The organism is Marinobacter sp. bablab_jr008 (assembly GCF_016464145.1).
In the GTDB taxonomy this organism is placed as follows: domain Bacteria; phylum Pseudomonadota; class Gammaproteobacteria; order Pseudomonadales; family Oleiphilaceae; genus Marinobacter; species Marinobacter nauticus.
Genome location: NZ_JACDWW010000068.1, coordinates 1 through 57176, shown reverse-complemented (window position 1 = coordinate 57176; position 57176 = coordinate 1). Strand labels below are relative to the sequence as shown.

The window sequence follows — 57176 nt, the reverse complement described above, 5'->3', positions numbered from 1 at the left end:
AGCTGCGGATTCGTCACTACCGGCAAAGCGGAGAGAGCTTTCTTGAAGTCAAGAAGAAGAGCAACCGGCAACGCACCATCAAAACCCGCTTGTCGTTAACCGGAGACGGTCGGGACCCGCGCGTCATCAATGATTTCCTTTCCGGGCAATTCGGCCTTCCGGCTGCAGGGATGCGGCCGGCACTTTTTGTCCGGTATGAACGGATGACATTGCTCCGGCGGGACGGCCATGAGCGGGTGACGGTGGATACCGGGCTCTCATTCCAGACGCCTGATCGACAGCATTCCGTTGCGCTCCCAGGTCTTGCCATTTTCGAAATCAAATATGACCGGAAAGCCTCTGGCTCGCCTTTGATGGCGCGTCTGGCCGCGCTCGGATACAGGCCGGTGACTTTCAGCAAGTACTGCGTTGGTCGGGTTTTTCTGGACGGAGACAACCTGAAAACCAATCGATTCAAACCGTTGTTAAGGAGCGTTCATGGAATCTGCAGTTGACCTCCATTTTGTTATCCGGCTGTTGATTAATGCGGCCTCGGTATTGGTCTTGATTCGCTGTTATTACCGCTATTCCCGTCACCGGGAGAATGCCGCCTCTTTCATTCTCTTCGGCGTTGGCGTGTTTCTGGTGACGGCGCTGCTGCATTCGGTCACGGTCACGATGGGCTTTGCCTTTGGCCTGTTTGCCGTGTTCTCGATGCTGCGTTATCGCACCGAAGCCCTGGGTATCAAGGAGATGACCTACCTGTTCCTGGTGATCGCCATGGCCTTGCTGGCGGCAGTCGGGACCATGCACCACCTGGAGTTGATCATGCTGAATGGCCTGGTCATCGCCCTGGCGGTTGTGCTCGAGACCCGCATCCTGTTACCGCGACACGGTGAGAAGGAGGTGGAATACGAAAAGATCGAGAACGTCCACCGGCAACAACAGGCAGCCTTGATTGCCGATCTCAGGGAACGCACCGGGCTGGATGTGTTCCGGGTTGATGTGGTGTCTGTCAGCTACCTGAGAGACACCGCGATGCTTCGGATGCACTATCACCTGGAGGCGGGGCATGACTGAACAAACTGGCAAACTGCTGGCCTTTGCGCTGCTGCCGATGATTAGTGCAGGCGCCCTGGCGAGTGATGGCGACGGGCGTGCTCAGGCGGAGGTGAGTGGTTACATCGCGGCCGGTGTCGACCACTACGGCGCGTTCCATGATGAGGACGGAGAAGAATCCACCACGCATGGCGTGTTGCGCAACGCCAAGCTCCAGGTTGAACTGGCGTGGGGCGACGCCTGGGAGGCTGAGATTGACGGCGGCTACGAGATTGAAGGCGACAACAAAGACGCAGAGTTGGGCGACGCCTCTGTGCAGTACAACGGCCCTGATCGCCTCGCCATCCGGCTGGGCCAGTTCAAGGAGCCGTTCGGTATGGAACGGCTGACCAGCTACTCAAGTCTCGGTACGGGTGAGCGCTCAATGGCTACATCGGCCTTTGCACCGGGCCGTTCACTGGGGATTATGGTAGGGCAGTACCGGAAATCCTCAACCTGGGCGCTGGGTATATTTAGCGATGAGCGTAAACCGGAAGACGGCAGCGCTGTAACTGCCAGGGTCTCCCGCGCTCCCGTCCGCTCGGAGGATCAGGTACTCCACATCGGTGCAGCGGCATCCTGGCGACAGCATCGAGAGGAGGAGTTCCAGATCAAGGATGAGGCCGAGGTGTTCAGCGCTGACAACGTGGTTCGCAGTCCCCGCTTTGAGGCCCGTGAAAGCAGGCTTGCGGGCGTGGAGGCCGGTTGGCAGTTCCATCGGTTGACGGTGACAGCAGAAGTCATGGCTCAGGAGGTGCGTCGTAAAGGCGGCGAATGGTGGCGGTTTACCGGGGGCTATGTCCAGGCCGGCCTGCTGTTGACCGACGACCCGCGCCCATACGAGCGAGGCGAGTTCAAGCGCATCAAGCCAAAGAGTACCGGCGGCGCCTGGGAACTGGTGGCGCGTTACAGTGCCGTTGACCTGAGGGATCGAAGCATCGGGGCGGAAGCCAGCGTCACCACCGTGGGCCTGAATTACTATCTGGGTAAAGACATTCAGCTTCGCTTGAATTACCTGATGCCGGAGATCAGCGGTAATCGTCTGTCGCCGGATCCCGGGGGCAATGCCGCGACCCTGCGGCTGGTTTACCGGTTTTAGTTTGGAGGGCGAGTGCTTTTGTCGGGCCCATCGATATGCCGGGGTAGTTCCAGTATCACCTCGGTCCATTGCCCGGGTTCGCTGGCAATTTTCATGACACCACGATGATGCCGCATGATGGTGTGGCAGATACTCAATCCCAGCCCCAGGTTATCCGGCGTCTCGCTGGTGGAGAAAAACGGGTCAGTCAGTCGCTGCAGGTCACTGGAGTCGATGCCTTTGCCATTATCCCGGACGGTAATGCTGGTCACGGCTTCGGTGGAGGCAGCGGTAATCCGGATTTGCGGTCGTGCAGGGCTAGCAGCACGGATGGCTGACGATGCATTCATCAGGAGGTTGACGAACACCTGAATCAGCGGTGACGGAAAACAGGCGACCGAGAGGCCAGCGGGGATCTGGATGGTGACTGCGGTGCCCTGAAGCTGGTGCCGGCAAAATCGCAGCGCCGTTTGCACCAGCTTGTCGAGATTTACAGCCTCCGGGCCATGATCCGGCGCCGGGCGGGAGAATTCGATCAGATCCGAGACGATCTCTGCAATCCGGTGTTGATGGCTTGCAGCATCGTCCAGCGCCTCGGCCACGTCCGGATTCCGGTTGATCGCCGCGGAAAAGTCTACCGCCTGTATGGCGCAATTGAGCGGATTGGTAATCTCGTGCAGCAGCCCCTTGGCCATGTGGCTCAGGGCCTGGTGTTTCTGCTCCTGGGCCAGTTTGTCCTCGGTGGCCTCCAGTGTCTGCAAGGCGCGGGAAAGTTGCCGGTTTCGATCTCTGAGCAGAAACTGCAGGGCCAGCAGGTTGCGCAGGAACTTGGAGAAAAACCACGCCGATAACGGTGACACCACCAGGCACATCAGAATCAGCCAGTTGGTGATTACGCCGATAAGCACGGTGACAATCTGATCGGCCGGGACTGTGACCGCGGTGGCCAGCACCAGAAGTATCAGGTTGGCCGCCAAAATGATGCTGGTGTGCTTCAGCGACAGGGTGATGATGCCGACCGAGCTGATAAAAAAGAACAGCCCCACCACAGGCGCAATGGCGGCGCCGGCACCGATATAGCCGAGGTAGCTGAATGTCGCCATGTTGATGAATACGAGATAGACAACCAGCGGTGCCGCTCGCCGCAACCGGGTGAAGCGATGAGCCAGAATGAGCGCTGTCAGCACCCCGGTGTAGAGCAGGTAACCGGCAAACACCGGGGGCTCCACCGAGTGCGTGAGCTGTCCGGCCAGGAAAAGCAGGGTGCCGATAAACGCGATGATCAGGTAAACATCGGCGAACAGCGGCAGCACGCGGTACCGGTACTGGGTGCGCGAAAAACGTTCGAACCGCCGTTGCCGATCAACGGGCAGCTGTTTGATCTGCTCAATACCGGAGAGCAGGTTCATGGTAACGCCCTTTGGTGGTGTCTTTGCATAAACAGAATCAGCTCCGGCAGGCGTTCGAAGCCCAGCTTGACGAAGATCCGGTCCTTGTAGGAGTGCACCGTTTTACAGGACACCCCCAGCTCCTCAGCGATATCTCGAACCGCGACCCGCTGTGACATCAGTCTCGCCACCTCCCGTTCGCGGCCGGACAATGCCTGGTAAGCGGTAAGAGCGTCATCAGCCCGGTCGCGTGTTGATTGCCAGTTGCCAAGGTATACCTGACCGCTGCGAATGTAGAACAGGGTTTTGATCAGTTCCTGGATCGACTGCTGTTTCGAGACCACCGCCTTGATTCCGGACTCCAGGTAAATCGCCATGCGCGAGCTGTTGACCGGAGTGTCTGAGATCAGCAGCACCGAGAGTGCCGGGTGCAGGCTGAGGGCGTTTTCAGCAATGGTGAGTCCATCATTGTCTTTCAGATTCTCTTCAATCAATAGCACGCCGGGTCTGACAGCAGCCAGGCGTTGCAGCGTTTCAACGCCGGTCTCGGATTCGCCTACCAACTCTATGTCTTCGTTATGAAGAATCTGGAATAGCAAAGCGTCGCGGAAAAGACGGTGGCTGACGGTCGCGAACAGCCGGAGTCTGCGCGGAGGATTCACGGTCAGTTACCCGATCCCGGGAGTACCGGCAGCGTTATGGCCAGGTGCAGGCATTGGCCGTCTGCCTCAGCACTGACGTCCCCCCCCAGCAGGCTGGTGGTGACGAACAGCATCAGAAGTGCTGCCTGTTGTTCAAGAAGCGGATCGGAGAGCCGCGTGAGCGGAGCCAGTAGATGGCTGTAGATGCGTAGCGGTTGTTCCAGGGCTGCGTGAAGCTGATCGCGACTCTCGGTTAGAACCAGATGGCTCCAGTCAAGTCCGGAGCTGACAAGCAGGGTGTTGAGGGCTTGCCCCAGTAATTCTGCCGGCGAGCAGGGTGGAGACGATGTGGCCCGTTCCTGGGGCGGGGTCCCGCTGAACAGTGATGCAATCCGGTTCTGCCCGGGGCCTGCCGGGACGAAGTTTTCCAGCCGACTGAGTTCCTGCCGCACACGGTCACAGAACCGCCGGACAAGCTCCTGTTCCAGATGCATGTCCTGGCTGGCCCTGAGGTGTGCTTTCGCTGCAGGCAGGTGGTCAATGCTGGCCACGGTATCCAGAAAAGCGTTCAGTGTGGTATCTGGAACCTGTGAACTCAGGATCGGTCTCAGATGATCGAGGAGCCTGCCGTGGCGTTTCAGGCGCAGCTCGGCAAAGCGTTTCCGGGTTTCGCAGCGGGTGTTGTCCAGGGCCGACGCCAGCTCACGGTGGCGAGTGATGGCTTCCCGGAACAGTGGCAGCAAGGTTTGTGCTTGCCAGGGTTTTTTCTGGTAACGAAAGATACGGCCTTCGTTCACGGCATTGAGGGCAACATCCACCTCGCCCCAGGCGGAAGTCAGAATCCGGATAATGGCCGGATGAGACTGACGCAGCTCATCCAGCAGCTCTTTGCCCTGCATGCCCGGCATCCGCTGGTCGGTCATCACCGCTGCAATGGGGGCACCTGGCGTTCGCAGATGGTCCAGTGCCGCTTCCGCACTGTCTGCGGACAGGAGTGTGAACTCATCCTGCAGGTGTTCCAGCTGACGGATCAGATATTTCGTGGCGGCAGGTTCGTCATCGACAATGAGCACGACGGGGCGCTGCCCGTCAGTGTTTGGGGGCGATGGCTGGTGCTCGGTCTGGCCGCGCAGCTCCGGGCCTGTCAGGGCCGCCGCCATAAGGTGTGATCGGATAAGGTCAGGATCCAGGGGCTGCTCGAAGCAACGATCGATTACCTGGGTGTCCAGCAGCGCCACCAGTTCGCTCAGGATAACGCGCCCGGTTATCAACACTCTCAGCACGGCCGGATATTGTGTTCTTGCCTGAATCAGCAGACTGGAGTTTATTGCGGTTGATGCTTCGCATCCGGCCATCACCAGCGCCGCGGGTGGGGCTTCGGCAGCCGCTAGATGCCCGAGCACAGCGTCATCTGAGTTGAAGGCGTGTATCGAGAAGTCCTGTTCGAACAAGGCCTCGAACGTCTGCTTTGCCTCTTCGCTGTGGTAGCGCAGTAAAACGGTGGGTGAGTGGAAGTGCCCCATGTTTCCGGTCGTTCCTTGATATCGAATCGGCTGGACAGGTTATCAGGCGGGCGTCAGTCGTTTTGTAGGAATTTCCTACAAATGCAGGTTGTGGCGCCGAGAATGTTCGTTTCTGTGATGACTTTGGCAATTGCCAGAGCCCACTGTCTGAGAGCGACTACACTTAACGCTGAGTGCTTTCAGGAGGTAAATGTCATGACCACTCAAGACAGTCATCTCACCAACCACGAAGTCACCATCTGCCTTGCCGGCGGCGCCGTGCTGGGGCCGTTCAATGCCACCTGGAGCCAGGACGCCGGCGGTGATGTGAGGGAGCTGGTGCGCCAGTACGATGCCTTTCTGCAGGGCGAGAAGCAGAGCCGCTTCAAGTTTCATCTGCACGATACCTACACCAATACCGTGCACACGCTGATTCTGAACTTTGAGCAGGTGACCGGCATCTGCGACCATGTCCGCCTGAAATCCCATGGCAACGGCACGTGAGGGCCGCTGTGGGAAGCCATCGAGCGTGACATAAGGAGGATGTGATGACCGAGTTCAGAACTGAAAAAGACAGCCTGGGTGAGGTCCGGGTACCGGCAAACGCGCTCTGGGGCGCGCAGACCCAGCGTGCGGTGGACAATTTTCCGGTCAGCGGGCAGCCGATGCCGCCCGAATTCATTGCCTCTGTGGTTCAGGTCAAACGCGCGGCGGCCCAGGCCAACGCGTCACTGGGCTTGCTGGAGCCGCAACTGCGTGATGCCATTTGTGACGCCTGCGGCCGGTTGCTGAAAGGAGAGCATGCGGATCAGTTTCCGGTGGACCGGTACCAGACCGGCTCCGGTACCAGCACCAACATGAACGTGAACGAGGTGATCTCGGCTCTGGCGCGCGAGCAGGGCGTGGAGGTAAATCCCAATGATCACGTCAACATGAGCCAGAGTTCCAACGACGTGATCCCGACTGCGATCCATGTCAGCGCAGTGCTGGCAGTGAAAAGCCGGCTGCTGCCGGCGCTGTCGCATCTCCGGGGAGTGATCTACGGCCGGGAGGCTGAACTGTCCGGGCAGGTGAAGACCGGGCGCACCCATCTGATGGATGCCATGCCGGTGACACTTGGCCAGGAGCTCAGAACCTGGCGGGAGCAGGTCGCGGCGACCGAGCTTCGCCTTGAGCGGGCCATGGAGGACCTGGCGGCACTACCCCAGGGCGGTACCGCGGTAGGTACCGGGGTGAATGCTGCGTCGGAGTTTGCTGGCCAGTTTGTGAAGTTTCTGAAGCAGAATACGGGCTATCCGTTCCGGTCGCTGGAGCACAAGTTTCTGGGGCAGAGTGCGGTTGATGCGCCTGTGGCACTGTCTGCCCAGTTCCGTGGTGTGGCCGTGGTGTTCACCAAGATCGCCAATGACCTGCGCTGGATGAATAGTGGGCCGATCCATGGTCTGGCGGAAATCAGCCTGCCGGCCTTGCAGCCGGGCAGCAGCATCATGCCTGGTAAGGTGAATCCGGTGATACCGGAATCGGTGGCGATGGTGAGTGCCCAGGTGACCGGGCTGGATGCGGCTGTCGCCATGGCGGGCCAGTCCGGCAACTTCCAGTTGAATGTAATGCTGCCACTGGTGGGCGCAAATCTGCTGGATATGTGCGGGTTGCTGGCCAATGCCTCGAACCTGCTGGCGGACAAGGCCCTGCAAGGGTTCACCGTTAATACCGAAAACCTGAACGCGGGGGTGGGGCGAAACCCGGTTCTGGTGACGGCATTGAACCCTGAAATCGGCTACGCGCTGGCCGCGGATATTGCCAAAGAGGCATACCGTAGCGGGCGCCCGGTTATCGACGTTGCCGAGGAGCGGAGCGGATTGAGCCGCAAACGGCTTGAGGAATTGATGGACCCGCTCAAGCTGACCCGGGGCGGACTGACCTGATCTGGCCGGCTGTTGACAGGGGAAAGCAGAGTGCTGTTGTCGCTTGAGTTGTTTGTCATGCTGGTGCTGGCCAACGGGTCTCCGGTGGTTGTGGCGCGGTTGTTTCATCAGCATGGCAGCTGGCCCCTCGATGGTGGCCGGCTGTGGCGCGATGGCCGACCGCTGCTGGGGCCCAGCAAAACCTGGCGTGGTCTGGTATCCGGCGTTCTGACCTGCGCGCTGTTTGCCCTGTGGGTGGGTCTGGGCTGGTTGTTCGGAGCGCTGTTTGCTTTCCTGTCGCTGTGGGGCGATATGCTCAGCAGTTTCACCAAGCGCCGTATGGGATTGGCTTCCAGCGCCAGGGCGGTCTGGTTGGATCAGCTGCCCGAGGCGCTGTTACCTATGGTGATGGCCTGGTACTGGCTGCCGCTGCCACTGTGGGAGGCGGTCGCCGTTGCCCTTCTGTTCGCATTGTCCAATATGTTGTTCTCTCCGCTGTTTTACCGCCTCGGTATACGTAAACAGCCACACTGAACTCAGGGCCCGCGAGTGAGGGTGTGAATGGTCACTTCCGGAGGGCAGTTCAGACGCACATTCAGGACCGAAGTGCCGGCTCCCGGTGAGGTGTAGCCTTGCATGCCGTTTACCTGCCAGAGTCCGCGGCCAAGGCGTCTCGGGCAATCGGAGTCCAGCGTCAGCGGGATGCCGCCGGGCAAACAGAGTTGCCCACCGTGGGTGTGGCCGCAGAGGAACAGGTCGTAACCGGCATGGGCGGCTTCCCGCCAGATTTCCGGCGTATGACTGAGCAACAGGCTGATTCCCCCTGCGGGTATATCGTCGCCGGCCCGGTGCAGGTTGTGAACCTTGTAGTAGTGGGCATCGTCCACGCCGGCCAGGTACAGGCGACTGTCGCCCCGCTCCAGCGGCACCATTTCATTCATCAGCAGGCGATAGCCCATGTCTTCAAGAGCCGGCACCATTCGTACACTGTCGTGGTTGCCCAGCACGGCATAGGCGTCGCCGTGAATGGCCTGGCGCAGTCTGGCCATACCGTCCAAAGCATTGTCTACAGGGCCCCAGGTGCGTTGGCGGTAATCGCCGGTCAGAACGCACAGATCGTAATCCAACGGGGCGATTTGCCGTATAACTGCCTGCAGGTTGGCTTCGTCCATATCGACATGCAGGTCGGTCAGGTGAAGGATGCGGAAGCCCTCGAAGGCCGATGGGAGATCGGGCAACACGAAGGTGTTGTGCTCGGTGGTGAGTTTCAAACTGTTGGCCTGAGCCCGGCGTAGCAGGCCCACTGCCTTCAGGCAGAAACGAATCAGTCCCGGAGCGTTGGTCAGGTTTTCCAGATGGAACGAGCGCTTGTCCCGCCCGAACACCCGGGCTTCGGTTTCCCGCTCAATGCCGAGGCGTTGACGGGCATGGACGGGCCCGAGCCTCAGGCTCAGGCGGTAGTGGAGCAGCTCATCCTGATCTTCCGTTACGCGAACCCTTGCGGTCATGCTGTTATCCCTGATGCCGAGCGGAACCTTATCAGTGGTTCCTGTCTTAATTATGGTTGTTGCCCTGGGTAGTGCAAATTACAGGTGCTGATTTGGCTTTTCAGTATTGAGACGCCACAATCAGTGATCATTCGACGATGTATAGTGTACGGAGTGGCCCATGACCGATGCATGTAATCTGCCCGGCCTGAGTGTTCCCAGGAGTCGTTTCCCGGACCCTGAACAGGATCTGCCTGAAGCCGCCGGTGAGTCCCGGCTGGTGCTGGCGGGGGGCTGTTTCTGGTGTGTGGAAGCGGTCTTTCTGGCGGTTGACGGTGTTCACCGTGTGACCTCTGGTTATGCCGGCGGTGAAGCCAGTACCGCGAATTATGAGGCGGTCTGTACCGGGAAAACCGGGCACGCCGAAGTCATCGAGGTGCATTATGATCCGGCACGGGTCAGCTTCGGCCAACTGTTGAAGCTGTTCTTCTCGGTGGCCCATGATCCCACCCAGCTCAACCGACAGGGTAACGATGTCGGCAGCCAGTATCGCTCCGCGATATTCTATGAGACCCCAGAGCAGCACGATGTAGCCGAGGCGTATATCCGCCAGCTGGATGCCGCCGGTGTGTATCCGGATCGCATCGTGACGACCCTGGAGCCCCTGGAAGCCTTTTATCCGGCTGAGGAGCACCACCAGAACTTTGCCGCGCGTAATCCCTGGCAACCATACATCATGGCGGTAGCGGCACCAAAAATGGAAAAGCTGGCCAACACCTGGCCCGAACAGCTGAAGCCCGAATTCAGCAAAGACGACCCGGACCAGGCTTGAGGAGGCACCGATGTCTGTATCTGCAGCAGGCTATGACCTGACACCGTTAACCCGGGCAGAAGTGGAAGCCCGGGCTGAGCATCTTTCTGAGGAAGAACGCCGTGTGCTGCTCGATCACGGTACCGAGCGTCCCTTCTGTGGCACGTTGCTGGATAACAAAACGTCCGGCACCTATCACTGCCGGTTGTGTGATTTGCCGCTGTTCAGCTCCGATTCCAAGTTTGATTCCGGCACTGGCTGGCCAAGTTTTTTCCAGCCCTTCGACCCGGAGCATATCCGATACCTGGAGGACTCCAGTCTTGGAATGACCCGTATCGAAATTCGTTGCCCCCGTTGCGACAGTCACCTGGGCCACGTGTTCCCTGATGGGCCGCCACCTACCGGGCAGCGTTATTGTCTGAACTCCATTGCAATGGTGTTCTCTGAATCGAACTAGAGTCTTAATATCGCGAGCTCTTTGTTGCGGCTATAATGCGCCTTTCTTTTTAGGGCCGACCATCTGAAATCGGCTCTGGTGAAAGGTGATCGATGGTCAGACTGAAATTAAACCCGCTCACTGAATCGGCTACCCTGCTGCGACGTGCCGGTGTCGTGATTGGCTCCGTGGGGCTGACAGCGCTGTACTCGCTCTTGATCCTGTTGCGGGCCCTGTTCGGACGCCTGAACCGGCCGATTGTCGACAAATATTGCCGGGAATGGTCGGCAGCGTTGTTGCGGCTGGTTCGGGCGAGCCTGGTTGTTCGCGGAGAAGTGCCGGATTTCAACGATGGCCGGCGCTACATCATCATGAGCACCCATGCCAGCCACTACGACATACCGGTCAGTTTTGTGTCGCTGCCAGGTTCAATCCGCATGCTCGCCAAGAAAGAGCTGTTCAGCATTCCCCTGCTGGGCCAGGCCATGAGAGCCGCCGAGTTTCCCTCTATTGACCGTTCCCGTCGCAACCGGGCGGTGAAGGATCTGGAGAAAGCCCGTCAGATGATGGAAAGTGGCATTGTGTTGTGGGCAGCCCCGGAAGGCACCCGTTCTCCGGATGGTCAGCTGTTACCGTTCAAGAAAGGCTGCTTTCACCTGGCCCTGGATACTCAGGCTGTGATTGTACCGGTGGCGATTCGGGGGATTCATCGGGTGCTGCCCGCGCGCACCTGGCAGATTAACCTGGGGCAGCCGGTGGATGTGCGGGTGGGCACCCCCATCGACACGGCAGGAAAAAGCAAGGACGACATTGCGGAGATTATGGCGGGCGTGCGGGAGAATCTGGAGGAATTACTGGGCAATGGCGAGGCAGAATAAGCTGCCCCGCCGGCGATGCTCAGGCGGCGGAGACCACGGTAGAGAACAGATAGCCGGTGTAACCGATGTAAACGGCCAGCAGCAGGGCACCGTCAACCCTCGATACGAGCTTGCGCCAACCGGTCAGGCCGAAGCCCATGACCAGAAGCGCCAGAGTCAGGCCCAGCATTAACGTCCAGTCCCGATACAGCACCTCAGGGTCTACCGACAACGGTTGAATCGCCGCGGCGAGCCCCACCACGGCCAGGGTGTTGAAGATGCCTGAGCCCAGGATGTTGCCCAGAATCAGGTCGTGCTCGTTCTTCTTCACGGCGGCAATAGCCGATGCCAGCTCCGGCAGTGATGTTCCGATAGCCACAATGGTCAGGCCTATGATCAGATCACTAACACCCAGGCTCTGGGCAATAGCGACCGCACCCCAAACCAGAAGCCTTGAACTGACAATCAGCAGAATCAGCCCGATTACCAGCCAGATAAGTGCGGTTTTCAGGGGCATGGGGTGCGCAACGATTTCGGACTCAGCATCCCCTCCAAGCGGGTCAGCTTTGCCACGTATCCCCTGATAGATGGACCAACCCATTACCGCGGCAAAGACGCCCAGAAGCACCCAGCCATCCAGTCGGCTCAGCTCTCCGTCGATCAGTTGCGCACCGGCAATCAGAGTGAGTACGACCAGTCGTGGCAGTTCTTTGCGGATGACCTGTGAGTGCACGGCGATCGGCGCGATGATGGCGGTCAGGCCAACAATCAGGGCGATGTTGGTGATATTGGAGCCATACCCGTTTCCGAGAGCCAGGCCGGGGTTGCCGTCAGACGCAGCCATGGCAGAGACCGCAAGTTCCGGAGCAGAGGTGCCGAAGCCGATAATGACCATGCCGATCAGTAGCGTAGGCATGCCCAGGTGTTTCGCGGTGGCGGCGGCTCCTTCCACAAATTTGTCCGCGCTCCAGACCAGCAGGATCAGGCCGGCAATAACGGCACCGATGGCCATCAACATAGAGAAACCTCAAAAAGATTAACGGGAAACTCCGGCCCACGGCCAGGAGGAAAGTGTTTGGCGCACAAGATACCGTATTAGGGGGCGATTGGTCAGCACTGAGATGCGCGCCGTTGCAGGTAACTACGGATGATCCAATGGTTGGGCGACGGGGTATCAGACTAAAGTGGCGCTGATATTGTTAACAAAACACGAGACAATCCCGGCAAAACGATAAGATGACGGGCAATGTGCCAACACACCGGTAATCGCACCACTGGTGCCAGCGGTGCCCGCAACCGACACGCATCAATTGATAATCGCAATTTATTCTTTCGGCGAAAATCGGGATAATTGCGCGCAATTTCAGACCGGAAGCTCACGGCAGCGCCGTCTACCTCGCGCCAGGCCGGCTTCCGACAGGCCACTTTGCTGATCGTGGAGTGGCAGCAGGCTTCAACACTAAGCTAGGGTGAAAACCAATGGCCGTTAGACAGGCAGATGTAGTGCTGGTCGGTGGGGGCGTCATGAGCGCGACCCTCGGCATGATGCTCAGGCAGCTGGATCCGTCCCTGGACATCGTCATGGTGGAACGTCTTGACCACGTTGCCCATGAGAGCACCGACGGATGGAACAATGCAGGTACCGGGCATGCCGGTTACTGCGAGCTGAACTACACCCCCGAAACCGATGATGGCGATGTCGAGATTGAGCGGGCGTTGAAAATCAATGCCCAGTTCGAGGTGTCGTTGCAGTTCTGGTCTTACCTGGTGGAGCAGGGCATCCTGCCGGAGCCGACCTCTTTCATTAATCGTACGCCACACCAGAGTTTCGTCTGGGGCGAGAAAGACGTGGCGTTTCTAAAGCGCCGTTACGAGCGTCTGAGCGGGCACCACCTGTTCCAGGAAATGGAATACACGGAAAGCCCGGAGGATCTCGAAGAGTGGATGCCGCTGGTAGTTCGCCACCGTGATCCTATGCAGCGTGTGGCCGCGACCCGAATCAAACATGGTTCCGACGTGGATTTCGGTTCATTGACCCGCAGCATGGTGAAATGGCTGGAAACCCAGCCCAACTTTGAACTGATGCTCAGTAGCCCGGTGCACTACATTGATCAGCGCGACAATGGCCGCTGGAAACTGCGGGTGAAAAACCAGAAAACCGGCGAACTGACCAAGCTGGAAGCCGGTTTCGTGTTCCTAGGTGCTGGTGGTGGCGCGCTGCCGTTGCTGCAGAAGTCTGGCATTGATGAGGCCCGCGGTTACGGTGGCTTCCCGGTCAGTGGTCAGTGGCTGGTATGCCAGAAGCCGGACATCGTCAAGGAGCATCATTCCAAAGTGTACGGTAAGGCACCGATTGGCGCGCCGCCGATGTCTGTCCCGCACCTGGATACCCGCATCATCAATGGCGAACCTGCCCTATTGTTCGGACCGTTTGCTGGCTTCACCACCCGCTTCCTGAAGCAGGGCTCAGTCTTCGATCTGATTGGTTCGGTGCGCGCTACCAACCTGCGCCCGATGCTGTCAGTCAGCAAGAGCAATATGGACCTCACCCGTTATCTGATCGGCGAAGTGTTCCAATCCCATGCCGACCGTGTGAATTCCCTGCGCAACTTCTTCCCGGATGCCCGTGAAGATGACTGGAAGTTGCAGATGGCTGGCCAGCGGGTGCAGATTATCAAGCAGACCGAAGAGGGTGGTGGCAAGCTTGAGTTCGGCACCGAGATTGTCGCAGCTAAAGACGGCACCCTCGCCGCCTTGCTGGGTGCCTCTCCCGGGGCTTCTACTGCGGCTAACGCCATGATCAATGTGCTTGAGCGCTGCTTCCCGGAGAAGATCAGGAGCGAGCAGTGGCAGTCCCGCATGAAGGAGCTGGTGCCATCCTATGGCCAGTCTCTGGTGGATAATGAGGAGCTGCTCAACAGCGTTCGTGAACGGACCCTGTCAACGCTCAAGCTCAGGTAATGCTATCCTCTTGATTTGAGAATTCTCAGATCAAGAGGACAGTTATGGCCAATGATCATCGACAGGCGCTTAACGGCGCCGAAGTGTTTATCCGGGCACTTGAGAATGAGGGCGTAAAATACATTTTCGCCGTGCCCGGTGAAGAGAATCTCGCGTTCCTGGAAGCGTTACGCAATTCCAGTATCCGTCTGGTGCTGAACCGGCACGAACAGGCTGCCGGCTTCATGGCGGCGACCTATGGGCGACTGACCGGCCAGGTGGGGGTTTGCCTGTCCACCCTCGGGCCGGGCGCCACCAATCTGGTGACGGCCGCGGCCTACGCCCAGCTGGGCGGCATGCCCATGATGATGATCTCCGGGCAGAAGCCCATCAAGTCCTCCAAACAGGGGCTGTTCCAGATTCTGGATGTGGTGGATCTGATGCGGCCGCTCACCAAATACACCCGCCAGATCAGTAACGCCAACACCATCCCCGCCAAGGTTCGTGAAGCCTTTCGCCTTGCCTCGGAAGAACGCCCCGGTGCTGTGCACCTGGAGCTGCCTGAGGACATTGCCGAGGAATCCGCCGAAGCGGGCATTCATATCTTTAATCCCAGTGATGCCCGCCGGCCAACGGCCAGCGAGAAGAGCCTGGATATGGCCTGTGACATGCTGCGCAGGGCCCATCATCCACTGATCATGATTGGTGCCGGCGCCAATCGTAAACGGGTATCCAAAGCCTTGCTGCATCTGGTGGATGTGACGGGCATTCCGTTCTTCACCACTCAGATGGGTAAGGGCGTGATTGATGAGCGTCACCCCCGTTACATGGGGAATGCGGCCCTGTCCGCCGGCGATTTTGTTCACTGCGCCATCGACCGGGCGGATCTGGTGATTAATGTTGGCCACGATGTGGTGGAAAAGCCCCCGTTCTTCATGACGCCGGGCGGTAAAAAAGTCATCCATGTGAATTTCAGCGGAGCCGATGTCGATCCGGTGTATTTTCCGCAGCATGAGGTGGTGGGTGACATTGCCAACAGTGTGGAGTACATGGCCGAGCACTGCGGACAATGTGCCAACCACGATTTCACCGGCCTGATGGAAGTGAAACAGGCGGTCGACAAGCATCTTCAGGAACGGGCCACCGATGACCGCTTTCCGGTGATCCCCCAGCGCATTGTCCACGATGTGCGATCCGTGATGCCGGATGACGGCATCATTGCGCTGGATAATGGTATGTACAAACTCTGGTTTGCCCGTAACTACCCGGCTTACGACAACAACACCGTGCTGCTGGACAATTCTCTGGCCTCCATGGGCGCGGGCCTGCCCAGTGGTATGATGGCGGCCATGCTCTATCCGGAACTGAAGGTCATGTCGATCTGCGGCGATGGCGGCTTCATGATGAACAGCCAGGAGCTGGAGACGGCTGTTCGCCTTGGTCTGAACCTGGTGGTGCTGATCATCAACGACAGTGCGTATGGCATGATCAAATGGAAGCAGGGCCAGGATGGCTATGAAGATTTCGGGCTGGATTACCGCAACCCGGATTTCGTGAAGTACGCGGATTCCTACGGTGCCATTGGCCACAGGGTTACCCGTACCGAGGAGTTGCGCCCGACCCTCGAGCGCGCACTGGAGGCCGGTGGTGTCCACCTGGTGGATGTGCCGGTGGACTACAGCGAGAACCGGCGGGTCTTTGATGAAGAGCTGGCGGAGCTCACCTGCCGGCTTTAGCCGGCCTGGGCAGCTCCACGCAGCATGGCCTGTAACAGTTCATCTGCGTCAAACTTGGTCAGGGCCTCGTTGGCCCCGACCTGATTGGCGTAGCTCAGGCTCATCTCACTGTTCAGTGAGGTATGCAGGATAATGTAGGGTTGCTTGAGGCTGGCGTTATCCCGGACATCGAAGGTCAGCTCGTAGCCATCCAGCCCCGGCATCTCGATGTCGCTTACCAGAATCTCGATCGGGTGCCCCAGCTCGTGCTCTCTGAGCATCACCTGCAGGGCTTCATCGCCATTGGTGGTGACGTGGTAGCTGATGCCTTTGCTGTCCAGTACATCGCTCAGCTGTTTACGGGCCACCTGGGAATCGTCTACCAGCAGGATATTCAGAGACTTGAGCGTTTCGCTCTGAAGATCTGACAGTACAACATCCTGGGCATCCAGGGATTCCGGATACACCTTGGCCAGCAGCAACTCCACATCCAGTAGCTGGATAATGTCGCCATCCACATCCAGCAAGCCAGTAATAAAGGCATTGGTGCCCAGAGCCTTGGGCGGCGGCATCACGCTCTTCCAGTCTGTCTCGATAATCTGCTGAACACTACGCACCAGAAAACCGATTTCCTGGCGCTGGATGTCGGTAACAATGATGGAGGCTTTTTCCTGCTCCTCGCGGGTAAGCGCCGGGTAGCCTACGGCCGCAGACATATCAATGACCGGCACGGCCGAGCCCCGGAAGGTTGCGGTTCCGATCACGGCATGGTGGCTGTGGGGCAGTTTGGTTAATCGCTGAAACGGAAGTATTTCCCGGATTTTCAGAGTGCCAATGCCAAACAGCCGCGAGCCGAACAGGCGGAACAGCAGGAGTTTCTGGGACTGCTTCGCTTTGCTGGACATAAACCGATCCTTGCAAAAAAGATAAAAGCTCCTTGCCGGAGCTCACGGTAATGATTCGTGCACTGACGACCACAAAACAAGGTGCCAGCGATCAAAAGGTTATGTAGCAATAGTAGCAGCTTTATACGCAGCCATTCGTTATCAGCTTTGTATCAAATGGTGACAGGTTTTCAGCCCGTTCGGCTACCAGGGTAGGTTGGTGATCACAAGCCAGCCGGTGCCACCGGTGGTGGCGACGGCAACCAGAGCCAGCAGCCCGTCCCGGGCGACAATGGACAGCCCGAACGCCATCAGCGCCAGGCCACCGCCATTGGCACTGAAGGGGATAAGTTCCATCATCGGCATGGCAGCGGCCACCGCCATGCAAATCAGTGCCATCAGATACTGGCCTGCCCCGGAAACCAACCAGGGCAAGCGCCGCCGGGTCCAGCGATCGACAAATGCCGCCGGTTTGTCTGCCCATTGCAGGCCTTTAAACAGTGTCTGTTTGGAAATATGGCGGTTCGATAAACGGGAGGGAATCCAGACTGAGCGACGCTGGAACAGCAACTGGCCCAGGGTAAGCAGAACCAGCAGACCAAGCAAGGTGGGTACGCCGGGAATGTCGCCAATAAGCGGCGCCACCGTTACCAGACCGGCCAGCAGGACCAGCGGGCCAAAAGAGCGCTCACCCACTGCGGTCATCAGATCCCCGACTGATACCCGATCCTGATTCCGGGTATGGTCCCGTATTCTGGTGACCAGCTCTGTCAGGCTTTCCGGGTCGTTTGGTTGGTTCATGGATGGCCTCATTTTCCGGAGTGCTGAGAGCGAGCTACATGGATTGGGTTATTCCAGAAACGAAAAAAGCCCTTGAAATCAGGGGCTTTTCTCTTGCAAGGTGGTGGGGATGGCGGGAATTGAACCCGATGCCGCACCTGTCTATTGGCCCACAGAAAACCACAATAGCCCATAAAACAGACGCTTACAAAAATGGCATTCCACACATAACCACTCAAAACCGCAGTTGCGTCGACACTCTGTGGACACCTGCTGACACCTATGGCCAATGAGCGTTAAGTAAGCTACCTTTCTGGATTATCCCTGCTGTCCTAATCAAAGGAGTTGGTTTTGAGGTTCCTGGGAATAGTCGTCGCCGTATTCGTTGCCAACCTGATAACGCTCGCTTTCATTGCCATAGCATTTGCAATGCTGATCTCAGACCAGGGCCAGGCCTTCATGCGCCACCTGGGCTATGACATATCGCCGTTGGTATCTGCCTACCATCAAACCCAGATCAAAGAATGGAACGATCCAAGGGTAAGACGTATGACGTCCATAGGCATCACGCCGTCACCGCAAGAACCCGCACCCGTGCAGCCAAAGCCAGCGTCAAAAACAACAGATAACAAACCGGATCGCCATGCTATCCAGACGACACTGAACACCTGCAGGTTTTGGAACAACGAATACCGGAAAGACGGTACAGACCGCAGTAAAGGCTTCCGGGATGCGGCCTGCAACAGGTACGAAAGGCTCAGTGGAAGCGATGTAAACCGAGTTATAAGCCTTGCTACCGCTCCCCAGCGTCAGACCACAAGCCAGCAGAGCAACACCAGGCAATCGCAACAGGCAAACAATGACAATCGTCAACACGAAGCCTACTGCAAAAGGCTTCAGGAAAAGATCGACTACTATGATGCCAAACTCAGGTCTGGCGGTGATGGTAGCTACATGACCTACTGGCGAGGTGAGCGCCGAAAGGTCAGCAACAAATACTCCTGGGAATGCCTGCGGAAATAACCTTGCAGTAGTGGGGTAGCCTTCACTATAAACCTGTAGGTACATTCATTGAGGAGGCGCAAACACCATGTGCGGCCGATGCAACGTATCCGACGACCCCTTAGTCCAGGGCCTCCTGGACGAACTCGGCATCCCGCTCCGGATAGAGCCCCGCGTTAACATCGCCCCCGGAGCCAAAGCCCAGATCGTCTATGAAACCCACCAGGGCCGCATCCTGCAGGACGCCATCTGGTCATTGCTCATAGAACGGAAACCAGACGGCACCGGCTACCGCCCATCGTCAAAGTACAGCACCTTCAACGACCGATCGGGCAGCCTGGGCACCAGCCCACTCTGGAAGAAGCGGTTTCACAGTCAGCGCGCCATCATACCGGCCAGCGGCTTCCATGAATGGACAGGCGAGAAAGGCCACAAACAGGGCTACAACATCCACCCGGCCGACAGCGCCATAGCCTTTGCCGGCCTGTATGAACTGTGGGACTTCCAGGAAGAAGTGGTACCGTCGTTCACTATCATCACCCTGCCACCACACCCCAGGTTCAGTCATATCCACTCGAAAAGCATACCGCTCATGCTCAACCGGGAAGACTTCGACATGTGGCTGGACCCAAACCTGACCAACACAGACCCATTCCAGGACTTACTCAAAACCCGAATCCGGCAACCACTTCTGGTAGAACCCATAAGATCACCTGCGGCCCTGGAGCAAACCGGCCAGGCAGAACGAATTGAAACGGATTAATCACCCGCATATAAAGGGCCGACCGGGATAGTTATTGCTGAGATAGACTCTGGCTAGCAGTTTGAATCCCACAGCTTTCGAAGCACACTTTTTCTTTTGGTGGACATCCCTTTTCTTTTTAGTGGGAGAGAAACGAAAAAAGCCCCTGAAATCAGAGGCTTTTCTCTTGCAAGGTGGTGGAGACGGCGGGAATTGAACCCGCGTCCGCCAGCACTAGGCCTTGAGGTCTACATGCTTAGTGTCCTTCTATTGATTTAACCTCAAGCGACCCGAAGGTCAGGGTGCAAGAGGCGAGCTCTTTAATCTTAGCCGAACACCAGTGAGCTCTGGTGAACGGAGCAGCCTATAAGCGATGACGTCCTGGGATGTTGCTACTGAGTTATAGGCGCCTCAGCCAGGACGACTGGAACGGCTTACGCCGCCAGTGCGTAGTTTTCGTCGTTTGCGACTATTACGTTGCAGCTTTGGATTTACGAGATTCGCTGCCATCTCGGCATGCACCCAAGGGTTTGTCACCGGCGTCGAAGCCAAGTCGTCCCCTTGTTGTTTCAGTATATGTGTCCGGATTGCCAGACTTCAAGGCTTCTTTGTGTAACGGCGTTACTATTTGTACCTACCGCTGGCTCTGGTGAGCCTAGGAGGCCTGGCGAAAACCGCCGGCGCCAGCTTTCGCGAGTGCAGCCTGATGCAGGTTCTCGAAGCTGTCACGGAAATAATCCATTACTGCGCCCGGGTCGGCTTTGATGCCTTTGTCGACGGTTATGCCGAACTGTACCGTGCCGGCGTAACTGAAAATGCTCATGCCTATACCTATGTTGCCGCTCTGGGGCACCCAGAACATGGGTTGAACCAGTTTGCTGCCCGCCAGGTAAACCGCATGGCGTGGTCCGGGAACGTTGGTCAGAACTGCTGAGGCCTTGTTGCTGAGCAGGTCCAGTGCCCGGCGTTCGAGAATGTCCGGGCCGCGGCCAAACAGGTCCAGCAGGCTATAGGTTACCTGGGCTTGGTATGACCGTTTGAGCCGGTTCATGTTTTCCTGAACCTGGCGGAAACACATGATCGGATCCGTTACCTCAACAGGCAGGCACACCAGCACCAGGCCAAACTGATTGCCGAGGGTTTCGATGGGCTGGTCCAGTGGCCTCAGGTTGAAAGGAACGGCAACCCGAATGCCGCAGTCCGGAATACTCTGGCCGTGCTCCGTAAAATGCCGGCTCAGTGCACCGGTGGCGGCACACAGTAAAACGTCGTTGACGGTCCCGCCCAGTGTCCTGGCGCACTGTTTCACGGTTTCCAGTTCAAGAGGTTCGGCCCAGGCCACCTGTTTGCGGCCCAGCAGTGGGCTTTTCAGGCTGGTTTTCGGCTCGAAGGGGGCGAGCCCCAGCTTGGCCAGGTCCATAACAATACCGCCGGCAGTGGTGGCCAGCTTCAGCGGGTAGTCAGGCTCTTTGCGGATGGAATCAACGAACAGGTTGGCCTGTCCCCAGGCCGCCTGAGTGCTGTCCACAATCCGGTGCAGGAACCGGCTGGCGGGTGTGCCGTTGGGTTTTGCGGTTAGCTTTGGGTGTGCAACGCGCTCGAGCTTGGGTTCAGGAGTGCGATCGGTCAGGGAAAGCAGTACCCGCACCAGTGAAATGCCATCGGCAATACAGTGGTGAATCCTGATTAACAGGGCGCAGCCGTTCTCATAGTTGTCGATGTAGTGTATTTGCCAGAGTGGCCGGCGGAAATCGAGAGCGGTGCTGTTGAAATCACTGGCCAGGGCCTGAAGCTCTCGCTTGCCGGCGTTTCCCGGCAGAGCGATGGTGTGCAGGTGGTTGTCCAGATCGAACAGGGGGTCGTCTTCCCAGTAGACCTTGTCACCTTTGTCAACGATGCGTTGCCGAAAGCGCCGGAATTTCAGGAAACGTTCTTCCAGGGTGCGCTTGAGTCGCTTGAGTGGAATGGGTTGTTCAAAGGCCAGTACCGCGGAAATCATCATGGGATTTTCCGGGGTATCCATGCGTAACCAGGAGCGATCGACCGAGGTCATGGCCGTCCGTTTTGCTGACATAAGCCCTCCCTATGCTCTGTACCGGAGTCCGGGCCGCCTGGTACTGCCATCGGGGCCAACTGACGAAAGGCCTAAAAGTATAGGAGGCTTTTTGAAATCAGCAAAGAGGGTGCATATGCGGCACAGTTTTGGTGTCAGGTGTTGGCCTCGCGCATGATGCGCTGTTTCTGGCGGTTCCAGTCACGCTCTTTTTCGGTAGCGCGTTTGTCGAACAGCTTCTTACCCTTCACCAGGGCGATCTCACATTTTACCTTGTTCTTTTTCCAGTACAGGGCGAGGGGAATGCAGGTGTAACCCGCCTGATTCACCTGGCCGACAATCTTGGCGATTTCCTTGGCGTGCAGCAGCAGTTTGCGGGTGCGGGTCGGGTCCGCAATCACATGGGTAGAGGCGGTGTTCAGAGGCGTGATGTGGGAGCCCAACAGCCAGGCCTCGCCGTCCTTCAGCAGTACATAGGCGTCAACCAGTTGTGCCTTACCGGCACGCAACGACTTCACTTCCCAGCCAAGCAGGGCCAGGCCAGCCTCGAAGCGCTCCTCAATATGGTATTCGTGCTTCGCCTTCTTGTTCAGGGCGATGGTGTTGCTGGTTGGGGCGTTTGCTTTCTTCTTGCTCATGAATCCTGTCCGGGATCGGAAGAATGACGATGCTGGTCTTGTCGGTACGCCAGCAAAGCGCGCATTGTAGCGCAGGAGTGCAAGAAGGGTCACGGATTCGCCGTCTGGCTCGGGTTTAGTGTCGTTCCTGCTGGCTTGCTTCGGCTACAATGATGCGCTCGTCACTGCCTGGGGAAGTAATGCTGCGCAAGTACCAGACGTCAATAGGGTCGTTTACCCGAAAATCCACCTTTTTCTGGGCTTCTGTGGGTGCCACGGTCGGCCTGGCCAATCTGTGGCAGTTTCCCTATCTGGCCAGTATCCACGGCGGCGGCTTGTTTATCTTGCTGTACCTGGCCTGTCTGCTGATTGTTACCTTGCCGCTGATGGTGACGGAGGCTGTGATTGGCCGTCATGCCCGGCATGGGATTGTGCTGGCCATGGACGGCATGGTGAAAAACGCTGGTTGCTCACCGTTCTGGCGGTTGGCAGGGCCGTTGAGCATTATTGCGGCCTTCGTGGTGCTCTCTTTCACGGCCGTATTTGGCGGTATTGTGTTGGCCTACATCTTTTTTGGGGCTGCTGACCGCTTCGAGGGCGCTTCGGCGGCGTCAGCAACTGCCGTACTGTCGGAGTTGGTGTCGGACCCGGGTCACTATCGGCAGTTTATGGCCTGGCACGTGTTCTTCGTGATTCTTGTGGTTGCGGTGTCGGCCCGAGGGGTGGTCAAGGGGCTGGAGCGGTCGATGCGCATGATCGTGCCCTGCACCCTGCTGCTGATGCTGGTGCTGTTCGGGCTGGCGGCCATGCAGGGGAGTTTGCAGTCCGGGGTGGAACACGTTCTGGTGATGCGGCCTGAACAGGTAACAGCGGCCAGTCTCAAGGCAGCGTTCTTCCATGCTTTTTATACCTTGGGTCTCGGAATGGGGGTGTGGGCAATATTTGGCGCCTATTCCACCAGCCATACCCGCCTGAAGCGCTCGATACTCGCTGTAGTGTTGATGGACACCCTGGTCGCCATCATGGCCGGATTGATGATGTTTTCAGTTGCAGCGGACGGTAGCAGCCTTGAGGGTGAGCGGGGTTTCAGCCTGCTTTTTGTTTCCCTGCCGGTTGCGCTATCAGACTTACCCTACAGTCAGGTGGTGATCGCGTCGGTTTTCCTGCTGGTGGTGCTGATTGTATGGGCGACGGGGTTGTCGCTTCTCGAACCGGTGGTGGGATGGTTCCGGGAGTGGACAGGGGCGCCCCGGGGCTGGTCTGCCGTCATTGTGGGGCTTGCCGTCTGGTTCGCCGGGCTGGCTTCCTTGTTCTCCTTCAATCTGTGGGCTGACTACCGCATGGGCGGTGCCACCGTATTCCGATGGCTGGAACTGGTCGCCGGGGGCATTGTGATACCGGCGGTTGCGATTCTCATTGCCACATTTGCCGGCTGGTGCATCACCCGGCGCTTCGCGGCAACCATTCTGGGCAATGCGCCGGTTGTGTTCCGGAGAATCTGGTTCTGGGTTATGCGCCTGGTCCTGCCAGTTGTGGCAGCCTGGATCGGGTTGCAGTACACGCTTTTTTCACTCGGCAATCTGTGTGACAACGGCAGTGCGGCTATCTGGTGTCAGGAGGCGCCGGCGTCTACCGAGGCGCAGGATGGGGCCCCTGAAGACAGCCAGGTTCAGGAGGATGTACCTCCGCAAACGCCTGAAGAGGCCTTGCTGCCAGCGGAGAACGGACAACCTGAACCTGACGAAAACACCCCCAAAGAGGGCGATATCCTTTATCATAGTGTCTGACCAGTCCGGCAGGGCTGTAACGACGTTCGAAATGCAGGAAATCCGGTTTACATGCCACATCAGATCGACAAGACCGCATTGGTCATGCACTCGGCGGAGCGTATGTTTCATCTGGTCAACGACATTGCCCGTTACCCTGAGTTCTTGCCCTGGTGTGCCGGGGCAGAAATCCATGAACAGAACGATGCTGAAATCATGGCCTCACTGGATATCGCCAAAGGGGGCGTTCGCCATCGGCTGACCACGCGCAACCAGTTGCTGATGCCAGAGACCATTGAAATGAAGCTGGTGGATGGGCCGCTCAGGAACCTCACGGGTCGCTGGCACTTTCGGGCTCTGGACGATAATGCCTGCAAAGTGATTCTGACGCTGGAATTCGAGTTTTCCGGCTCGCTTTCACGAATGACCTTTGGCCCGGTATTTAATCAGGCGGCCAACACCATGGTGGATGCTTTCTGTCGTCGGGCAGACGAGGTGTATCGCGGAGGAATCATGTAATGGAAGTGGAAGTAGCCTATGCCCGCCCGGACAAGCAGCAGATCGTGCCCGTGGTGGTACCTCCGGGTACCACCGCCCTTGAAGCGGTGAAGCTCTCGAAGATTGCGGAGATCTTTCCGGAGATCGATGCGGACACTATCGATATGGGGGTGTTTGGCAAGGTGGTAAAAACCCCGGCCGAGCATGTTCTGAGAGAAGGCGACCGGGTGGAGCTGTATCGCCCGCTCAAGATTGATCCCAAGCAGGCGCGCCTGAACCGGGCTAAAAAGAAAGCGTAAGCGCTAGTGTCCCGTCTGGCTAATTCCTTAATCTACTGCTTGCCTCTGAGGACTCTGACCAAGGCGCCAGTCTGCAGATGTGGTGGTTCCACATCAAGGACTGGCAACACAGGGCTCAGAGTCCTCAGAGACAAGCCCTCCGGGAGCTTCTGAAAAACCGAAGAACGTCGTTCTGCTGGCTCGATTTGGAACCACCAAACCTTCACCAGCACGCCTAGCTCTTCGGTTTTTCAGAAGCTCAGTAGGTTAAGGAATTAGCCAGACGGGACACTAGTAGGCTGGTGTTTCTTCCAGAAGCTGGGCTTCGTAGTGGCTCAGCTGATCATTCTCGTAGTAAACGATGATGCGCTGTTCTTCGATCTCGTTGCCCCGGCGCTGAAAGGTGTAAACATAGTATTCCCGGGACGGGTCGACGGGGTTCAGCATCAACGGGCTTCCCAGCAGCGCGTGAACCTGACTTCTGGGCATGCCCTCGGACAGTTCCGTCAGCTCCTCATCGGTGACAATGTTGCCCTGCTGGACATTGATTTTGTAAACGCCCGGAAAAACACAGCCGGACAAGGATAAAATGCTAATAAGAACGATAGCGGGGAGCTTTTGCATCGCCGGGGGAAATCCTCTATCTTGAATTCGCCTGCGTTGAGCAGGTGTGAAACGGGTCATCCGTCGTACTGCGGCTTCATCATACCGGAAGCCGTGAGGCACACCAAAGAGCGAATGGTAACATGTCATCTGAAAACGCCGAATTACGAAAAGTCGGTCTGAAGGTTACTCTGCCAAGGGTCAAGATCTTCAATATCCTTGAGAATGCTGAAGAACATCACCTGAGTGCTGAAGACGTTTATAAAAAGCTGCTGGACCAGGGCGATGACGTGGGCCTGGCGACAGTCTACCGGGTGCTGACCCAGTTCGAAGCTGCAGGCCTCGTGTTGCGTCATAATTTCGAAGGCGGTCACGCGGTGTTCGAGATGGCCGGTGATGATCATCACGACCACATGGTTTGCACTCAGACTGGCGAAGTTGTTGAGTTCGTCGATGAGGTCATCGAGGAGCGCCAGCAGAAGATTGCGGCAGAGCACGGCTATGAGATTGTCGATCACAGCCTGATCCTTTACGTGAAGCCACTGAAGTCCGATAAGAAGTAAAAAAAGGGCCAGCGACAAGGCTGGCCCAGAAGCTCTCCGAAACGAGAGGGGGATTAGTGATGGGTTGCCTGGCCCTTTACAAACATCTCCCGGGCATGAGCTATGGTCTGTTCTGTCATGTCCACTCCGCCAAGCATCCTTGCGACTTCGCTGATCCGGCCCTGGTCATCCAGGGATTCGATGCGTGAATAGGTCGCGTCTTTCTCGGTAAATTTGCTGACGAACAAATGCTGATGGCACTGGGCCGCCACCTGCGGCAGGTGCGTGACGCACAGTACCTGGCCATTCTCGCCGAGTGCTCTCAGCAGGCGGCCTACGACCTCCGCGGTGCCGCCACCGATGCCGACATCCACCTCATCGAACACCAAAGTTGGTGTGGTGGAGGTTTGTGCCACAACCACCTGAATGGCCAGGCTTATGCGGGAAAGTTCACCGCCGGAAGCCACCTTGGCCAACGATCGGGCGGGTTGGCCCGGGTTGGCACTCACCAGGAATTCCACCTCTTCCATGCCGTGAGGGGCAGGTTCGTCATCACTGTTCCGGCTCAGGTGACTGACAAACTGCACCGATGGCATGCTCAATTGTGCCAACTCCCGGGCGATTCGCTGGTCGAGCTCCATGGCGGCATTCCGGCGTGTTTCTGTCAGCTTGGTGGCCAGGGCGTCAAACCGTGCCCGCAGGTTTTCCAGCTCGGCCTGAAGTTGTTCCAGGCTGCCTTCGCCGCCATCCAGTTCGGCCAGCTCCTGGCTCAGGCGTTGATGCAATTCCGGTAACTCCTCCGGGGTGATCCGGTGTTTGCGCGCCATCTGATAAATGGCGCTGAGCCGTTCTTCCACTTCGTTCAGTCGGACCGGGTCGGCTTCGTAGTCGTCTACGAAGCGGCGCAGGTTGTCGCCGGCTTCTGAAATCTGAATCTGTGCTTCGTTCAGCATCTGGATGGTGTCGGTCAGTGCCGGGACATCAACCGGCAGTTGCTCCAGTTGGTGCAGTGCCTGGCGCACCAGGTCTGCGGCCGAAACCTCATCTTCAGTGCATAGCAGGGCGGCCTGGTGGCTGCTGTGAAGTACGGCGTCCGCCTGGCTGAGCTGTGCCTGTTCGGTTTCCAGGGTTGTCTGTTCGTCCTCGCCCAGCGCCAACCTGTCCAGCTCTTCCACCTGATAGCGCAGCAGCTGTAAACGGGCCTCGGCCTCATCAGCATTGTGCTGGCGTTGCTGTAGTTTCTGACGCGTCTGGTGCCAGGCTTTCCATGCAGATCGGGTTTCGTCGGCCAGGCTTTCCGCGCCGGCGAACTCGTCCAGCAGCTTTCGGTGGGTTTCCTTACGCAGCAGGGATTGATGCTGGTGCTGACTGTGGATATCCATCAGCAGGCCGCCCAGTTCTTTCAATTGTGACAGCGGGCAGGGCTGGCCATTAATGAATGCCTTGGAGCGGCCGTCCTTGCTGATGGTCCGGCGCAGGATGCAATCGTCCTTGTCGTCCAGCTCATGGCTGTCCAGCCAGGACCGGGCTTCGGGGATGCGGGATATATCGAAGCTGGCGGTAATGTCGGCACGCTTGGCGCCATGGCGAACAGCGCCGGCATCGGCCCGGCCTCCCATGGCCAGGCCAAGGGCATCAAGCACAATCGACTTGCCGGCGCCGGTTTCCCCAGTCAGGGCTGTCATACCGCGGTTGAACTGGAGTTCAACCCTTTCTGCAATGGCGTAGTTCGATACCGTGAGTTGTGTGAGCATGCCGCAACCTCCGCTCGTTCTTGAGCAAGTAATAACTCTGACCACTGTTCGTTCATACAGTTGCTGTGAATATATACAGGGTTTTTCCGGTTTGCAAACAGGAAATGATGAAAACATCAAAGATTGCGTGGGTGACGGTTGAAACCCGGGAAGCGGGCCCCATATCGGTTCGCAAAGCGATTCTTTCCTGCTTTCTGCACAAGCGGGAGTGGTTATTTCTGCAGGCCTCCGTGGCCGTGAAAACGTTATCAGGAGTTGTCATGAGTGCTGACGAAAAGCGCAACGAACAGGTAGAAGAACGCAACGAGGCAGCAGAAGCTGCGGCGGAAGAGCAGGCTGCAGGTAACCAGGATGCCGAGCAGTCACCGGAGCAGGGCTCCGAGCTGGATGTGCTGCAGCAGAAACTGCAGGAGTACCAGGAGCAGGCCTTGCGGGCACAGGCGGAGATGCAGAATGTCCGTCGCCGGGCCGAGATTGATGTGGAAAAAGCTCACAAGTTTGCGCTCGAGAAGTTTGTGAAAGAGCTGTTGCCGGTGGCCGACAGTCTGGAGAAGGCGGTCGAAAGCACCGAGGGTCACGAAAACGCAGGCGAGCTGGTTGCGTCCATTCGCGAAGGTGTGGAAATGACCCTGACGCTGTTCATGAACAGCCTGAAGAAATTCAACGTTGAACAGCTCAACCCGGTGGGTGAGCCGTTCGATCCGCAGCAGCACGAAGCCATGTCCATGGTGCCGGCGCCGGATGCCGAGCCTAACAGCGTGGTTGCGGTTGTGCAGAAAGGTTATCTGCTTAATGGCCGGGTAGTTCGTCCGGCGATGGTCGTAGTGGCCAAGGCAGAAGATGCGCCAAAAATCGACGAGCAGGCTTGAAAAGTCGAGCGGAGCGCCAATATAGCGATTAAACAGCAAAGGCCGGGGTAGGCATTCTCCGGAACAGCATTCAGAAAGATTTGGAGTGATTCGATGAGCAAGATTATTGGTATCGACCTGGGAACCACAAACTCCTGTGTGGCCATCATGGATGGCGACAAGGTAAAGGTAATTGAAAACGCAGAGGGTGATCGCACCACCCCGTCCATCATCGCCTACACCGATGACAACGAGACTCTGGTTGGCCAGTCGGCCAAGCGTCAGGCGGTGACCAACCCGCACAACACTCTGTACGCCATCAAGCGTCTGATTGGTCGTCGTTTTGAAGATGACGTGGTTCAGAAAGACATCAAGATGGTGCCCTATAAAATCGCCAAGGCAGACAACGGTGACGCCTGGGTTGAGGTAAAGGGTCAGAAAATGGCGCCGCCGCAGGTGTCTGCAGAAGTTCTGAAGAAAATGAAGAAGACTGCAGAAGACTACCTGGGTGAAAAGGTAACCGAAGCGGTGATCACCGTGCCTGCGTACTTCAATGACAGCCAGCGCCAGGCGACCAAAGATGCTGGCAAGATTGCTGGTCTGGAAGTGAAGCGGATCATCAACGAGCCAACTGCTGCGGCCCTGGCTTATGGCCTGGACAAGAAGAGCGGTGATCGTACTGTTGCTGTGTACGACCTGGGTGGTGGTACTTTCGATCTGTCCATCATCGAAATTGCGGACGTAGACGGCGAGCACCAGTTCGAAGTGCTGGCCACCAACGGTGACACCTTCCTGGGCGGTGAAGATTTCGACCTGAAAGTGATTGAATACCTGGCCGACCAGTTCAAGAAAGACAGCGGCATCGATCTTCGCGGCGACTCTCTGGCCATGCAGCGTCTGAAAGAAGCGGCGGAGAAGGCCAAGATCGAGCTGTCCAGCAGCCAGCAGACCGACGTAAACCTGCCGTACATCACTGCAGATGCGTCTGGTCCCAAGCACATGAACGTGAAGCTGACCCGTGCCAAGCTGGAATCGCTGGTGGAAGACCTGGTTCAGCGCAGTCTGGAGCCCTGTAAGGTGGCTCTTCAGGATGCGGGCATGAAGGCCGGTGAAATCGACGAGGTTATTCTGGTCGGTGGTCAGACCCGTATGCCGCTGGTGCAGGAGAAAGTAAAAGAGTTCTTCGGCAAAGAGCCGCGTAAAGACGTGAACCCGGACGAGGCCGTCGCCATGGGTGCAGCGATTCAGGGCGCGGTACTGTCTGGCGACGTGAAAGACGTACTGCTGCTGGACGTAACCCCGCTGACCCTGGGTATCGAAACCATGGGTGGCGTGGCCACTCCGCTGATCGAGAAGAACACCACGATTCCGACCAAGAAATCGCAGACCTTCTCTACAGCGGATGACAACCAGACTGCAGTGACCATTCATGTGGTTCAGGGTGAGCGTAAGCAGGCGGCACAGAACAAGTCTCTGGGTCGTTTCGATCTGGCCGACATTCCGCCGGCACCGCGCGGTGTGCCGCAGATCGAAGTAACCTTCGATATTGATGCCAACGGTATCCTGAACGTGTCTGCCAAAGACAAGGCGACCGGCAAGGAACAGTCCATCGTGATCAAGGCCTCTTCTGGTCTGAACGATGACGAGATCGAGAAGATGGTTCGCGATGCCGAGGCCAATGCCGAGGAAGATCGCAAGTTCGAGGAGCTTGTCCAGGCCCGTAACCAGGGTGATGCCATGGTACACGCCGTGCGCAAGACCTTGAGTGAAGCCGGTGACAAGGTCTCCGACAGCGAGAAGGAGTCCATCGAGGCCGCCATCAAGGATCTGGAAGAGGCCCTCGAGGGTTCTGACAAGGAAGCGATCGAAGCCAAGACTCAGAAGCTGACCGAAGTGTCCTCTGAGCTGGCTCAGAAGATGTACGCGGATCAGGCCGACCAGGCTCAGCAGGCCGGTGGCCAGGAGGAAGGTCAGGCAAAGAGTGCTGACGACGCCGTCGATGCCGAGTTCGAGGAAGTCAAAGACGACGACAAGAAGTAATTCCGAAGTACATCAAGTAGTTGGGGAAACGCGGGCCGGGCTCGCGTTTTCCTCGTTATAAAAACAGGGTTTTGAAGCATGGCCAAGCGCGATTATTACGAAGTACTCGGGATCTCCCGGGATGCGGACGAAAAGGAAATTAAGCGGGCGTATCGAAAGCTCGCGATGAAGTACCACCCGGACCGTAACCCGGATGACAAGGATGCCGAGAACAAATTCAAAGAGGCCAGCGAAGCCTACGAAATCCTGGCGGACTCCAGTAAGCGCGCCGCCTACGACCAGTTTGGTCATGCCGGCGTAGACGGTCAGGCCGGTGGCGGCTTTGGCGGCGGTGGCGCCAGCTTCTCCGACATCTTTGGAGATGTGTTCGGTGACATCTTCGGTGGTGGTGGCCGTGGCCGAACCACCCGCGGTGCAGATCTTCGCTACACCCTGGAGCTGGATCTGGAAGAGGCTGTTAAGGGCAAGACCGTCAAGATCAACATCCCTGGCCATAAAGAATGTGAAGCCTGTGATGGCAGTGGCGCAGAAAAAGGCTCTCGCCCGGAAACCTGTGGCACCTGCCAGGGCATGGGTCAGGTGCGGATGCAGCAAGGCTTCTTCACCGTACAGCAAGCCTGTCCTACCTGTCGTGGCTCCGGCCAGATCATCAAGAACCCGTGTAAGAGCTGTCATGGCCAGGGTCGGGTGCGCCAGGAGAAAACCCTCTCGGTCAAGGTGCCGCCAGGTGTTGATACTGGCGACCGTATTCGCCTGTCCGGCGAAGGTGAGATGGGTGTAGACGGAGGGCCTCCTGGAGACCTCTACGTGCAGGTCGCCGTTCGTGAGCATTCCATTTTCACCCGTGACGGTCGCAATCTTTACTGCGAAGTGCCCATCAGCATCGTCGACGCCACCCTGGGTGGCGAGCTGGAAGTGCCAACGCTGGATGGCCGCGTAAAGCTCAAGATTCCGCCTGAGACCCAGACTGGCAAACTGTTCCGTCTGCGTAACAAAGGCGTCAGCCCGGTCCGCGGTGGCCCGGCCGGTGATTTGTTGTGCCGGGTGATTGTGGAAACGCCGGTGAACCTCACCAAACGCCAGAAGGAGCTGCTGGAAGAATTCCAGCAAACCCTGGATGGTAACAACGGAACTCATCATGCCCCCAAGAAAACCTCATGGTTTGAGGGTGTGAAAAACTTCTTCGACGAAATGAAATTCTGAGGGTAGAGCAGATGAGGGTAGCGATCATCGGCGCCGCCGGGCGCATGGGTAAAGTGCTGATCGAAGCGGTCGACGGTACCGAAGGCCTTGAACTCGGCGCTGCCATCGTCGAGCCGGGCAGCAGTCTGATTGGCGCCGACGCCGGTGAAATGACCGGCATCGGCAAAACCGGCGTAAAAATGGCCGCCAGCCTGGACGACGTCAAAGACGACTTCGACGTACTGGTGGACTTCACCTTCCCGGACCTGACCCTGGAAAACGCGAAGTTTTGCAGCGCTAACGGCAAAATGCTCGTGATCGGTACCACCGGCATGACCGACGCCGAAAAAGAGCAGCTGGCCCTGGCCGCCGAAAACACTCCGGTCGTTTTTGCGCCCAACATGAGCGTGGGCGTCAACGTCGTCCTCAATCTGCTGCGCACCGCCGCGGCAACGTTGGGTGAAGACTACGACGTGGAAATCATCGAAGCCCACCACCGCCACAAAAAAGACGCCCCCTCGGGCACAGCCCTGCGTATGGGTGAAGTGGTGGCAGATGCCCTCGGTCGCGACCTTAAAGAGTGTGCCGTCTATGGCCGCGAAGGCTTCACCGGCGAACGCACCCGCAAGGAAATCGGCTTCGAAACCATCCGCGCCGGTGATGTGGTGGGTGACCACACCGTTCTGTTCGCCACCGAGGGCGAGCGCATTGAGATTACCCACAAGGCGAGCAGCCGGATGACGTTTGCTAAAGGCGCCATGCGTGCGGCGTTGTGGCTGAAGGGTAAGGCTGCGGGTCTTTACGACATGCAGGATGTTCTGAACCTGAAAGGTTGAGGTTGAGCTACATACTCAGAGGCTGCGGGAGCAGGGCACCTTCCCGAAAATTTCGGAGGCCATGGATGGCCGGAGAGAAGCGCACATGGATGTGCTTGTAGCGGTTTTCGGGAAGGTGCCCTGCTTCCGTGGCCGGAGTTTGCGTCAGGTCGAGAGCAATTCGGCGTGGACAAAAAACGCCAAAATCGCTTACAATAAGGCGATTTGACTGCACCAAGCGTACCTTTGAAAAGTTTATAAAAGCGGGACCGGGTTTTTACCTTGTCTCGCTTTTTTGCAACCTGAGATTATGCGCTTGCGTTCCTGTTCGTGACGAACTTACGCCACTCGATGAGGATACAAGCCTTGAGCACACCAGCAATCCTTGCACTCGCAGACGGAAGCCTCTTCTACGGCACCGCCATCGGCGCAGACGGAGAAACCAGCGGCGAGGTAGTGTTCAACACTGCCATGACCGGCTACCAGGAAATCCTGACCGATCCGTCCTACTCCCGCCAGATCGTTACCCTGACGTATCCGCACATTGGCAACACCGGTGTTAACGAAGAAGACGTAGAATCCGACCGCATCCAGGCCGCTGGCCTGATCATCCGGGATCTGCCCCTGCTCGCCAGCAGCTGGCGAAACAAGGGTAGCCTTGATGACTACCTGCGAAGCAACAACATTGTTGGCATTGCGGACATCGACACCCGCCGTCTGACCCGCATCCTCCGGGACAAGGGCTCCCAGAATGGGGCCATCGTCGCTGGTGAAAACGCTACTGCCGAACGCGCACTGGAACTGGCTAACGCCTTTCCCGGCCTCAAAGGCATGGACCTGGCCAAAGAAGTCACCTGCAGCGAAGCCTACCAGTGGAATCAGGCCGAGTGGGATCTGGTAAGCGGTTACAGTGGCCGCTCCGAAGGCAAATTCAAGGTGGTGGCCTGGGATTACGGCGTAAAATACAACATTCTGCGCATGCTCGCGGCCCGCGGTTGCGAGATCACCGTCGTGCCCGGGCAAACCCCGGCCTCTGATGTGCTGGCGATGAATCCCGATGGCATCTTCCTGTCCAACGGCCCGGGTGACCCCGAGCCCTGCGACTATGCTATCAAGGCCATTCAGGAAGTGCTGAAAACCGAGATTCCGGTATTCGGCATCTGCCTGGGCCACCAGCTGCTGGCCCTGGCCAGTGGTGCAAAAACCATGAAAATGGGTCACGGCCATCACGGTGCCAACCATCCGGTGCAGGACATTGCCAAAGGCACTGTGATGATTACCAGTCAGAACCACGGCTTTGCTGTGGATGAAACAACCCTGCCCGCCAATGTGGAAGCGACTCACAAATCGCTGTTTGACGGCACTCTGCAGGGCATTCGCCGCACCGATAAGCCGGCCTACAGCTTCCAGGGTCACCCGGAAGCCAGCCCGGGCCCCCACGATGTGGCTCCGCTGTTTGACGAGTTTATCCAGCTGATGGAAGCGCGATCTGCCTGAGGGCAAGGCCATCAACGATAGCTCACCGGCGCTGAATACCGCGCTGCAAGAATTCAAAAGTTGCTGACAGGTTTACCAAGACATGCCAAAACGTACCGACATTAAAAGCATCCTGATCCTGGGCGCCGGCCCCATCGTGATCGGGCAGGCGTGCGAATTCGACTACTCCGGAGCCCAGGCCTGTAAGGCGCTGCGCGAAGAGGGCTACCGGGTGATCCTGGTGAACTCCAACCCGGCCACCATCATGACCGACCCGGCCATGGCCGATGCCACCTACATCGAACCGATCACCTGGAAGACGGTCGAAAAGATCATCGAAAAGGAAAAGCCGGACGCCCTGCTGCCCACCATGGGTGGTCAGACTGCGCTGAACTGTGCGCTGGATCTGGAAAAGCACGGCGTGTTGGAGAAGCATGGCGTTGAAATGATCGGCGCCAACGCTGACACCATCGACAAGGCCGAAGACCGCGACCGCTTCGACAAGGCCATGAAGAAAATCGGTCTGGAGTGCCCGCGCGCGGCCATCGCCCATTCCATGGACGAAGCCTGGAAGATCTCCGAAGACATCGGTTTCCCGTGCATTATCCGTCCATCGTTCACCATGGGTGGTTCTGGCGGTGGTATTGCCTACAACAAGGACGAGTTCGAGGAGATCTGTACTCGCGGTCTCGATCTGTCCCCGACCAACGAGCTGCTGATCGACGAATCCCTGATCGGCTGGAAAGAGTACGAGATGGAGGTTGTTCGCGACAAGAACGACAACTGCATCATCGTCTGCGCCATCGAGAACTTCGACGCCATGGGCGTGCACACCGGTGATTCCATTACGGTGGCCCCCGCCCAGACCCTCACCGATAAGGAATATCAGATCATGCGGAACGCCTCGCTGGCGGTGCTGCGTGAGATTGGTGTGGAAACCGGCGGTTCCAACGTGCAGTTCGGTATCAATCCGGATACCGGCCGTATGGTGGTGATCGAAATGAACCCCCGGGTGTCGCGTTCCTCGGCGCTGGCGTCCAAGGCCACCGGTTTCCCGATCGCCAAGGTCGCAGCCAAGCTGGCCGTCGGGTACACCCTTGATGAGCTGCAGAACGAGATCACCGGCGGCGTCACCCCGGCCTCGTTCGAGCCGTCCATTGATTACGTGGTTACCAAGATTCCCCGGTTTACCTTTGAGAAATTTCCCCAGGCCGATGCCCGCCTGACCACTCAGATGAAGTCTGTCGGTGAGGTCATGGCCATTGGCCGGACATTCCAGGAGTCGGTGCAAAAGGCACTGCGTGGCCTGGAAGTGGGTTCTGAAGGTTTCGATGAAAAGCTGGAAGAGCTGGACTCCGAGAACAGCCGAGAAACCCTGACCCGGGAGCTGAACGTACCCGGTGCCGAGCGAATCTGGTACATCGGTGATGCCTTCCGCGCCGGCATGACCGTGGACGAAGTGTTCCGCCACACCAAGGTAGACCCCTGGTACCTGGTGCAGATCGAGGACATCGTGCGCGAAGAGCAGGCTCTCAAGTCGGCCGGTAAGGCCGATATCGACAAGGCTACCCTGTTCCGACTCAAGCGCAAGGGCTTTTCCGACGCCCGCCTGGCCAAGCTGCTGGGCATTTCCGAAGTCAGCCTGCGCAAGCTGCGCCACGACCTGGGCATCCGCCCGGTCTACAAGCGCGTGGATACCTGTGCGGCAGAATTCGCCTCTGATACCGCCTACATGTATTCGACCTATGAGGAAGAGTGCGAGGCAGAGCCAAGCGATCGTGAGAAGATTGTGGTCATCGGTGGTGGCCCCAACCGCATTGGTCAGGGCATCGAATTCGACTACTGCTGTGTGCACGCGGCCCTGGCCATGCGTGAGGACGGCTACGAGACCATCATGATCAACTGCAACCCGGAGACCGTGTCGACTGATTACGACACCTCCGACCGGTTGTATTTTGAGCCGATCACCCTGGAAGACGTGCTGGAAATCATCAACGTCGAGAAGCCCAAGGGCGTAATCGTCCAGTACGGCGGTCAGACTCCGCTGAAGCTTGCGCGTGGCCTGGAAGCCGCCGGTGTGCCCATTATCGGCACCAGTCCGGACGCCATTGACCGCGCCGAAGACCGCGAGCGCTTCCAGCAGATGATCCAGCGCCTGGGTCTGAAGCAGCCGGAAAACGCCACTGTGCGCAGCCACGAGGAAGGCATCGTGGCTGCCCGCGAGATTGGCTACCCGCTGGTGGTGCGCCCGTCGTACGTGCTGGGTGGCCGGGCCATGGAGATCGTCTATGACGAAACCGAACTGGTGCGCTACATGCGTAACGCGGTGCTGGTCTCCAATGACAGCCCGGTTCTGCTTGATCACTTCCTGAATGCTGCCATCGAGGTCGATATTGATGCGATCAGTGACGGCACTGATGTTGTGATCGGCGGTATCATGCAGCACATTGAGCAGGCTGGTGTTCACTCTGGTGATTCCGCCTGCTCCCTGCCGCCCTACAGCCTGAGCAAGCTGGTGCAGGACGAGATGCGCGAGGCCGTGAAGAAAATGGCCATCGAGCTGGATGTTATCGGCCTGATGAACGTGCAGCTGGCCTATCAGGATGGTGAGATCTACGTGATCGAAGTGAACCCGCGTGCCTCACGGACCGTGCCGTTTGTGTCCAAGGCTATCGGGGTGTCTCTGGCCGCGGTTGCGGCCCGGGTGATGTCCGGCAAGAGCCTGAAAGAACTGAACTTTACTCAGGAAATCGTGCCGACCTACTACGCCGTTAAAGAGTCCGTGTTCCCGTTCAACAAATTCCCGGCCGTGGACCCGATCCTCGGGCCGGAAATGAAATCCACCGGTGAGGTGATGGGGCTGGGCGACAGCTTTGATGAAGCCTTTGCCAAGGCCGCTCTGGCCGTGGGTGAACGGTTGCCGGCCCAGGGCGTGGCCTTCATGTCGGTGCGCGATGTGGACAAGCCGGGTGCGGCCAGTGTTGCCCGCGACCTGGTGGATGCTGGCTTCAGGATTATTGCCACCACTGGCACCGCCAAGGCGCTGGAAGCCGAAGGTATCGCCGTTGAGCGGGTGAACAAGGTTCGCGAGGGTCGTCCGCACATTGTCGATGCCATCAAGAATGGTCAGGTTCAGCTGATTATCAATACTACGGAAGGTCGCAAGGCGATTTCTGACTCGGCGCAGATTCGCCAGTCTGCCTTGCAGACCAAAGTAACCTACACAACCACACTGGCAGGTGGCGAAGCCTTCTGCCGGGCCATCAAGTTTGGCCCGGAGCGCACCGTTCGTCGCCTCCAGGAACTACACGCAGGAAAGTAAGGCTATGGCTGACAGAGTACCGATGACCAAGACGGGCGAAGACCGTCTGCGTGAGGAGCTGAAAAAGCTGAAGTCCGAAGATCGGCCGCGGGTGATCGCGGCCATTGCCGATGCCCGTGAGCACGGCGATCTGAAGGAAAATGCTGAGTATCATGCGGCCCGGGAGCAGCAGAGCTTTATCGAAGGTCGCATTCAGGAAATCGAAGGCAAGCTGTCCGTGGCCCAGGTGATTGATGTGACCACCATGGAGAACACCGGCAAGGTGATCTTCGGCACCACTGTGCATCTGGTCAACATGGAAACCGACGAAGAGGTTACTTACCAGATCGTGGGAGAAGATGAGGCCGACATCAAGGCAGGCAAGCTGTCGGTGTCCTCGCCGATCGCCCGCGCACTGATTGGCAAGAACGAAGGTGATGTGGTGGCGATCCGCATCCCCTCAGGTACCGTGGAGTACGAGATTTCCGAAGTGGAATATATCTGACTCGGTTGTGCTGATCGGGTGTAAAGAAAAAGCCGGCTCTGGGGAACCAGGCCGGCTTTTTCGCGTCTCAGCTTACGCTTATTTGTTGCGCAGCAGGTTCGATAGCTTGGGGTTCGGTTTCTTCGCCCGACGCAGAATGACGGCGATTTTACCGATCGTCTGGACCAGTTCGGCGCCGGAGCTTTCGCACAGAGCCTGAATGGCTTCCTGGCGGACTTCGCGATCCTGGCTGGCGACTTTGATCTTGATCAGCTCATGGTCGTTCAGGGCGCGGTCCAGTTCGTCCTGCAGCCCTTCAGACAGGCCTTTGTCGCCAACGATGATGACGGGCTTCAGGTTGTGGGCAATGGCCCGGTATTCCCGGCGCTGTTCCGGTGACAGACTCATGATGTAATCTCTTAATAGGTGCAATTAACAAAAGGTCAGCGGTGAATCCGCTGGCAACCACGTATAATTCAGCGATTGTAACAGATAGCGACTCATGACAAATGGCCGTATTCACTTACACAGGGTGTTGTAATTCCGGTCATGGCGTCCCATATAGGTAGTATCGCGATCGGTTCCGGATGGGCCGTTTCTGGTTTACCGGCGTACAATTGGTGTAAGGTGTCGGAAAAGGGTTGGCGGCCTTCAGGCGCTGATCCTGCAATTCACAGGTGATGATCCTTGAACGATATGGCAAAAAATCTGGTTCTCTGGCTAATCATAGCCGCCGTGCTGCTGATGGTGTTTCAGAATTTCTCTCCCACCACCACCGGCCAACAAGTTAACTATTCCCAGTTTGTCGAGATGGTCCAGCAGGGCCAGGTACGGCAGGTGACCATTGATGGTCTGCAGGTGCAGGGTGTCCGCAACGACGGCTCTCAGTTCCAGAGCATCCGGCCGCAGGTGTCTGACAACAAGCTGATGGATGACCTGCTCGCCAACAACGTCGAAGTGATCGGCAAGGAGCCCGAGCGCCAGAGCCTGTGGACGCAGCTGCTGGTGGCCGCGTTCCCGATTCTGATCATCATCGCATTGTTCGTGTTCTTCATGCGCCAGATGCAGGGCGGCGGTGGCGGCAAAGGCCCCATGTCGTTCGGCAAGAGCAAGGCGCGCCTGATGAGTGAAGACCAGATCAAAACCACGTTTTCCGATGTCGCGGGTGTCGACGAAGCCAAGGAAGACGTGAAAGAGCTGGTGGACTTCCTCCGGGATCCCAGCAAGTTCCAGCGCCTTGGTGGTCGCATCCCGAAGGGCGTATTGATGGTGGGCCCTCCCGGTACCGGTAAAACCCTGCTTGCCAAGGCCATCGCGGGCGAGGCCAAGGTGCCGTTCTTCTCTATCTCCGGCTCCGACTTCGTGGAAATGTTTGTGGGCGTGGGTGCCTCCCGTGTTCGCGACATGTTCGAGCAGGCGAAAAAGCAGAGCCCCTGCATTATCTTCATCGATGAGATCGATGCGGTTGGCCGTCACCGCGGTGCCGGTATGGGCGGCGGTCACGACGAACGTGAGCAGACCCTCAACCAGCTGCTGGTGGAAATGGACGGCTTCGAAGGTAATGAAGGCGTTATCGTGATTGCCGCGACCAACCGTCCAGATGTACTGGACCCGGCATTGCTGCGCCCGGGCCGGTTCGACCGCCAGGTGGTGGTGAGCCTGCCGGACATCATTGGCCGTGAGCAGATTCTGAAAGTGCACATGAAAAAAGTGCCGCTGGCCGACGGTATTGATCCTGCGGTTATTGCGCGGGGCACGCCGGGCTTCTCCGGTGCCGATCTTGCCAACCTGGTTAACGAAGCTGCGCTGTTTGCGGCCCGTCGTAACCAGCGTCTGGTCTCCATGGAAGAGCTGGAGCTGGCCAAAGACAAGATCATGATGGGCGCCGAACGCAAGTCCATGGTGATGAGTGAGAAAGAAAAGCGGAACACGGCTTACCATGAGTCCGGCCATGCCATTGTTGGCCGCCTGATGCCTGAGCATGATCCGGTCTATAAAGTGAGTATTATTCCTCGTGGCCGCGCCCTGGGTGTGACCATGTTCCTCCCGGAAGAGGACAAGTACAGCCATTCCAAACGCTATCTGATCAGCTCGATTTGTAGTCTGTTTGGTGGCCGTATCGCCGAAGAGCTGACGCTGGGCTTTGATGGTGTCACCACTGGTGCATCCAACGACATCGAGCGGGCCACGAGCCTCGCCCGGAACATGGTGACCCGCTGGGGGCTGTCCGAGAAGCTTGGCCCTTTGCAGTACGACACCGATAGCGAGGAACCGTTCCTCGGCCGTTCCGCGGGGCAGGCACATACGGTGTACTCGCCGGAGACCGCCCAGCGGATTGATGAGGAAGTTCGCAACATCATTGATGAGTGCTACGAAAAGGCCAAGCAGATCCTGATTGATAACCGGGACAAGCTGGACATGATGGCCGAAGCACTGATGAAGTATGAAACCATCGATCGTTACCAGATTGACGACATCATGGCTGGCAAGGAGCCTCGTCCACCCAAGAACTGGGGGGACAGTGGTCCTGCCGGGGGCGTCAAAGCCGAAGAGCCTGAGCAGGCGCCGGAGCCCAGAGGCTCTGACGATGGCCGGCAGCCCGGCGTCGGGCGTCCCGCCGGCGAGCACTGACTCGCCGTCAAAGCCTGAGTAACTGAATGCGCCGCCCGGGCTCCCGGGCGGCGTTTGTTTTTGTCTCTCCGAAAACTCTGCCTGTGGATGTCGCGTTATGAAAATGAACTTTGCCGGTCGCGAACTGGATCTGTCTCGGTGCCACGTGATGGGTATTCTGAACGTCACCCCCGACTCGTTTTCCGATGGCGGATACTTTAATTCCAGGGAGGCTGCACTCGTGCGGGCCAGGCAGATGGTCAGTGACGGCGCTTCTTTTATTGATGTTGGAGGTGAGTCGACTCGCCCCGGTGCAACTGAAGTGTCGACCCAGGAAGAGCTGGACCGCGTGTGTCCGGTAGTTGAAGCCATTGCCAAAGAGCTGGATACCGTGATTTCAGTGGACACCAGCAATCCCGTGGTCATGGCGGAAACCGCCCGGCTGGGTGCCGGCCTGATCAACGATGTCCGCGCCCTGCAGCGCGAAGGCGCGCCCGATGTGGCGGCAAAAGCCGGCATTCCGGTGTGCATTATGCACATCCAGGGTGAGCCGGATACCATGCAGGACGATCCCCGGTACCGGAATGTGCGGCGGGAAGTCAGCTCTTTTCTGACGGAGCGTATGCGAGTAGCTGAGCAGGCCGGTATTCGTGCCGATAACATTATTCTTGATCCCGGCTTTGGCTTCGGCAAAAGCGTGGAGCACAACTATCAGCTGCTCGCCACCCTTGAGCAGTTGCATATTCTCGGACACCCCTTACTTGTCGGGGTCTCGCGAAAGTCCATGCTGGGAGCGGTCACGGGGCGCGATGTGAATGAAAGGTTGCCGGCCAGCCTCGCTGCCGCGACAATATCGGCCATGAAAGGGGCGAGCATCCTCAGGGTGCACGACGTTAGGGAAACTGTGGACGCCGTCAGGATCGTGACGGCAGTGAAGGAGGCAATCTGATGACCCAGCGCAAATACTTTGGTACCGATGGCATTCGTGGCCGGGTCGGAGACAGTCCGATTACGCCGGAGTTCATGCTGCATCTGGGTTGGGCTGCGGGGCAGGCGTTCAAGCGTGCGGGCCAGCGCAACAGCGTACTGATCGGTAAGGATACCCGGTTGTCCGGCTATATGTTTGAGTCGGCACTGGAAGCTGGTCTGGCCGCGGCGGGTGTAGATGTCAAGTTGCTGGGTCCTATGCCGACCCCCGCGATTGCCTACCTCACTCGTACCTTCCGGGCATCTGCCGGTATTGTCATCAGTGCCTCCCACAACCCTCATCACGATAACGGCATCAAGTTTTTTTCCTCCGCCGGTACCAAGTTGGACGACGCCCTGGAAGCCGAGATCGAGCGCTGGCTGGATCAGCCGATCAAGGTGTGTGAGCCGGAAGAGCTGGGCAAGGCGAGCCGGGTAGACGATGCGCCCGGACGCTATGTTGAGTTCTGCAAGAGTACGGTGCCGAACGAATTTACTCTCGATGGCATGCACCTGGTGCTGGACTGTGCTCACGGTGCTACCTATCACGTGGCGCCAAAAGTGTTCCGTGAGCTGGGGGCAAAGGTGACCGTGATTGGCGCCGAACCGGATGGTCTGAACATCAATCTGAACGTGGGCTCTACTCACCTCGACGCCCTGAAGCAGGCGGTTGCCGAGAAAAAGGCGGATCTTGGGATTGCCTTCGACGGTGACGGCGACCGGGTGTTAATGGTGGATCGGGACGGGTCCGAAGTGGATGGCGACGAGCTGCTGTATATCCTGGCTTCCCAGCGCCAGGCAGAAGGACGGCTGAACGGTGGTGTGGTTGGTACGTTAATGACCAACCTTGGTGTTGAGTTGGCTCTGCGCGAAATCGGCGTCGAGTTCGAGCGGGCCAAGGTTGGCGATCGTTATGTGATGGAGCGCCTGTTGGCCAATAACTGGCTGATTGGAGGCGAGGGTTCCGGGCATATGGTCATCCGGGATTGCACCACCACGGGTGACGGTATTGTCTCTGCGTTGCAGGTTCTGCTGGCAGTGCGGAAGTCCGGCAAGACCATGGGAGAGCTACGGGCAGGCATGAGCAAGCTGCCGCAGAAAATGATCAACGTACGCGTTGCCGAACGGTTTGATCCGTTGGGTAGGGCGGATATTGTTGAGGCCATGGCGCGGGCAGAGGCTTCGTTGGGTGATGCCGGGCGCATTCTGCTGCGGGCATCCGGCACCGAGCCCCTGATCAGAGTGATGGCCGAGGGCCAGAGCGCGGATGATATTACCCGGGTAGTGGAAGAGCTTGCCCTGGTGGTGGAGCGCTCAACACCCTGATTTCGAAGGGTGGTTGTGTACCGCGGGTGACTGCTGTATAGTTCCGCCTCCCTTTTGCTCGGGACTGTCGAGGACAGAGATGCGTCGCAGAATTGTTGCCGGAAACTGGAAAATGAACGGGTCGAAAGATCTGGTGAAACAGCTGGTTGGCGCAGTTTGCGAGCAGTCCGGTAATGTTGGCAAAGATGTGGAGGTGGTTATTATCCCTCCTGCTATCTATCTGGGCCAGGTTGCCGAGCAGGGAGGTGAGCGGATCACTACCGGTGCACAGAACGTGTCCCAGTGGCAATCTGGCGCATACACCGGAGAAATCTCCGCCGAAATGGCCCGCGATATGGGTTGTTGTTATGTGCTGGTGGGGCATTCCGAGCGCCGGCAGTTGTTTGGTGAGACGGATTCTGTGGCTGCCGCCAAGGTTGAGCAGGTTCTGTTGAGTGGCTTGGTTGCGGTGCTGTGTGTAGGTGAAACGCTCGCGGAGCGGGAAGCCGGTCAAGCCGAAGCGGTGGTTGCCGAGCAGGTTCGCAGTGGGTTGTCAGTTGTGGCTGATGATCAGTGGTCCAGGGTTGTTGTGGCGTATGAGCCGGTCTGGGCTATCGGAACCGGAAAAACCGCGACAGCAGGTGATGCCCAGGCCATGCATTCGGAAATCCGCAAGGTGCTGGCTGGTATGAATGCACCGGCTAATGAGATTTCGGTACTTTACGGCGGCAGTGTAAAAGCGGATAATGCTGCCGCTTTGTTTGCAGAGCCGGATATTGATGGCGGTCTCATCGGTGGTGCATCGTTGAAGGCCGAAGAATTTATCAGCATTTGCCGGTCTTTCCCGGCAGGTGTCTAAGCCGACACGTTTACGAGAGTCTGTATGGATTGGTTGGAAACACTGGTAGTTGTTGTTCACGTCGTGATCGCCGTGTCGCTGGTGGGCCTGGTTCTGATCCAGCAGGGCAAGGGTGCAGACGCCGGAGCGGCTTTCGGTGGTGGTGCGTCCCAGACCGTGTTTGGTAGTCAGGGCAGCGGAAGCTTCCTGACGCGGATGACCACTTTTATGGCGGTTATCTTTTTTGTGACAAGTTTTTCGCTGGCAATTTTTGCCAAGCAGCGCGCCGAAGTGGCTGGCGAGGCAGGTATTCCGGTTGTTCAGGAATCGTCTCAGGCAGGTGCGCAAGCTGAGCAGGCTCCCTCTGCTGATGAGCCTGCAACTAACAGCGAATCCGAGGGTGGGGACGCGCTCCCCGAACTCGAGTAAAGAATGATGCCCGGGTGGTGAAACTGGTAGACACGCCATCTTGAGGGGGTGGTAGCGAAAGCTGTGCCGGTTCGAGTCCGGCCCCGGGCACCATATTAAAAGAAGACGGCTTGGCAAACCCAGGCCGTTTTTTTTGGTCAGTCCTTGACCAGTCCGCGTGGCGTCACTATACTCCCGCGGATATTGGAGCCTGCGAGCATCGAGGCTTCCAGGCAGGCCAGGTGTCTGTCGGCAGAGCGCTTGAAAGGGTTGGCGCTTTGCGAATTCTTGCAACAAAAGGCCCCATGTTTCAGGGGCTTTTTGATTAAGGGGCCTGGCGCAAAGGGCCCTGGTGCATAAAAGGGCTGATTAACAGCCCTTTTTTTGTTTTTGTACCCTGAAAATTCGGAAACGGAGGCGGCGACACTTGTCAGCCAAACTGAAACAACTGGAAGACATCCTGCGCCCGGTGGTCGAGGGTCTGGGTTATGAGTTCTGGGGAATTGAATTCCGCTCCCATGGACACCATTCCAAGCTTCGGGTGTTTATTGATGATGCCGAGAACGGCATCGCGATCGACGACTGCGAGAAAGTCAGTCGTCAGGTCAGCGGGGTAATGGATGTGGAAGACCCCATCCAGACAGAATATACGCTGGAAGTGTCTTCGCCCGGTATGGACCGGCCGCTGTTCCGGCTGGAGCAGTACGAGGCATTTATTGGTCATAAAGTGCAGATCAAGCTGCGTATGGCGTTTGAGGGCCGGCGCAAATTCCTGGGCCTGATCAAAGGGGTGGAGGGTGACGACGTGGTAGTTGTAGTAGATGACCACGAATACCTGTTGCCCTTCGACAGTATCGAAAAAGCCAATATCGTGCCGGTTTTCGAGTGACACATTCGAATAAATCTATAGATGTATCGTTTATTTTGAGGGCAGGGCAATCCCATGAGTAAAGAGATCTTGCTGGTAGTGGAATCCGTCTCGAACGAGAAAGGTGTCGAGAAGGATGTGATTTTCGAGGCGATTGAACTCGCGCTCGCTACCGCTGCCAAGAAACGTTATGAAGACGAAGAGGCGGATATCCGGGTTGCCATTGATCGCCGCACCGGAGAATACGAAACCTTCCGCCGCTGGCTGGTGGTCGACAATGATGCCGTTCCTGCGTTGGGCACTGAGCTGACCCTGCAGGAAGCGGAAGAGATCGACACCAATCTGAAGCCGGGTGATATGTACGAAGAGAAGGTGGAGTCTGTGGCGTTCGGGCGCATTGGTGCCCAGGCGGCCAAGCAGATCATCTTCCAGAAAGTGCGCGAAGCCGAGCGCATGAAGATTGTCGACAGCTACCGCGATCGTATCGGTGAGCTGGTGTCCGGTACCGTCAAGAAGGTGACCCGGGACAATGTGATTGTGGATCTGGGTGGCAACGCAGAAGCTCTGCTTCCCCGTGAGCACCTGATTCCCCGTGAAACCTTCCGGATGGGCGATCGCGTTCGTGCTCTGCTGCTGGAGATTCGCACCGATCATCGCGGACCACAGCTGATTCTGAGCCGTACCGATTCGCAAATGCTGATCGAGCTTTTCCGCATCGAGGTTCCCGAGATTGCCGAGGAGCTGATCGAGATTCGCGGTGCCGCTCGCGATCCGGGCTCCCGGGCCAAGATAGCGGTGAAGACCAACGACCGCCGTATTGACCCGGTTGGCGCTTGTGTGGGTATGCGGGGCTCCCGCGTACAGGCAGTGTCTAATGAGCTGGGCGGTGAGCGTGTGGATATCGTGCTTTACGACGATAACCCGGCTCAGTTGGTCATCAACGCGATGGCGCCTGCTGAGGTGGCCTCCATTGTCATGGATGAAGACCGTCACACCATGGATGTAGCCGTTGCCGAAGATAACCTGGCGCAGGCCATTGGCCGCAACGGCCAGAACGTTCGTCTGGCGACCGAGCTGACCGGTTGGACCCTGAACGTGATGACGGAAGAAGAAGCCGGTGAGCGCCAGGAGCAGGAATACAACCGCCTGCTTGAACACTTTACCGCTCATCTGGATGTTGATGAAGAATTTGCCGGTGTTCTTATCGAGGAAGGCTTTACCTCCATTGAAGAGGTGGCCTACGTACCGATGGAAGAAATGCTGGCGATTGAGGGCTTTGACGAGGAAACCGTCACTGAATTGCGCCGTCGTGCCAAAGACGTATTGCTGAACCAGGCGCTGGCCAGTGAAGAAGCCCTGGAGGGCGCTGAGCCCGAAGACGATCTTCTGAACATGGACGGCATGGACCGGGCGCTGGCATTCAAGCTTGCCGGCATGGGCGTGCGCACAATGGAAGATCTGGCGGAGCAGTCGATTGATGAGCTGCTCGAAATTGAAGGTATGGATGAAGAGCGTGCTGGTCAGTTGATTATGACTGCGCGCGCACCCTGGTTTGAAGACCAGGCCTGATTCGGGAGAGGAGGACCAGTATGGCTGAAGTAACGGTAAAACAACTGGCCGCAGATGTAGGCGCTCCCGTGGATCGTTTGCTGAAGCAGATCGTGGAAGCGGGCCTGAAAGCCCGCAGCGAAAACGACGCTGTCACCAGCGATGAGAAGCAGCAGTTGCTGGCCTATCTGAGAAAAAACCATGGCGAGGCGGAAGCTGAACCGCGGAAGATTACACTCAAGCGCAAGACCACGACGACGCTTAAGGCCGGCAAGGCCAAGACCGTCAACGTAGAAGTGCGCAAGCGCCGCACCTATATCAAGCGTGCAGAGCTGCAACCCGAGCCGGAAGCTGAGGCGCCGGCACCGGAAGAGCCGGTACAGGCACCGGCGGCCGAACAGGCGCCGGTGGAAGAAGCGCCGAAGGTCGCAGCGGAAGCTGCACCTGCCGAAGCCCCTGAAACGGAAGCTCCGGCCGCAGCGGAAACCGAAGCCAAAGCTGCTCCGGAACCTGCTGCAGAATCCGCAGAGCCTGCCATCGCGCCGGAGGATATTCCCATGCCTCCGCCTGAGGATGAAGGTCGGGATCGCAAGCCGAAGAAGAAAAAAGAGAAGGTACGTGAGCGCGGCGATGATATTGAAGAAGGCAAGCCGAAGAAGAAGCAGGCTGGCCATCGCGGTCCTCGCAGCCGTCCGGTAGAAGAACCGGTAGTACTGAGCGAAGACGAAGAGGAAACCACTCTTCGCAAGCCGCTGCGGGCCAAAAAGAAACCGAAAGAAAAGCGTCATGCTTTCGAGAGGCCCACAAAGCCCATGGTCAGAGAAGTACAGATTCCGGAAACCATCACCGTTGGTGATCTCGCCCAGCGCATGGCCGTCAAGTCCGCTGATGTTATCAAGACCCTGATGGGTATGGGGGTGATGGCAACCATCAATCAGGCGCTGGATCAGGAAACGGCGATCCTGGTTACCGAAGAGCTGGGTCACAAGCCCAAGGCGGTGAGTGAGGATGCCTTCGAAGAGGAAGTTCTGAGCGAAATCACCGGCCCGGATGAAGGCAAAGAGAAGATCAAGCGCGCGCCGGTTGTCAGTGTTATGGGTCACGTTGACCATGGCAAGACCTCGCTGCTGGACCATATCCGCCGCGCCAAGGTTGCTGCCGGTGAGTCCGGTGGTATTACCCAGCACATTGGTGCTTACCATGTAGAAACTGAACACGGCATGGTGTCCTTCCTGGATACCCCGGGCCACGCCGCATTTACCGCCATGCGTGCTCGTGGTGCCCAGTGTACCGACATCGTTATCCTGGTGGTGGCAGCCGACGACGGTGTTATGCCTCAAACCAAGGAAGCCGTTGAGCACGCCCGTTCTGCCGGCGTACCGATCGTGGTTGCCATCAACAAGATGGACAAGGAAGAAGCCGATCCGGACCGCATCAAGAACGAGCTTTCAGCTCTGGAAGTCATTCCGGAAGACTGGGGTGGCGACGTTCAGTTCGTGCCTGTTTCTGCACACACTGGTATGGGCATCGATGACCTGCTGGAAGCCGTCTTGCTGCAGGCTGAAATCCTTGAGCTGGAAGCGTCCCCGGATGCAGCGGCGAAAGGTGTTGTGGTTGAATCCAGCCTGGAACGCGGCCGTGGTTCTGTTGCTACCGTGCTGGTTCAGAACGGTACGCTTCGCCAGGGCGACATGGTGGTGGCCGGTTCCTTCTTCGGTAAGGTGCGCGCCATGACAGACGAAGCCGGGCGCCAGGTGAAAGAAGCTGGCCCGTCGATTCCGGTCGAGATTCTGGGCCTGAACGGCACGCCAGACGCCGGTGACGAATTCTTCGCTGTGGCAGACGAGAAAAAAGCCAAAGAGCTGGCTGAATTCCGTCAGACCCGTGAGCGTGAGCAACGTCTCCAGCGCCAGCAAGCTGCCAAGCTCGAGAACATGTTCGAGAATATGGGCAAGGACGAGGTCAAGACCCTCAACGTGGTGCTCAAGACTGACGTGCGTGGTTCTCTGGAAGCCATTACCAAGGCCCTGCAGGACCTGGGCAACGACGAGGTTCAGGTGAAGATTGTTTCGTCTGGTGTTGGCGGTATCGCCGAGACCGACGTCAGCCTGGCCATGGCCACCAACGCCGTTATTTTCGGTTTCAACGTGCGTGCGGATACCGCATCCAAGCGTCTGGTTGAGCAGGAAGGTCTGGATCTGCGCTACTACAGCATCATCTATAACCTGATTGATGATGTGAAAGCGGCTTTGACAGGCATGCTCAAGCCGGAATTCCGCGAAGATATTGTGGGCATTGCCGATGTGCGTGACGTATTCCGTTCGCCGAAATTCGGTCAGGTGGCTGGCTGTATGGTGACTGAGGGCACCGTATACCGTAATAAGCCGATCCGCGTACTGCGTGACAACGTGGTGATCTTTGAAGGCGAGCTGGAATCCCTGCGTCGCTTCAAGGACGATGTGGCGGAAGTTCGCAACGGTATGGAATGTGGTATCGGTGTTAAAGGCTACGACGTGAAAGTGGGTGACCAGATCGAAGTGTTCGATCGCGTCCGTGTTGAACGTCAGCTTGAGTCCACGGGGGCCTGATGGCACGGGAATACAGTCGCGTAGATCGCATCGGCGATCAGATGCAGCGAGAGCTGGCGCAGCTGATCCAGCGCGAGGTGAAGGATCCTCGCGTTGGTATGGTCACGGTTAATGATGTGAAAGTCAGCCGTGACCTCGGCTATGCCGATATCTATATTTCGTTGCTGTCCACCGAGGAGCTCACCGAAGATTCACCCGAAGTGCAGGACTCCCTGACGGTGTTGAACAAGGCCTCCGGGTTTCTGCGCGGGCAGGTTGGTCGCGCCATGAAATTGCGTGTGGTGCCCCATCTGCGGTTTCACTTCGACAAACTGTTGGGGCAGAGCCGCAAGATGGATCGCCTGATCCGCGAAGCGGTTGGCGACAAGCCTGCCGTGCCCCGGGACGATAATGATGACCCGGTTTCCGATAACCCGGAGCGTGACGCTTGAGCCGAAGACGCAAAGGCCGTGACGTAAACGGCATCCTGGTAATCGACAAGCCCCAGGGCGTTACCTCCAACGGGATTCTGCAGCAGGTCAAGCGCCTGTATGGTGCGGCGAAGGCCGGCCATACCGGTGCGCTTGATCCGCTCGCCACTGGCGTGCTGCCCCTGTGTTTTGGTGAGGCCACCAAGTTCTCCCAGACCATGCTGGACAGTGACAAGGCGTATATCACCACCGCACGCCTGGGCATCCGGACAGAAACCGGAGACAGCGAAGGGGCTGTGGTGGAGGAAAAGTCGGTTCCCCACTTCAGTGAGGAAGAAGTGGAGGCCGTACTGGCCCGGTTCCGTGGCGACATTCAGCAAGTGCCCTCCATGTACTCGGCTCTGAAGCATCAGGGCAAACCACTGTACGAATACGCCCGCGAGGGTATCGAAATTGAGCGCCCGGCCAGGCCGGTGACCATTTACGAGCTCAAATTGTTGGCGGTTCGGGAACAGGAGCTGGATCTTGCGGTTACCTGTACCAAGGGTACGTATATCCGCTCACTGGTTGAGGATATTGGTGAGGTTCTGGGCTGTGGAGCTCATGTCAGTGCTCTGCGTCGCACCCTGGCCTCCGGCTACACCCTGGCAAATGCCCACGATGTCAAAGACCTGGAAGCCATGCGCGAGCGCGGGGAAAGCCTGGATGGCCTGCTGTTGCCGCCGGAAACCGCCCTCACCATGTTTCCCGAGTACCGATTGTCCGGCGTGCCGCTGGTATCGATCTTGAACGGACAACCGGTTAGAATACCGGGTCAGCCTTTTGAAGGTTTCGTCCGCCTGTATGGCGAGCATTCCTTCGTAGGGCTGGCAGAAGCATTGCCGGAAGGCGATGGCACTCAACTGGTGCCTCGCCGTCTGGTCAAGAACAGCAAACGGTAAACGCCTTTTGCTGATTAGCCGGGCTGTAGAGATGCGCGGTTCGGCTGAATAGGTATGCATCGCAACCAATGAGGTGAAATATGGCACTGTCTGCCAGTGAGAAAGCTCAGATCGTTAAAGATTTTCAGCAAGGTGATGGCGATACCGGTTCCCCTGAGGTTCAGGTAGCTCTGCTGAGCGCCAACATCAACAAGCTGCAGGATCACTTCAAGGCCAACAAGCAGGATCACCATTCCCGCCGCGGCCTGATCCGGATGGTAAACCAGCGTCGTAAGCTGCTGGACTACCTCAAGCGTAAAAACGCTGACCGTTACCTGGACCTGATCCAGCGTCTGGGTCTGCGTCGCTAATCCGGTTTAGCGACCTGATGGCTGGCCCGGGGGTTCCCGGGTTCAGCCGTGCTTCTCTCCCGCTCCCTGCCTTGCTCATTCCGAACAAGCAGGAAGCGTTTTTTGCTGCAGTTGATTTGTCTGTGAAACCGAAGGATTTTCCCTGTCACAATGGAAAGCCGCTATTGATAGCAGGTTGTTGAAAAGCCCGGGAACTCTGGCCGGGGTTTTGCAACAGCCTGTTAGCTTTCAGACGGGTTGCCTTTCGGTTCACTGATCAGACTGCTGCAGTTGTTGGAAAATGGCGAATGAATGGGTCATTGGCCAGAATCAAAACCGCTGAAAATGCAGGAGTTTATTGTGGAACTGCAACCACGTATCAAGACATTTGAAATGGGTGGGGAAACCTTCACCCTGGAAACCGGTCGTATTGCCCGTCAGGCAACCGGCGCGGTACTGGTAAGCACCGGCGACACTGCCGTTCTGGGCACCGTTGTTGGCGCCAAAGAGCCCAAGCCGGGCCAGGGCTTCTTCCCCCTGACTGTGAACTACCAGGAAAAAACCTACGCCGCCGGTAAAATCCCGGGTGGCTTCTTCAAGCGTGAAGGTCGTCCGTCCGAGAAAGAGACCCTGACCTCCCGCCTGATCGACCGTCCGATTCGCCCGCTGTTCCCGAACGGCTACATGAACGAAGTTCAGGTTGTGCTGACGGTTATGTCTGCCAGCAAGAACCACGATCCGGATATCGCTGCCATGATTGCTGCATCTGCAGCCCTGGCCATCTCCGGTATCCCGTTCGACGGCCCGATTGGTGCTGCCCGTGTGGGTTACACCAACGAGAAAGGCTACTTCCTGAACCCGACCTTCGAAGAGCTCAGCACTTCCCTGCTGGACATGGTTGTGGCCGGTACCGACGAAGCGGTGCTGATGGTTGAGTCCGAGGCCAAAGGCCTGACAGAGGACCAGATGCTGGGCGCCGTACTGTTCGGCCACCAGGAAATGCAGACTGCGATCACTGCCATCAAGGAATTTGCTGCCGAGAACGGCAAGCCGCGCTGGGAATGGCAGCCCGAGGCGGAAAACACTGAGCTGCTGAACGCCATCAAGGCCGAGTTCGGTGGTGCCATCGAAGAAGCCTACGCGATTCGCGACAAGATGGCCCGTTACGAGCGTCTGGGTGAGATCAAATCTGCTGCCGTTGAAAAACTGGCCGGTGAAGAAGAAGGCCAGCCTTCCGAAGAGGAAGTGAAGAAGTACTTCGGCAAGGTCGAGAAGTCTGTCGTTCGTCTGCAGGTTATCGAAGGCAAGCCGCGTATCGATGGCCGTGACAACAAGACCGTTCGCCCGATCAAGGTGGAAGTTGGCGTACTGCCGTCCGTTCACGGTTCCGCCCTGTTCACCCGTGGTGAGACTCAGGCTATCGTTACCGCCACGCTGGGTACCACCCGTGACGTGCAGATCATCGATGCCCTGGAAGGTGAGCGCAAGGACCCGTTCCTGTTCCACTACAACTTCCCTCCGTACTCCGTAGGTGAAGCTGGCCGTATGGGTAGCCCGGGCCGTCGTGAAATTGGTCACGGTCGTCTGGCCAAGCGTGGTGTAGCCGCGGTTATGCCGACCATCGAAGAGTTCCCGTATGCCATTCGTGCGGTGTCCGAGATCACTGAATCCAACGGTTCCAGTTCCATGGCTTCCGTGTGTGGTTCATCCCTGGCGCTGATGGATGCTGGTGTGCCGCTGAAGGCTCCGGTGGCCGGTATCGCCATGGGTCTGGTCAAGGAAGGCGACAAGTTCGCGGTCCTGACTGACATCCTGGGTGACGAAGATCACCTGGGTGACATGGATTTCAAGGTTGCCGGTACCAAAGAGGGCGTCACGGCCCTGCAGATGGACATCAAGATTCAGGGTATTACCGACGAAATCATGGAAATCGCCCTCGAGCAGGCCAACGCTGCGCGTCTGCACATCCTGGACGAGATGAACAAGGTGATCGCAGAGCCCCGTGCCGAGCTGTCTGATCGCGCTCCGAGCATCACCACCATCAAGATTCATCCGGACAAGATCCGTGATGTAATCGGTAAGGGTGGCGCAACCATCCGTGGTATTTGCGACGAGACCGGCGCTTCCATCGACCTGGACGACGACGGCAACGTGAAGATCTACGCCGACAACGCTGCGGCCGCACAGGCTGCCGTGAATCGCGTGAAAGAAATCACTGCCGAGATCGAAGTGGGTGCTATCTACAAGGGCCGCGTTGAGCGGATTGTGGACTTCGGTGCCTTTGTTAACATCCTGCCCGGCAAGGATGGTCTGGTGCACATTTCCCAGATCTCCGAGCGCCGTATCGAGAACGTCACTGACGAGCTGAGCGAAGGTCAGGAAGTTCTGGTCAAGGTGCTGGATGTGGACAACCGTGGTCGCGTTAAGCTGTCCATGAAGGAAGTCAAAGAAGGCGAGCAGCCGACTGACTTCACTGACTAAGATGATTCTTGGTTAGAAAAACCCGCCCGGCTTCAAGCCTGGCGGGTTTTGTCGTTTATGGGCCTTGTAGTTTTAGTGCCTGCAGCGGTTGTGGGAAGCCTTTCCAAAAGACGCTACGAGCACATCCATGTGCGCTTCTTTCGGGCCGTCCATGGCCCTCAAGACTTTTGGAAAGGCTTCCCACAACCGCTGCGCTAGACCTTGTGCTTGCCTCTAAAGGCCTTTTTCCATGAATTCCAGTACTGCCTCCCTGTATGCGGGAATCACAAACGTCGCTGCATGGGGCGTATCGGTCTGCAAGAACTCCTTGGGCTGCTCCGCCGCTTCATACAACCGCACGCCATGCTCGAACGGAATGATGCCATCCCGAACGCTGTGGATAATCATCACCGGCACCGGTGATACACCGGCGATCCTGTCGGTGCCTTCGTAGTCATCCGGGATGGTCCAGCTCAGGGGGTACTGGAACGGCCAGGTGAGCCAGAACAGGTCGAGCTTTTCCCGGGCGATGTAGCGGAAGCCGGAGAAGGTGCCGTCGAGGATGATGCCGTTTAGCTCTGGTTGTTCGTCTCGCTGCACCCATTCGCTGGCCAGGGCGATACCGAGGGCGCCGCCGAGGCTTTGGCCGAGGATATAGAGCGGGTGTTCACTATCGGCGCGGCGTTGGGCCAGCCAGCGCAGTCCGGTTTCCACGTCGTGCAGTGCGCCTTCGATATCGGGGGCGCCGGTGGATTGGCCGTAACCGCGATAATCGATGGTGAACACGTTGTAGCCCTGTTCCGGCAGCCAGGCGGCGTTGAGGATGTGGGCGCTGACGTTCTGGGCGTTGCCGTGCAGGAAGTAGATGGTGCCCTTGGCGGGCTCGTCGGTGAGGGCAGGGAGCCACCAGCCGTGGAGGGTTTCGCCGTCCGCGGTCTTGAGGTAGATGTCTTCGTATTCCAGGTTGAGTCGGTCCGGGGTGATGTAAGTGGCATTGTCCGGATAGAAGAACACGCTGCTGCATCCGGTTTGCAGCAGCGTGGTGATGGCCAGCAGGGTGATGAGAGCCGTTTTGGTATTCAGAAGTAAGCGTGCAGGCCGGCTTGCCATGTGCTTTGGTACCTGTCGTAGTGGTCTTCCCGGGTGAATTTGGCGAATAGGCTGAATTCCCGGCCAATGTGCCAGTTGGCTTCGGCATAAAGCTGGTCTTGCCGGTGTTGGCTGCTGACGATCCAGGCTTTGGTTTTTACGCCAGTCAGCAGGCTGAAGCGGTTGTTCTGGTGCAGCAGGCCGAGGTCTGCGCCCGGGGCGAAATCGTAGCCCCGTTTGATGTCATCATCGATTTCCACATCCGCCGTGGCAATGGCGAAGGCTTGGGTGTTCTTGCCCAGGCTCCAGCTGCCGCCGGCTCCGCCTTCAAGATAGGGGGCCAGTACGCGATCATTGCCGGTGTCCGTGCGGCGGCCGCCAAAGCCAACTTGCCAGGAGATCGGGGCAAAGAACTGGTTCCGGGGGCTCAGGGAGCGTATCTCGACGCCGGTGATCTGTTCCACCTGAAGTTCGTCGTTTTTGTGGTAAAGCCTGGCGTCCAGGCGCAGGAACTGCAGTTGTGCACCGGTACGGTAACCGGCGGGCGGATCCAGTACGTCGTGATAGGCCGGCCGGATGGTCAACTGGGTGAACTCGCTGTGGGCGAGCTGGCCGGAACCGAGGCTCAGGCGAAAGGTGTCATGCCCCTGATCGTCGCGGATCTCCGGTTCGGGCACGTCTGGAAGTTCTGCCGCATCCTCAATCTGGCTGCGGGCGACCAGTAGTTGATGAGACAGCGGCGCCGCGTGTTCCCGGGGCCAGCCTTCGGCTTCGCTCTGGTAGCGTACGTAATCGTACGTGGCATCCAGGAGTTGGGCGCGGTCGTCTTTACCAAGCTTACGCACTTCTGGGTCGTTCACTGCCACGTAGCCATTGGCTAAGGCAGCGGCGATGGTCTGGTGGTCTGAGGGCAGGCTTTCCAGGCTATGGGCTACAGAGGTGGCGGCAGACGGGCGGTAATGGATGCTTTCAAGCAGCCCGGCATCCCTCACCCAGCGCACGGTGTCAGAGGGGATGGCGTGAGTGCTTACTTCGTCGAGCAGGTTCGTGCCCGGGCGGGCGGCGTCGATCAGGGCCAGCAGGCGATAGGCGCAGTTCTCATCGAAGAAATAGTAATCAAAGTTCTTGTCCTGAATTTCCCAGGTATGGGCCAGCAGGGTGTCAACCTCCTGTTGGTCGAGATTCAGGGTGTACTCCCAGAGATCCCGGTGTTCGATGTCGTTGTACAGCCGGATCATTTCGTAATAGGGCTTGATGGAGGTAATGCCTGGATAGCCCCCGAAAATACCCCGATAGGCAAACAACAACTCGCTGTCATGTTCAGCGGCATCGGCTGCGTAGGAAACAGTATTTGCCAGCAGCAGATCGGTTTCTTCGTCATCCTGGGGGGGATCGAGCCGCAAGAAGGTGTGTCCGAACATGGATGAGGGACTGTTCAGATAGGACGCAGCAAACACCAGGGTGACTTTCTCGGTATTCAGTGTGCCTGCCCATTCCTCGAAAGCGGGGCAGTTTACCGGTGTATCCGGCAACTCCAGTTGCTCTCTCAGCCAGGCATCCCGGGCCGGGAATCGACAGCGGGCGTGGCTATCACCACCTCCGGGTTGTTGTATGGCCTCCAGGGTGGCTTCCAGTTCGGCTCTGGGCGATGTCTTGCCGTCGTCACTCAGAAAGAAGGCCGGGTCATCGGCCTGGCTGGAGTAATCGGAACCGAACCTGTCCTGATGATAGTGGCCGAGGGTCAGCCAGGTTGGATGAAGGTGAAGGTTGTCAGGCAGTGTAACGGTTTCTGCCTGTGCCCAGGCGGTACTGCATGCAAGCCATAAAACGGCCTGCCCGGTGCGAAGGGTAAAGCCCATGGAGTTGGTAGTTCCGGATTGGTGGCTCTGGGGTTTGTTCGCCGTCCCTGGCGCCATTCTGTTCCATTGTCGCCAGTGATCAGGCGGCCACGTATTTGCTCAGAGCGTCGTTCTGCTCCAGCAGGGCCACGATGGCGTCTACGGCTTCACCTGAGGTGGTATCAGCGTTGGGGAAAATGGAAGCAAAGTTGTCTTGCAGTACTTTGCGGAAGGTATCACGGTCAGTTTCTTCTACACCCAGCAGGACTGCCAGAGTATCCAGGTTTTCGCCAGAACCGCGGGACATGTCGCGGGCAACCTTATCGATGTTGCTGTCCATGTACATGGCCATGGATTGAACAGACTGGTTGGTCTGGCAACCCAGAGTGCCGGTGGTCATGCCGAAGGTCTGGTTACCGAAGGTTCCGTTGGTGGTAGCGGCCAGGACATGTGGAGCAATGCCGGACTGCCCTTTCCAGATCATGGCACCCACGCCACAGCCGGGCTGTGCGAACGCCATGGAGGAAGCACCAAGAAGAATTGCACCTGCGATCAGTTTTTTCATTATCCACTCCTTTCTGTGGTTATAGCTTTGTCGCATACCCTGCAGCGTTCGAATTCCGTGGCTGCAAGACAACGGCCAGTATCTGGTTTGGTTAAAAGACCGTCTGTTTGAGTATAGATCAAAACCTGAAATCGCAAGTTAAGCCACTGTTAAAAAAGGTAGCGGCCTGATACACGGAAATGTGAACATGTGTTCATATTTCTAAATCGAACAAAAAATCATCTGTTAGCCGCTATTGTTATATAGAGTGTATTTCAGTATAGTGCGCGCGGCCATGAGGGCCATGCAACAACATATGGAGAGTTTGTTTTGAAAAAAGCGCTTATTGCATCAACACTCGTTCTGGCCGGCGCAATGACCGGTTGTTCTTCCCTCAACACCAGCGCTCCTTCGCTGCCGCTGACTGGCGCCGTTCAGAGCGACGTCAAAGCTGACATCGAAGTTGGTGAGAAGATTACTGGTAAGGCTTCTGTAACCCAGCTGTTTGGTCTGCTGACTCTGGGTGATAGCAAGAAATACGCTGACGGCGTTGCCTACGGCGTGGGTTCCACTGGCGGTGCTCTGCCCCTGCCGATCGGTGGCGCCAGCCTGGTAGAGAAGGTTAAGTCTTCTGCTGCCTACAACGCTGTGACCGAATCTGGTGCAGACGTGATCGTGGCTCCGCGTTACACCGTTGAGCAAAACGGCTATGGTTTCTTCGGAACCATCGACGTAACCGTTGAAGGCTACAAGGGCACCATCAAGAGCATCAAGTAAGCTGCTTTTGTGAGTTGTCTAGTCCTGAAATAGGTTTACACCTATTTCTATTGAAACGCCCGGTGCACCGCATCGGGCGTTTTGTATTTCAAGGCAAGATGTGGTCGCCTTGTGTTATAGGTCTGCACGGACTGATCGACCATCTTTTGGGCTTCC

General features: G+C 57.7%; 53 protein-coding genes, 1 tRNA gene and 1 other RNA gene (1 of these 55 running past the window's edge). 38 read left to right on the top strand and 17 right to left on the bottom strand.

Annotated features, from left to right (window positions below; all coding sequences use genetic code 11):
* The 3 genes in view from JIF53_RS13190 to JIF53_RS13180 are tightly spaced (each overlapping or abutting the next) and all read left to right on the top strand, a layout consistent with a single transcriptional unit that may run on beyond the window.
* Positions 1-494 carry the 3' portion of a polyphosphate polymerase domain-containing protein gene (locus JIF53_RS13190; protein ID WP_228285566.1) on the top strand. The gene continues 190 nt to the left of window position 1, outside the view, so only the last 494 of its 684 coding nucleotides appear in the window; the start codon falls outside the window, past its left edge; it ends in the stop codon at positions 492-494.
* Positions 478-1059 (top strand): DUF4956 domain-containing protein, encoded by a 582-nt coding sequence (locus tag JIF53_RS13185; RefSeq protein ID WP_199452762.1) that lies wholly within the window; start codon positions 478-480, stop codon positions 1057-1059. Before JIF53_RS13190 ends, JIF53_RS13185 begins: the two co-directional genes overlap by 17 nt.
* Entirely contained in the window at positions 1052-2176 is a 1125-nt protein-coding gene (locus JIF53_RS13180) for an OprO/OprP family phosphate-selective porin (RefSeq protein ID WP_199452760.1), read from the top strand. Before JIF53_RS13185 ends, JIF53_RS13180 begins: the two co-directional genes overlap by 8 nt.
* On the opposite strand, the gene JIF53_RS13175 is transcribed toward JIF53_RS13180, so the two are convergent.
* From JIF53_RS13175 to JIF53_RS13165, 3 genes are read right to left on the bottom strand one after another with little or no spacing between them, the layout of a single operon-like run.
* Positions 2173-3564 carry a sensor histidine kinase gene (locus JIF53_RS13175; protein WP_199452758.1) on the bottom strand — a complete coding sequence of 464 codons (1392 nt, stop codon included), beginning with the start codon at positions 3562-3564 and terminating at the stop codon, positions 2173-2175. The two genes, JIF53_RS13180 and JIF53_RS13175, sit on opposite strands and share 4 nt — an antisense overlap.
* A complete protein-coding gene (locus JIF53_RS13170; RefSeq protein WP_199452756.1) occupies positions 3561-4205 on the bottom strand; it encodes a LuxR C-terminal-related transcriptional regulator in 645 nt (214 codons plus the stop codon). The genes JIF53_RS13175 and JIF53_RS13170 overlap by 4 nt, the downstream gene beginning before the upstream one ends.
* A gap of 2 nt (positions 4206-4207) precedes the next feature.
* Positions 4208-5707, bottom strand: a complete 1500-nt coding sequence (locus JIF53_RS13165) for a response regulator (RefSeq protein ID WP_199452754.1) — start codon at positions 5705-5707, stop codon at positions 4208-4210.
* A 195-nt stretch (positions 5708-5902) separates the two neighbouring features.
* Here JIF53_RS13165 and JIF53_RS13160 point away from each other — a divergent pair, with 195 nt between their 5' ends.
* The 3 genes from JIF53_RS13160 to JIF53_RS13150 are packed head-to-tail and all read left to right on the top strand — an operon-like array spanning position 5903 to position 8124.
* Complete coding sequence (locus JIF53_RS13160) at positions 5903-6190, top strand: hypothetical protein (protein ID WP_199452752.1); 288 nt, start codon at positions 5903-5905, stop codon at positions 6188-6190.
* A 44-nt stretch (positions 6191-6234) separates the two neighbouring features.
* Positions 6235-7611 (top strand): class II fumarate hydratase, encoded by a 1377-nt coding sequence (locus JIF53_RS13155; RefSeq protein WP_199452750.1) that lies wholly within the window; start codon positions 6235-6237, stop codon positions 7609-7611.
* Between the two features lie 30 nt (positions 7612-7641).
* The gene (locus JIF53_RS13150) at positions 7642-8124 is read left to right on the top strand and encodes a CDP-archaeol synthase (protein WP_011786816.1); all 483 of its coding nucleotides are present in this window, start codon (positions 7642-7644) and stop codon (positions 8122-8124) included.
* Between the two features lie 2 nt (positions 8125-8126).
* Here JIF53_RS13150 and JIF53_RS13145 read toward each other — a convergent pair whose 3' ends face one another.
* Positions 8127-9098, bottom strand: coding sequence for a metallophosphoesterase (locus tag JIF53_RS13145; protein ID WP_199452748.1), 972 nt, complete (start codon positions 9096-9098; stop codon positions 8127-8129).
* Positions 9099-9258: 160 nt separating this feature from the next.
* Between JIF53_RS13145 and msrA the strand changes: the two genes are divergently transcribed.
* The 3 genes from msrA to JIF53_RS13130 all read left to right on the top strand — a co-directional run bounded on the left by msrA (position 9259) and on the right by JIF53_RS13130 (position 11202).
* Positions 9259-9909 carry a peptide-methionine (S)-S-oxide reductase MsrA gene (msrA, locus tag JIF53_RS13140; protein ID WP_114433893.1) on the top strand — a complete coding sequence of 217 codons (651 nt, stop codon included), beginning with the start codon at positions 9259-9261 and terminating at the stop codon, positions 9907-9909.
* Between the two features lie 10 nt (positions 9910-9919).
* Complete coding sequence (gene msrB, locus JIF53_RS13135; RefSeq protein WP_114433894.1) at positions 9920-10345, top strand: peptide-methionine (R)-S-oxide reductase MsrB; 426 nt, start codon at positions 9920-9922, stop codon at positions 10343-10345.
* A gap of 92 nt (positions 10346-10437) precedes the next feature.
* Positions 10438-11202 (top strand): lysophospholipid acyltransferase family protein, encoded by a 765-nt coding sequence (locus tag JIF53_RS13130; protein WP_199452746.1) that lies wholly within the window; start codon positions 10438-10440, stop codon positions 11200-11202.
* Between the two features lie 19 nt (positions 11203-11221).
* Here the strand turns inward: JIF53_RS13130 and JIF53_RS13125 are convergent, their stop codons facing one another.
* Positions 11222-12199: a calcium/sodium antiporter gene (locus JIF53_RS13125; protein ID WP_199452744.1), complete on the bottom strand. Its 978-nt coding sequence runs from the start codon at positions 12197-12199 to the stop codon at positions 11222-11224.
* Between the two features lie 461 nt (positions 12200-12660).
* Here JIF53_RS13125 and mqo point away from each other — a divergent pair, with 461 nt between their 5' ends.
* Positions 12661-14142 (top strand): malate dehydrogenase (quinone), encoded by a 1482-nt coding sequence (gene mqo / locus JIF53_RS13120; RefSeq protein ID WP_199452742.1) that lies wholly within the window; start codon positions 12661-12663, stop codon positions 14140-14142.
* A 44-nt stretch (positions 14143-14186) separates the two neighbouring features.
* A complete protein-coding gene (locus tag JIF53_RS13115) occupies positions 14187-15857 on the top strand; it encodes an acetolactate synthase large subunit (RefSeq protein WP_199452740.1) in 1671 nt (556 codons plus the stop codon).
* On the opposite strand, the gene JIF53_RS13110 is transcribed toward JIF53_RS13115, so the two are convergent.
* Positions 15854-16741, bottom strand: a complete 888-nt coding sequence (locus JIF53_RS13110) for a chemotaxis protein (protein ID WP_199452738.1) — start codon at positions 16739-16741, stop codon at positions 15854-15856. The two genes, JIF53_RS13115 and JIF53_RS13110, sit on opposite strands and share 4 nt — an antisense overlap.
* A 183-nt stretch (positions 16742-16924) precedes the next feature.
* Positions 16925-17521 (bottom strand): exopolysaccharide biosynthesis protein, encoded by a 597-nt coding sequence (locus JIF53_RS13105; protein ID WP_199452736.1) that lies wholly within the window; start codon positions 17519-17521, stop codon positions 16925-16927.
* A 330-nt stretch (positions 17522-17851) separates the two neighbouring features.
* Between JIF53_RS13105 and JIF53_RS13100 the strand changes: the two genes are divergently transcribed.
* Both JIF53_RS13100 and JIF53_RS13095 read left to right on the top strand, forming a co-directional pair.
* On the top strand, positions 17852-18523 hold the full coding sequence (locus JIF53_RS13100) for a hypothetical protein (RefSeq protein WP_199452734.1): 672 nt from the start codon (positions 17852-17854) through the stop codon (positions 18521-18523).
* A gap of 67 nt (positions 18524-18590) precedes the next feature.
* Positions 18591-19265 carry an SOS response-associated peptidase gene (locus JIF53_RS13095; RefSeq protein ID WP_199452732.1) on the top strand — a complete coding sequence of 225 codons (675 nt, stop codon included), beginning with the start codon at positions 18591-18593 and terminating at the stop codon, positions 19263-19265.
* Positions 19266-19439: 174 nt separating this feature from the next.
* On the opposite strand, the gene ssrA is transcribed toward JIF53_RS13095, so the two are convergent.
* From ssrA to smpB, 3 genes are all read right to left on the bottom strand, one after another.
* Positions 19440-19805: a transfer-messenger RNA gene (gene ssrA / locus JIF53_RS13090) on the bottom strand.
* A 94-nt stretch (positions 19806-19899) separates the two neighbouring features.
* Entirely contained in the window at positions 19900-21318 is a 1419-nt protein-coding gene (locus JIF53_RS13085; RefSeq protein WP_199452730.1) for a WS/DGAT/MGAT family O-acyltransferase, read from the bottom strand.
* 134 nt (positions 21319-21452) lie between these two features.
* Complete coding sequence (gene smpB / locus JIF53_RS13080) at positions 21453-21935, bottom strand: SsrA-binding protein SmpB (protein ID WP_011786782.1); 483 nt, start codon at positions 21933-21935, stop codon at positions 21453-21455.
* A 179-nt stretch (positions 21936-22114) separates the two neighbouring features.
* On the opposite strand from smpB, the gene JIF53_RS13075 reads away from it, so the two are divergent.
* From JIF53_RS13075 to JIF53_RS13065, 3 genes are read left to right on the top strand one after another with little or no spacing between them, the layout of a single operon-like run.
* Entirely contained in the window at positions 22115-23701 is a 1587-nt protein-coding gene (locus JIF53_RS13075) for a sodium-dependent transporter (protein WP_199452728.1), read from the top strand.
* Between the two features lie 51 nt (positions 23702-23752).
* On the top strand, positions 23753-24199 hold the full coding sequence (locus tag JIF53_RS13070; protein WP_199452726.1) for a type II toxin-antitoxin system RatA family toxin: 447 nt from the start codon (positions 23753-23755) through the stop codon (positions 24197-24199).
* On the top strand, positions 24199-24477 hold the full coding sequence (locus JIF53_RS13065) for an RnfH family protein (RefSeq protein WP_199452724.1): 279 nt from the start codon (positions 24199-24201) through the stop codon (positions 24475-24477). Before JIF53_RS13070 ends, JIF53_RS13065 begins: the two co-directional genes overlap by 1 nt.
* A 270-nt stretch (positions 24478-24747) precedes the next feature.
* Here JIF53_RS13065 and JIF53_RS13060 read toward each other — a convergent pair whose 3' ends face one another.
* Positions 24748-25080: an outer membrane protein assembly factor BamE gene (locus tag JIF53_RS13060; RefSeq protein ID WP_022991272.1), complete on the bottom strand. Its 333-nt coding sequence runs from the start codon at positions 25078-25080 to the stop codon at positions 24748-24750.
* Positions 25081-25202: 122 nt separating this feature from the next.
* On the opposite strand from JIF53_RS13060, the gene fur reads away from it, so the two are divergent.
* Positions 25203-25622: a ferric iron uptake transcriptional regulator gene (fur, locus tag JIF53_RS13055; protein WP_014422607.1), complete on the top strand. Its 420-nt coding sequence runs from the start codon at positions 25203-25205 to the stop codon at positions 25620-25622.
* Positions 25623-25675: 53 nt separating this feature from the next.
* Here the strand turns inward: fur and recN are convergent, their stop codons facing one another.
* Entirely contained in the window at positions 25676-27355 is a 1680-nt protein-coding gene (recN, locus tag JIF53_RS13050; RefSeq protein WP_199452722.1) for a DNA repair protein RecN, read from the bottom strand.
* 260 nt (positions 27356-27615) lie between these two features.
* On the opposite strand from recN, the gene grpE reads away from it, so the two are divergent.
* The 7 genes from grpE (at position 27616) to greA (ending at position 37522) form a co-directional block, all read left to right on the top strand.
* Positions 27616-28224: a nucleotide exchange factor GrpE gene (grpE, locus tag JIF53_RS13045; protein ID WP_031211578.1), complete on the top strand. Its 609-nt coding sequence runs from the start codon at positions 27616-27618 to the stop codon at positions 28222-28224.
* Between the two features lie 93 nt (positions 28225-28317).
* Entirely contained in the window at positions 28318-30243 is a 1926-nt protein-coding gene (gene dnaK, locus JIF53_RS13040; RefSeq protein WP_023011656.1) for a molecular chaperone DnaK, read from the top strand.
* A gap of 78 nt (positions 30244-30321) precedes the next feature.
* On the top strand, positions 30322-31446 hold the full coding sequence (dnaJ, locus tag JIF53_RS13035; protein ID WP_014422603.1) for a molecular chaperone DnaJ: 1125 nt from the start codon (positions 30322-30324) through the stop codon (positions 31444-31446).
* Between the two features lie 11 nt (positions 31447-31457).
* Positions 31458-32261 (top strand): 4-hydroxy-tetrahydrodipicolinate reductase, encoded by an 804-nt coding sequence (gene dapB, locus JIF53_RS13030; RefSeq protein ID WP_199452720.1) that lies wholly within the window; start codon positions 31458-31460, stop codon positions 32259-32261.
* A 345-nt stretch (positions 32262-32606) separates the two neighbouring features.
* Positions 32607-33737 (top strand): glutamine-hydrolyzing carbamoyl-phosphate synthase small subunit, encoded by a 1131-nt coding sequence (gene carA / locus JIF53_RS13025; protein WP_199452718.1) that lies wholly within the window; start codon positions 32607-32609, stop codon positions 33735-33737.
* Positions 33738-33819: 82 nt separating this feature from the next.
* The gene (carB, locus tag JIF53_RS13020) at positions 33820-37038 is read left to right on the top strand and encodes a carbamoyl-phosphate synthase large subunit (RefSeq protein WP_199452716.1); all 3219 of its coding nucleotides are present in this window, start codon (positions 33820-33822) and stop codon (positions 37036-37038) included.
* Positions 37039-37042: 4 nt separating this feature from the next.
* Positions 37043-37522 carry a transcription elongation factor GreA gene (greA, locus tag JIF53_RS13015; protein WP_022991279.1) on the top strand — a complete coding sequence of 160 codons (480 nt, stop codon included), beginning with the start codon at positions 37043-37045 and terminating at the stop codon, positions 37520-37522.
* A gap of 78 nt (positions 37523-37600) precedes the next feature.
* Here greA and yhbY read toward each other — a convergent pair whose 3' ends face one another.
* Entirely contained in the window at positions 37601-37909 is a 309-nt protein-coding gene (yhbY, locus tag JIF53_RS13010; RefSeq protein WP_011786768.1) for a ribosome assembly RNA-binding protein YhbY, read from the bottom strand.
* A 279-nt stretch (positions 37910-38188) separates the two neighbouring features.
* Between yhbY and ftsH the strand changes: the two genes are divergently transcribed.
* The 13 genes from ftsH to pnp all read left to right on the top strand — a co-directional run bounded on the left by ftsH (position 38189) and on the right by pnp (position 52793).
* Positions 38189-40132: an ATP-dependent zinc metalloprotease FtsH gene (gene ftsH / locus JIF53_RS13005; protein ID WP_213020295.1), complete on the top strand. Its 1944-nt coding sequence runs from the start codon at positions 38189-38191 to the stop codon at positions 40130-40132.
* 97 nt (positions 40133-40229) lie between these two features.
* The gene (gene folP, locus JIF53_RS13000) at positions 40230-41060 is read left to right on the top strand and encodes a dihydropteroate synthase (RefSeq protein ID WP_199452714.1); all 831 of its coding nucleotides are present in this window, start codon (positions 40230-40232) and stop codon (positions 41058-41060) included.
* The gene (gene glmM, locus JIF53_RS12995; protein ID WP_153740558.1) at positions 41060-42403 is read left to right on the top strand and encodes a phosphoglucosamine mutase; all 1344 of its coding nucleotides are present in this window, start codon (positions 41060-41062) and stop codon (positions 42401-42403) included. The genes folP and glmM overlap by 1 nt, the downstream gene beginning before the upstream one ends.
* A 79-nt stretch (positions 42404-42482) precedes the next feature.
* The gene (gene tpiA / locus JIF53_RS12990) at positions 42483-43241 is read left to right on the top strand and encodes a triose-phosphate isomerase (protein ID WP_153740559.1); all 759 of its coding nucleotides are present in this window, start codon (positions 42483-42485) and stop codon (positions 43239-43241) included.
* Positions 43242-43265: 24 nt separating this feature from the next.
* Complete coding sequence (gene secG, locus JIF53_RS12985; protein WP_199452712.1) at positions 43266-43649, top strand: preprotein translocase subunit SecG; 384 nt, start codon at positions 43266-43268, stop codon at positions 43647-43649.
* An 8-nt stretch (positions 43650-43657) separates the two neighbouring features.
* Positions 43658-43742: transfer RNA gene (locus tag JIF53_RS12980), tRNA-Leu, on the top strand.
* 313 nt (positions 43743-44055) lie between these two features.
* The gene (gene rimP, locus JIF53_RS12975) at positions 44056-44517 is read left to right on the top strand and encodes a ribosome maturation factor RimP (protein WP_011786762.1); all 462 of its coding nucleotides are present in this window, start codon (positions 44056-44058) and stop codon (positions 44515-44517) included.
* 54 nt (positions 44518-44571) lie between these two features.
* Positions 44572-46065 (top strand): transcription termination factor NusA, encoded by a 1494-nt coding sequence (gene nusA / locus JIF53_RS12970; protein ID WP_011786761.1) that lies wholly within the window; start codon positions 44572-44574, stop codon positions 46063-46065.
* Between the two features lie 20 nt (positions 46066-46085).
* Entirely contained in the window at positions 46086-48632 is a 2547-nt protein-coding gene (gene infB, locus JIF53_RS12965; protein ID WP_011786760.1) for a translation initiation factor IF-2, read from the top strand.
* Positions 48632-49063: a 30S ribosome-binding factor RbfA gene (gene rbfA / locus JIF53_RS12960; RefSeq protein WP_011786759.1), complete on the top strand. Its 432-nt coding sequence runs from the start codon at positions 48632-48634 to the stop codon at positions 49061-49063. Before infB ends, rbfA begins: the two co-directional genes overlap by 1 nt.
* Positions 49060-49983, top strand: coding sequence for a tRNA pseudouridine(55) synthase TruB (gene truB, locus JIF53_RS12955; protein ID WP_153740561.1), 924 nt, complete (start codon positions 49060-49062; stop codon positions 49981-49983). The genes rbfA and truB overlap by 4 nt, the downstream gene beginning before the upstream one ends.
* Before the next feature lie 80 nt (positions 49984-50063).
* Complete coding sequence (gene rpsO / locus JIF53_RS12950; RefSeq protein WP_014422591.1) at positions 50064-50333, top strand: 30S ribosomal protein S15; 270 nt, start codon at positions 50064-50066, stop codon at positions 50331-50333.
* Positions 50334-50678: 345 nt separating this feature from the next.
* A complete protein-coding gene (gene pnp, locus JIF53_RS12945) occupies positions 50679-52793 on the top strand; it encodes a polyribonucleotide nucleotidyltransferase (protein ID WP_228285567.1) in 2115 nt (704 codons plus the stop codon).
* Between the two features lie 213 nt (positions 52794-53006).
* On the opposite strand, the gene JIF53_RS12940 is transcribed toward pnp, so the two are convergent.
* The 3 genes from JIF53_RS12940 to JIF53_RS12930 form a co-directional block, all read right to left on the bottom strand.
* Positions 53007-53882 carry an alpha/beta hydrolase gene (locus JIF53_RS12940; protein WP_199452708.1) on the bottom strand — a complete coding sequence of 292 codons (876 nt, stop codon included), beginning with the start codon at positions 53880-53882 and terminating at the stop codon, positions 53007-53009.
* Positions 53852-55720 carry a DUF4105 domain-containing protein gene (locus tag JIF53_RS12935; RefSeq protein ID WP_199452772.1) on the bottom strand — a complete coding sequence of 623 codons (1869 nt, stop codon included), beginning with the start codon at positions 55718-55720 and terminating at the stop codon, positions 53852-53854. Before JIF53_RS12935 ends, JIF53_RS12940 begins: the two co-directional genes overlap by 31 nt.
* Positions 55721-55799: 79 nt before the next feature.
* The gene (locus JIF53_RS12930; protein ID WP_011786753.1) at positions 55800-56264 is read right to left on the bottom strand and encodes a DUF3015 domain-containing protein; all 465 of its coding nucleotides are present in this window, start codon (positions 56262-56264) and stop codon (positions 55800-55802) included.
* A 309-nt stretch (positions 56265-56573) separates the two neighbouring features.
* Between JIF53_RS12930 and JIF53_RS12925 the strand changes: the two genes are divergently transcribed.
* The gene (locus JIF53_RS12925; RefSeq protein WP_226538126.1) at positions 56574-57020 is read left to right on the top strand and encodes a hypothetical protein; all 447 of its coding nucleotides are present in this window, start codon (positions 56574-56576) and stop codon (positions 57018-57020) included.
* Between the two features lie 47 nt (positions 57021-57067).
* On the opposite strand, the gene JIF53_RS12920 is transcribed toward JIF53_RS12925, so the two are convergent.
* The coding region (locus tag JIF53_RS12920) for an integrase core domain-containing protein (RefSeq protein ID WP_199452605.1) at positions 57068-57176 on the bottom strand (109 nt) is incomplete at its 5' end.

Coding starts and splice junctions, on each gene's coding strand:
- JIF53_RS13185 (WP_199452762.1), top strand. CDS start 478: ATGGAATCTGCAGTTGACCTCCATTTTGTTATCCGGCTGTTGATTAAT.
- JIF53_RS13180 (WP_199452760.1), top strand. CDS start 1,052: ATGACTGAACAAACTGGCAAACTGCTGGCCTTTGCGCTGCTGCCGATG.
- JIF53_RS13175 (WP_199452758.1), bottom strand. CDS start 3,564: ATGAACCTGCTCTCCGGTATTGAGCAGATCAAACAGCTGCCCGTTGAT.
- JIF53_RS13165 (WP_199452754.1), bottom strand. CDS start 5,707: ATGGGGCACTTCCACTCACCCACCGTTTTACTGCGCTACCACAGCGAA.
- JIF53_RS13160 (WP_199452752.1), top strand. CDS start 5,903: ATGACCACTCAAGACAGTCATCTCACCAACCACGAAGTCACCATCTGC.
- JIF53_RS13155 (WP_199452750.1), top strand. CDS start 6,235: ATGACCGAGTTCAGAACTGAAAAAGACAGCCTGGGTGAGGTCCGGGTA.
- JIF53_RS13145 (WP_199452748.1), bottom strand. CDS start 9,098: ATGACCGCAAGGGTTCGCGTAACGGAAGATCAGGATGAGCTGCTCCAC.
- msrA (WP_114433893.1), top strand. CDS start 9,259: ATGACCGATGCATGTAATCTGCCCGGCCTGAGTGTTCCCAGGAGTCGT.
- msrB (WP_114433894.1), top strand. CDS start 9,920: ATGTCTGTATCTGCAGCAGGCTATGACCTGACACCGTTAACCCGGGCA.
- JIF53_RS13130 (WP_199452746.1), top strand. CDS start 10,438: ATGGTCAGACTGAAATTAAACCCGCTCACTGAATCGGCTACCCTGCTG.
- JIF53_RS13125 (WP_199452744.1), bottom strand. CDS start 12,199: ATGTTGATGGCCATCGGTGCCGTTATTGCCGGCCTGATCCTGCTGGTC.
- mqo (WP_199452742.1), top strand. CDS start 12,661: ATGGCCGTTAGACAGGCAGATGTAGTGCTGGTCGGTGGGGGCGTCATG.
- JIF53_RS13115 (WP_199452740.1), top strand. CDS start 14,187: ATGGCCAATGATCATCGACAGGCGCTTAACGGCGCCGAAGTGTTTATC.
- JIF53_RS13110 (WP_199452738.1), bottom strand. CDS start 16,741: ATGTCCAGCAAAGCGAAGCAGTCCCAGAAACTCCTGCTGTTCCGCCTG.
- JIF53_RS13105 (WP_199452736.1), bottom strand. CDS start 17,521: ATGAACCAACCAAACGACCCGGAAAGCCTGACAGAGCTGGTCACCAGA.
- JIF53_RS13095 (WP_199452732.1), top strand. CDS start 18,591: ATGTGCGGCCGATGCAACGTATCCGACGACCCCTTAGTCCAGGGCCTC.
- JIF53_RS13085 (WP_199452730.1), bottom strand. CDS start 21,318: ATGTCAGCAAAACGGACGGCCATGACCTCGGTCGATCGCTCCTGGTTA.
- smpB (WP_011786782.1), bottom strand. CDS start 21,935: ATGAGCAAGAAGAAAGCAAACGCCCCAACCAGCAACACCATCGCCCTG.
- JIF53_RS13075 (WP_199452728.1), top strand. CDS start 22,115: ATGCTGCGCAAGTACCAGACGTCAATAGGGTCGTTTACCCGAAAATCC.
- JIF53_RS13070 (WP_199452726.1), top strand. CDS start 23,753: ATGCCACATCAGATCGACAAGACCGCATTGGTCATGCACTCGGCGGAG.
- JIF53_RS13065 (WP_199452724.1), top strand. CDS start 24,199: ATGGAAGTGGAAGTAGCCTATGCCCGCCCGGACAAGCAGCAGATCGTG.
- JIF53_RS13060 (WP_022991272.1), bottom strand. CDS start 25,080: ATGCAAAAGCTCCCCGCTATCGTTCTTATTAGCATTTTATCCTTGTCC.
- fur (WP_014422607.1), top strand. CDS start 25,203: ATGTCATCTGAAAACGCCGAATTACGAAAAGTCGGTCTGAAGGTTACT.
- recN (WP_199452722.1), bottom strand. CDS start 27,355: ATGCTCACACAACTCACGGTATCGAACTACGCCATTGCAGAAAGGGTT.
- grpE (WP_031211578.1), top strand. CDS start 27,616: ATGAGTGCTGACGAAAAGCGCAACGAACAGGTAGAAGAACGCAACGAG.
- dnaK (WP_023011656.1), top strand. CDS start 28,318: ATGAGCAAGATTATTGGTATCGACCTGGGAACCACAAACTCCTGTGTG.
- dnaJ (WP_014422603.1), top strand. CDS start 30,322: ATGGCCAAGCGCGATTATTACGAAGTACTCGGGATCTCCCGGGATGCG.
- dapB (WP_199452720.1), top strand. CDS start 31,458: ATGAGGGTAGCGATCATCGGCGCCGCCGGGCGCATGGGTAAAGTGCTG.
- carB (WP_199452716.1), top strand. CDS start 33,820: ATGCCAAAACGTACCGACATTAAAAGCATCCTGATCCTGGGCGCCGGC.
- greA (WP_022991279.1), top strand. CDS start 37,043: ATGGCTGACAGAGTACCGATGACCAAGACGGGCGAAGACCGTCTGCGT.
- yhbY (WP_011786768.1), bottom strand. CDS start 37,909: ATGAGTCTGTCACCGGAACAGCGCCGGGAATACCGGGCCATTGCCCAC.
- folP (WP_199452714.1), top strand. CDS start 40,230: ATGAAAATGAACTTTGCCGGTCGCGAACTGGATCTGTCTCGGTGCCAC.
- glmM (WP_153740558.1), top strand. CDS start 41,060: ATGACCCAGCGCAAATACTTTGGTACCGATGGCATTCGTGGCCGGGTC.
- tpiA (WP_153740559.1), top strand. CDS start 42,483: ATGCGTCGCAGAATTGTTGCCGGAAACTGGAAAATGAACGGGTCGAAA.
- secG (WP_199452712.1), top strand. CDS start 43,266: ATGGATTGGTTGGAAACACTGGTAGTTGTTGTTCACGTCGTGATCGCC.
- nusA (WP_011786761.1), top strand. CDS start 44,572: ATGAGTAAAGAGATCTTGCTGGTAGTGGAATCCGTCTCGAACGAGAAA.
- infB (WP_011786760.1), top strand. CDS start 46,086: ATGGCTGAAGTAACGGTAAAACAACTGGCCGCAGATGTAGGCGCTCCC.
- rbfA (WP_011786759.1), top strand. CDS start 48,632: ATGGCACGGGAATACAGTCGCGTAGATCGCATCGGCGATCAGATGCAG.
- rpsO (WP_014422591.1), top strand. CDS start 50,064: ATGGCACTGTCTGCCAGTGAGAAAGCTCAGATCGTTAAAGATTTTCAG.
- JIF53_RS12940 (WP_199452708.1), bottom strand. CDS start 53,882: ATGGCAAGCCGGCCTGCACGCTTACTTCTGAATACCAAAACGGCTCTC.
- JIF53_RS12935 (WP_199452772.1), bottom strand. CDS start 55,720: ATGGGCTTTACCCTTCGCACCGGGCAGGCCGTTTTATGGCTTGCATGC.
- JIF53_RS12930 (WP_011786753.1), bottom strand. CDS start 56,264: ATGAAAAAACTGATCGCAGGTGCAATTCTTCTTGGTGCTTCCTCCATG.